General features: G+C 59.8%; 50 protein-coding genes and 1 pseudogene (1 of these 51 running past the window's edge). 26 read left to right on the forward strand and 25 right to left on the reverse strand.

Annotation, left to right across the window (positions count from 1 at the left end):
• Nucleotides 1-115: 115 nt before the first annotated feature.
• On the reverse strand, nt 116-1,315 hold the full coding sequence (tyrS, locus tag QWI18_RS14625; RefSeq protein WP_369319137.1) for a tyrosine--tRNA ligase: 1,200 nt from the start codon (nt 1,313-1,315) through the stop codon (nt 116-118).
• 211 nt (nt 1,316-1,526) lie between these two features.
• On the opposite strand from tyrS, the gene QWI18_RS14630 reads away from it, so the two are divergent.
• Both QWI18_RS14630 and QWI18_RS14635 read left to right on the forward strand, forming a co-directional pair.
• Nucleotides 1,527-2,960, forward strand: coding sequence for a peptidoglycan DD-metalloendopeptidase family protein (locus QWI18_RS14630; protein WP_369319205.1), 1,434 nt, complete (start codon nt 1,527-1,529; stop codon nt 2,958-2,960).
• 3 nt (nt 2,961-2,963) lie between these two features.
• Entirely contained in the window at nt 2,964-4,055 is a 1,092-nt protein-coding gene (locus QWI18_RS14635; RefSeq protein WP_065991367.1) for an anhydro-N-acetylmuramic acid kinase, read from the forward strand.
• Between the two features lie 62 nt (nt 4,056-4,117).
• Here the strand turns inward: QWI18_RS14635 and erpA are convergent, their stop codons facing one another.
• Complete coding sequence (erpA, locus tag QWI18_RS14640; protein WP_065991366.1) at nt 4,118-4,468, reverse strand: iron-sulfur cluster insertion protein ErpA; 351 nt, start codon at nt 4,466-4,468, stop codon at nt 4,118-4,120.
• A gap of 176 nt (nt 4,469-4,644) precedes the next feature.
• The gene (gene argC / locus QWI18_RS14645) at nt 4,645-5,679 is read right to left on the reverse strand and encodes an N-acetyl-gamma-glutamyl-phosphate reductase (RefSeq protein WP_192134848.1); all 1,035 of its coding nucleotides are present in this window, start codon (nt 5,677-5,679) and stop codon (nt 4,645-4,647) included.
• A gap of 133 nt (nt 5,680-5,812) precedes the next feature.
• Here argC and hemJ point away from each other — a divergent pair, with 133 nt between their 5' ends.
• The 5 genes from hemJ (at nt 5,813) to coq7 (ending at nt 9,236) form a co-directional block, all read left to right on the forward strand.
• The gene (hemJ, locus tag QWI18_RS14650) at nt 5,813-6,238 is read left to right on the forward strand and encodes a protoporphyrinogen oxidase HemJ (RefSeq protein WP_065991364.1); all 426 of its coding nucleotides are present in this window, start codon (nt 5,813-5,815) and stop codon (nt 6,236-6,238) included.
• Nucleotides 6,239-6,282: 44 nt separating this feature from the next.
• Nucleotides 6,283-7,197, forward strand: coding sequence for a DUF805 domain-containing protein (locus tag QWI18_RS14655; protein WP_065991363.1), 915 nt, complete (start codon nt 6,283-6,285; stop codon nt 7,195-7,197).
• A 55-nt stretch (nt 7,198-7,252) separates the two neighbouring features.
• Nucleotides 7,253-8,038: an SDR family NAD(P)-dependent oxidoreductase gene (locus tag QWI18_RS14660; RefSeq protein WP_369319138.1), complete on the forward strand. Its 786-nt coding sequence runs from the start codon at nt 7,253-7,255 to the stop codon at nt 8,036-8,038.
• 86 nt (nt 8,039-8,124) lie between these two features.
• Nucleotides 8,125-8,463 (forward strand): histidine triad nucleotide-binding protein, encoded by a 339-nt coding sequence (locus tag QWI18_RS14665; protein WP_065991361.1) that lies wholly within the window; start codon nt 8,125-8,127, stop codon nt 8,461-8,463.
• Nucleotides 8,464-8,588: 125 nt separating this feature from the next.
• Complete coding sequence (gene coq7 / locus QWI18_RS14670; protein WP_369319139.1) at nt 8,589-9,236, forward strand: 2-polyprenyl-3-methyl-6-methoxy-1,4-benzoquinone monooxygenase; 648 nt, start codon at nt 8,589-8,591, stop codon at nt 9,234-9,236.
• Between the two features lie 104 nt (nt 9,237-9,340).
• Here coq7 and speD read toward each other — a convergent pair whose 3' ends face one another.
• The gene (gene speD, locus QWI18_RS14675) at nt 9,341-10,135 is read right to left on the reverse strand and encodes an adenosylmethionine decarboxylase (protein ID WP_037019204.1); all 795 of its coding nucleotides are present in this window, start codon (nt 10,133-10,135) and stop codon (nt 9,341-9,343) included.
• Nucleotides 10,136-10,370: 235 nt separating this feature from the next.
• Complete coding sequence (locus QWI18_RS14680) at nt 10,371-10,793, reverse strand: OsmC family protein (protein WP_037019202.1); 423 nt, start codon at nt 10,791-10,793, stop codon at nt 10,371-10,373.
• A 206-nt stretch (nt 10,794-10,999) separates the two neighbouring features.
• Here QWI18_RS14680 and crp point away from each other — a divergent pair, with 206 nt between their 5' ends.
• Nucleotides 11,000-11,644, forward strand: coding sequence for a cAMP-activated global transcriptional regulator CRP (gene crp, locus QWI18_RS14685; protein WP_065991358.1), 645 nt, complete (start codon nt 11,000-11,002; stop codon nt 11,642-11,644).
• A gap of 28 nt (nt 11,645-11,672) precedes the next feature.
• Here the strand turns inward: crp and QWI18_RS14690 are convergent, their stop codons facing one another.
• Genes QWI18_RS14690 through QWI18_RS14705 form a run of 4 tightly spaced genes read right to left on the reverse strand, consistent with a single transcriptional unit; the run spans nt 11,673 to nt 14,918 of the window.
• A complete protein-coding gene (locus tag QWI18_RS14690; RefSeq protein ID WP_369319140.1) occupies nt 11,673-12,368 on the reverse strand; it encodes a biotin/lipoate A/B protein ligase family protein in 696 nt (231 codons plus the stop codon).
• 49 nt (nt 12,369-12,417) lie between these two features.
• Nucleotides 12,418-13,254 carry an indole-3-glycerol phosphate synthase TrpC gene (gene trpC / locus QWI18_RS14695; protein WP_065991356.1) on the reverse strand — a complete coding sequence of 279 codons (837 nt, stop codon included), beginning with the start codon at nt 13,252-13,254 and terminating at the stop codon, nt 12,418-12,420.
• Nucleotides 13,251-14,300: an anthranilate phosphoribosyltransferase gene (trpD, locus tag QWI18_RS14700; protein ID WP_296310743.1), complete on the reverse strand. Its 1,050-nt coding sequence runs from the start codon at nt 14,298-14,300 to the stop codon at nt 13,251-13,253. The genes trpC and trpD overlap by 4 nt, the downstream gene beginning before the upstream one ends.
• 18 nt (nt 14,301-14,318) lie before the next feature.
• Nucleotides 14,319-14,918: an aminodeoxychorismate/anthranilate synthase component II gene (locus tag QWI18_RS14705; protein WP_065991355.1), complete on the reverse strand. Its 600-nt coding sequence runs from the start codon at nt 14,916-14,918 to the stop codon at nt 14,319-14,321.
• 469 nt (nt 14,919-15,387) lie between these two features.
• Between QWI18_RS14705 and estP the strand changes: the two genes are divergently transcribed.
• Nucleotides 15,388-17,328, forward strand: a complete 1,941-nt coding sequence (gene estP, locus QWI18_RS14710) for an esterase EstP (protein WP_296310737.1) — start codon at nt 15,388-15,390, stop codon at nt 17,326-17,328.
• 57 nt (nt 17,329-17,385) lie between these two features.
• On the opposite strand, the gene trpE is transcribed toward estP, so the two are convergent.
• The 10 genes from trpE to QWI18_RS14760 form a co-directional block, all read right to left on the reverse strand.
• Nucleotides 17,386-18,867, reverse strand: coding sequence for an anthranilate synthase component I (gene trpE, locus QWI18_RS14715; protein WP_369319141.1), 1,482 nt, complete (start codon nt 18,865-18,867; stop codon nt 17,386-17,388).
• 68 nt (nt 18,868-18,935) lie between these two features.
• Nucleotides 18,936-19,718, reverse strand: coding sequence for a phosphoglycolate phosphatase (locus QWI18_RS14720; RefSeq protein ID WP_065991385.1), 783 nt, complete (start codon nt 19,716-19,718; stop codon nt 18,936-18,938).
• A gap of 47 nt (nt 19,719-19,765) precedes the next feature.
• Nucleotides 19,766-20,437: a ribulose-phosphate 3-epimerase gene (gene rpe / locus QWI18_RS14725; RefSeq protein WP_369319142.1), complete on the reverse strand. Its 672-nt coding sequence runs from the start codon at nt 20,435-20,437 to the stop codon at nt 19,766-19,768.
• Nucleotides 20,438-20,594: 157 nt separating this feature from the next.
• Nucleotides 20,595-21,743: an iron-containing alcohol dehydrogenase gene (locus tag QWI18_RS14730; protein ID WP_369319143.1), complete on the reverse strand. Its 1,149-nt coding sequence runs from the start codon at nt 21,741-21,743 to the stop codon at nt 20,595-20,597.
• A 746-nt stretch (nt 21,744-22,489) separates the two neighbouring features.
• Nucleotides 22,490-23,314 carry an ABC transporter permease gene (locus QWI18_RS14735; RefSeq protein ID WP_065991348.1) on the reverse strand — a complete coding sequence of 275 codons (825 nt, stop codon included), beginning with the start codon at nt 23,312-23,314 and terminating at the stop codon, nt 22,490-22,492.
• 11 nt (nt 23,315-23,325) lie between these two features.
• Nucleotides 23,326-24,573: an ABC transporter permease gene (locus tag QWI18_RS14740; RefSeq protein ID WP_369319144.1), complete on the reverse strand. Its 1,248-nt coding sequence runs from the start codon at nt 24,571-24,573 to the stop codon at nt 23,326-23,328.
• Nucleotides 24,574-24,684: 111 nt separating this feature from the next.
• A complete protein-coding gene (locus tag QWI18_RS14745) occupies nt 24,685-25,716 on the reverse strand; it encodes a polyamine ABC transporter substrate-binding protein (RefSeq protein WP_237251511.1) in 1,032 nt (343 codons plus the stop codon).
• A 90-nt stretch (nt 25,717-25,806) separates the two neighbouring features.
• Nucleotides 25,807-26,931 carry an ABC transporter ATP-binding protein gene (locus tag QWI18_RS14750; protein WP_369319145.1) on the reverse strand — a complete coding sequence of 375 codons (1,125 nt, stop codon included), beginning with the start codon at nt 26,929-26,931 and terminating at the stop codon, nt 25,807-25,809.
• A gap of 290 nt (nt 26,932-27,221) precedes the next feature.
• The gene (locus QWI18_RS14755) at nt 27,222-27,851 is read right to left on the reverse strand and encodes a response regulator transcription factor (RefSeq protein WP_065991344.1); all 630 of its coding nucleotides are present in this window, start codon (nt 27,849-27,851) and stop codon (nt 27,222-27,224) included.
• Nucleotides 27,848-29,854, reverse strand: coding sequence for a transporter substrate-binding domain-containing protein (locus QWI18_RS14760; protein ID WP_369319206.1), 2,007 nt, complete (start codon nt 29,852-29,854; stop codon nt 27,848-27,850). Before QWI18_RS14760 ends, QWI18_RS14755 begins: the two co-directional genes overlap by 4 nt.
• A 204-nt stretch (nt 29,855-30,058) precedes the next feature.
• Between QWI18_RS14760 and QWI18_RS14765 the strand changes: the two genes are divergently transcribed.
• Complete coding sequence (locus QWI18_RS14765) at nt 30,059-31,042, forward strand: alpha/beta hydrolase family protein (RefSeq protein ID WP_369319146.1); 984 nt, start codon at nt 30,059-30,061, stop codon at nt 31,040-31,042.
• 53 nt (nt 31,043-31,095) lie between these two features.
• Here the strand turns inward: QWI18_RS14765 and QWI18_RS14770 are convergent, their stop codons facing one another.
• Genes QWI18_RS14770 through QWI18_RS14780 form a run of 3 tightly spaced genes read right to left on the reverse strand, consistent with a single transcriptional unit; the run spans nt 31,096 to nt 33,640 of the window.
• Nucleotides 31,096-31,869 carry a DnaJ domain-containing protein gene (locus QWI18_RS14770; RefSeq protein WP_369319147.1) on the reverse strand — a complete coding sequence of 258 codons (774 nt, stop codon included), beginning with the start codon at nt 31,867-31,869 and terminating at the stop codon, nt 31,096-31,098.
• Nucleotides 31,870-32,538 (reverse strand): N-acetylmuramate alpha-1-phosphate uridylyltransferase MurU, encoded by a 669-nt coding sequence (gene murU, locus QWI18_RS14775; RefSeq protein ID WP_369319148.1) that lies wholly within the window; start codon nt 32,536-32,538, stop codon nt 31,870-31,872.
• Nucleotides 32,539-32,596: 58 nt separating this feature from the next.
• Nucleotides 32,597-33,640 carry an aminoglycoside phosphotransferase family protein gene (locus QWI18_RS14780; RefSeq protein WP_065991339.1) on the reverse strand — a complete coding sequence of 348 codons (1,044 nt, stop codon included), beginning with the start codon at nt 33,638-33,640 and terminating at the stop codon, nt 32,597-32,599.
• A 129-nt stretch (nt 33,641-33,769) separates the two neighbouring features.
• Between QWI18_RS14780 and QWI18_RS14785 the strand changes: the two genes are divergently transcribed.
• The 11 genes from QWI18_RS14785 to QWI18_RS14835 all read left to right on the forward strand — a co-directional run bounded on the left by QWI18_RS14785 (nt 33,770) and on the right by QWI18_RS14835 (nt 47,858).
• Nucleotides 33,770-36,553, forward strand: a complete 2,784-nt coding sequence (locus QWI18_RS14785; RefSeq protein ID WP_369319149.1) for an LPS-assembly protein LptD — start codon at nt 33,770-33,772, stop codon at nt 36,551-36,553.
• Nucleotides 36,534-37,856, forward strand: coding sequence for a peptidylprolyl isomerase (locus tag QWI18_RS14790; RefSeq protein WP_192134888.1), 1,323 nt, complete (start codon nt 36,534-36,536; stop codon nt 37,854-37,856). The genes QWI18_RS14785 and QWI18_RS14790 overlap by 20 nt, the downstream gene beginning before the upstream one ends.
• Nucleotides 37,853-38,842: a 4-hydroxythreonine-4-phosphate dehydrogenase PdxA gene (pdxA, locus tag QWI18_RS14795; protein ID WP_192134890.1), complete on the forward strand. Its 990-nt coding sequence runs from the start codon at nt 37,853-37,855 to the stop codon at nt 38,840-38,842. Before QWI18_RS14790 ends, pdxA begins: the two co-directional genes overlap by 4 nt.
• On the forward strand, nt 38,839-39,645 hold the full coding sequence (gene rsmA / locus QWI18_RS14800; RefSeq protein ID WP_065991336.1) for a 16S rRNA (adenine(1518)-N(6)/adenine(1519)-N(6))-dimethyltransferase RsmA: 807 nt from the start codon (nt 38,839-38,841) through the stop codon (nt 39,643-39,645). The genes pdxA and rsmA overlap by 4 nt, the downstream gene beginning before the upstream one ends.
• Nucleotides 39,646-39,763: 118 nt before the next feature.
• On the forward strand, nt 39,764-40,144 hold the full coding sequence (gene apaG / locus QWI18_RS14805; protein ID WP_192134892.1) for a Co2+/Mg2+ efflux protein ApaG: 381 nt from the start codon (nt 39,764-39,766) through the stop codon (nt 40,142-40,144).
• A complete protein-coding gene (locus QWI18_RS14810; RefSeq protein ID WP_296310699.1) occupies nt 40,144-41,025 on the forward strand; it encodes a symmetrical bis(5'-nucleosyl)-tetraphosphatase in 882 nt (293 codons plus the stop codon). The genes apaG and QWI18_RS14810 overlap by 1 nt, the downstream gene beginning before the upstream one ends.
• Nucleotides 41,026-41,078: 53 nt before the next feature.
• A complete protein-coding gene (gene glpE, locus QWI18_RS14815) occupies nt 41,079-41,399 on the forward strand; it encodes a thiosulfate sulfurtransferase GlpE (protein WP_065991333.1) in 321 nt (106 codons plus the stop codon).
• Between the two features lie 287 nt (nt 41,400-41,686).
• A complete protein-coding gene (locus QWI18_RS14820) occupies nt 41,687-43,609 on the forward strand; it encodes a PrkA family serine protein kinase (protein ID WP_065991332.1) in 1,923 nt (640 codons plus the stop codon).
• 118 nt (nt 43,610-43,727) lie between these two features.
• Nucleotides 43,728-44,999 (forward strand): YeaH/YhbH family protein, encoded by a 1,272-nt coding sequence (locus QWI18_RS14825; protein WP_074886967.1) that lies wholly within the window; start codon nt 43,728-43,730, stop codon nt 44,997-44,999.
• Entirely contained in the window at nt 44,996-46,558 is a 1,563-nt protein-coding gene (locus tag QWI18_RS14830; RefSeq protein WP_133775468.1) for a SpoVR family protein, read from the forward strand. The genes QWI18_RS14825 and QWI18_RS14830 overlap by 4 nt, the downstream gene beginning before the upstream one ends.
• Nucleotides 46,559-46,628: 70 nt before the next feature.
• Nucleotides 46,629-47,858 (forward strand): multifunctional CCA addition/repair protein, encoded by a 1,230-nt coding sequence (locus tag QWI18_RS14835; RefSeq protein WP_369319150.1) that lies wholly within the window; start codon nt 46,629-46,631, stop codon nt 47,856-47,858.
• 47 nt (nt 47,859-47,905) lie between these two features.
• On the opposite strand, the gene folK is transcribed toward QWI18_RS14835, so the two are convergent.
• Entirely contained in the window at nt 47,906-48,433 is a 528-nt protein-coding gene (gene folK, locus QWI18_RS14840; protein WP_369319151.1) for a 2-amino-4-hydroxy-6-hydroxymethyldihydropteridine diphosphokinase, read from the reverse strand.
• On the reverse strand, nt 48,424-48,777 hold the full coding sequence (folB, locus tag QWI18_RS14845; RefSeq protein WP_065991327.1) for a dihydroneopterin aldolase: 354 nt from the start codon (nt 48,775-48,777) through the stop codon (nt 48,424-48,426). The genes folK and folB overlap by 10 nt, the downstream gene beginning before the upstream one ends.
• Before the next feature lie 74 nt (nt 48,778-48,851).
• Here folB and plsY point away from each other — a divergent pair, with 74 nt between their 5' ends.
• Nucleotides 48,852-49,421 carry a glycerol-3-phosphate 1-O-acyltransferase PlsY gene (gene plsY / locus QWI18_RS14850; RefSeq protein ID WP_065991326.1) on the forward strand — a complete coding sequence of 190 codons (570 nt, stop codon included), beginning with the start codon at nt 48,852-48,854 and terminating at the stop codon, nt 49,419-49,421.
• Between the two features lie 47 nt (nt 49,422-49,468).
• Here the strand turns inward: plsY and tsaD are convergent, their stop codons facing one another.
• Nucleotides 49,469-50,494, reverse strand: a complete 1,026-nt coding sequence (tsaD, locus tag QWI18_RS14855) for a tRNA (adenosine(37)-N6)-threonylcarbamoyltransferase complex transferase subunit TsaD (RefSeq protein WP_369319152.1) — start codon at nt 50,492-50,494, stop codon at nt 49,469-49,471.
• A 196-nt stretch (nt 50,495-50,690) separates the two neighbouring features.
• On the opposite strand from tsaD, the gene rpsU reads away from it, so the two are divergent.
• The 4 genes and pseudogenes from rpsU to QWI18_RS14875 form a co-directional block, all read left to right on the forward strand.
• Nucleotides 50,691-50,906, forward strand: coding sequence for a 30S ribosomal protein S21 (rpsU, locus tag QWI18_RS14860; protein ID WP_002551877.1), 216 nt, complete (start codon nt 50,691-50,693; stop codon nt 50,904-50,906).
• Nucleotides 50,907-51,168: 262 nt separating this feature from the next.
• Nucleotides 51,169-53,136, forward strand: a complete 1,968-nt coding sequence (gene dnaG, locus QWI18_RS14865) for a DNA primase (protein WP_065991325.1) — start codon at nt 51,169-51,171, stop codon at nt 53,134-53,136.
• 67 nt (nt 53,137-53,203) lie between these two features.
• Nucleotides 53,204-55,048 (forward strand): RNA polymerase sigma factor RpoD, encoded by a 1,845-nt coding sequence (rpoD, locus tag QWI18_RS14870; RefSeq protein WP_192134901.1) that lies wholly within the window; start codon nt 53,204-53,206, stop codon nt 55,046-55,048.
• 440 nt (nt 55,049-55,488) lie between these two features.
• A pseudogene (locus QWI18_RS14875) lies at nt 55,489-57,671 on the forward strand (EAL domain-containing protein) (its annotated part continues 759 nt past the right edge of the window); the annotation flags it as partial.

A 57,671-nucleotide genomic window follows, 5' to 3' on the forward strand; every position in this document is an offset into this window, starting at 1 on the left:
TCGCTGCTTACTTCGTCCAACCCTTTGATTATCAAGGAGTTTTCCGTTTCGTCTGCGCCGGAAGTGGGGCGAATTATAGACAGATCCAGAGACGCGTCAAGCACTTATTTGAACTTTATTCCGAACGAAGTGTAATCCGGCCGAACGCCTTCTTGCCGGCCTGACATACATGGGTCGCGCCCAGCCTGAATACAAACCCGCGATCCACAACTTCACCATCTATACGCACGCCGCCAGATGCCAACAGGTCGCGAGCGACCGCAGCGTTCTTAACCAGCCCCGCCTTATTAAGGACGGCAGCAATCGGCATGTCTTCGGCTGCAGCGACGTCGATCTCCGGGAGATCCTCCGGAAGCTCTCCATCCTTCATACGGTTTCCAGCAGAACGATGGGCAGAAGCCGCAGCTTCCTCACCATGGAAGCGCGCAACGATCTCTTCGGCCAGCTTGATCTTGATGTCACGTGGATTGGCGCCCGCTTCGCAATCCGCTTTAAAAGCAGCGATCTCTTCCATGGAGCGGAAGCTCAGCAGCTCAAAGTAACGCCACATCAGCGCATCAGGGATGGAGACGAGCTTGCTGTACATAATGCCGGGCGCTTCTTGGATACCTACGTAGTTACCCAACGACTTGGACATCTTCTTGACGCCGTCCAATCCTTCCAGCAATGGCATCGTCAGAACACACTGAGCCTCCTGACCATATGCACGCTGCAGCTCGCGCCCCATCAGCAAGTTGAATTTCTGATCGGTCCCGCCCAGCTCAACGTCGGCGCGCAAAGCAACCGAGTCGTAACCCTGGACCAGCGGATAAAGGAATTCGTGGATGGCGATGGACTGGTTCGACTTGTAACGTTTGTCGAAGTCATCACGCTCCAGCATGCGCGCTACGGTGTACTGGGAAGAGAGTCGGATGAAGTCTGCAGGACTGAGTTGATCCATCCAGGTGGAATTGAACGCCACCTCGGTTTTGGCCGGATCAAGAATCTTGAACACCTGAGCCTTGTAGGTCTCGGCGTAGTCGAGCACTTGCTCGCGGCTAAGCGGGGGACGGGTGGCACTCTTGCCACTCGGATCACCAATCATGCCGGTGAAGTCGCCGATCAGGAAAATCACCTGATGACCAAGATCCTGGAATTGACGCAGCTTATTAATAAGCACCGTGTGCCCGAGGTGAAGGTCGGGCGCGGTCGGATCAAAACCGGCCTTGATGCGAAGTGGCTGCCCACGCTTGAGCTTTGTGACCAGCTCGGCCTCGACCAGGAGTTCATCTGCACCACGCTTGATCAGCGCTAGCTGCTCTTCAACCGACTTCATAACCGCCCCGTAATGCCGTATTTCAAAGGGAAACAACCATACAAGATCAGCGCCCAAATACAAGTTCTGACAATAGGAGCGCGACGAATCGCGGAGCGAGCCGATCGCAAGCTTGCCTCAGGCGAGATTTGGTTATATTTTATACAGTTATTTCATCTTCATCATGTCATTCATCTTTTCCATTTCATCTTTTTCAAAGTCAAAATTACCTATGACCGACACTCCGCCTAAAGCGCCACCGCTTTATCCGAAGAGCCACCTGCTAGCAGCCAGCGGCATCGCCGCACTGCTTAGCCTGGCTCTCCTCGTATTCCCATCCAGCGACGTCGAAGCCAAACGAACCAACCTTGCTCTGGAACTGGACACACCTGCCGACCAGATCAAGCAAGAACAAGACGCTCAAGAACAGACTCAAGCCACAGAGGCACCCGTAGATTCTCCCTTCGCCCAGATCGAAGGTGATGCGGCTGAACCGGCTGATGCCGCGAAGACAGCAAGTGACACCAAGGCCGCGCCGAAAGAGGTTGCTACTGCCAAAGGCCCGACCCACCGGGAAGTGGTGGTCTCAAAGGGCGATACGCTGTCGACGTTGTTCAGCAAAGTCGGCCTGCCTGCGACGGCGGTGCACGACGTTATTGCCAGCGACAAACAAGCCAAGCAGTTCAGTCAGCTGAAAAATGGCCAGGTGCTACAATTCGAGCTCTCGCCTGAGGGCAATCTCAAGCAGTTGCACAGCAAGCTGAGCGAGACAGAAAGCATCAGTTTGTCTCGCACGGACAAGGGCTATACGTTTACCCGTGACGTGAGCAAACCTAATGTACGCACGGCCTATGTGCATGGCACGATCAACAACTCACTGTCGCAATCCGCCCAGCGCGCAGGCCTCAGCCATACGATGACAATGGAGATGGCAAACATCTTCGGGTACGACGTCGACTTCACCCAGGATATCCGCAAGGGCGACGAATTCGATGTGATTTACGAGCAGAAGGTTGTCAACGGCAAGACGGTCAGTACAGGGAATATCCTTTCGGCTCGCTTCGTAAACCGTGGCAAAACCTACACCGCTGTGCGGTATACGAACAAACAGGGCAACACCAACTATTACACTGCGGACGGCAACAGCATGCGTAAGGCGTTCATCCGTACGCCGGTCGAATTCGCCCGCATCAGCTCACTGTTCTCATCCGGTCGCAAACACCCGATCCTGAACAAGATTCGCGCCCACCAAGGCATCGACTACGCTGCACCTCGTGGCACCCCAATCAAGGCCACTGGCGATGGTAAAGTCATCCTTGCCGGTCGGCGCGGCGGTTACGGCAACACTGTGATCATTCAGCACGGTGAAACCTACCGGACGCTGTACGGCCACATGCAGGGTTTTGCCAAGGGCATTCAGTCCGGATCCAGCGTCAAGCAGGGCCAGGTCATTGGCTATATTGGAACCACCGGCCTGTCCACGGGTCCTCATGTTCATTACGAGTTCCAGGTAAATGGCGTTCATGTCGACCCGCTGGGGCAGAAGCTGCCGATGGCTGATCCGATCGCCAAGTCCGAAAAACAGCGGTTCATGCAGGAGAGCCAACCTTTGATGGCTCGCATGGACCAGGAAAAGGCCACCATGCTGGCCTCGAGTAAGCGCTGACCCATGACTTTATATGTAGGTGTAATGTCCGGAAGCAGTCTGGACGGACTCGACTTCGCGCTGGTAGAACAGGATGACCGACCACGTTTGCTCGGCACCTACTACATTCCCATGCCGGACGACCTTCGCGCCGAACTGCTGGGGCTCTGCGCCAGCGGCCCGGACGAGTTGGCCCGCGCCGGCATCGCCGAGCAGAAATGGGTTCGTCTCGCGGCTCAAGGCGTGCTGGCCCTGCTGGACCAGCAGAGCGTGTCAGCCGGTGAAATCCGCGCGATCGGCAGTCACGGTCAGACGATTCGTCATGAGCCGGCCCGCGGCTTCACCATCCAGATTGGCAACCCTGCCCTGCTCGCCGAGCTAACGGGCATCACCGTGGTCAGCGACTTCCGCAAGCGCGATATCGCCGCAGGTGGCCAGGGGGCGCCGCTGGTTCCCGCTTTCCATGAAGCGTTGTTCGACGATAACAAAGACTACCGCGCCGTGCTCAACGTCGGTGGTTTCAGCAACCTCAGCCTGATCGAAATCGACAAACCGGTTTCCGGCTTCGACTCAGGGCCAGGCAATGTGCTGCTGGACGCCTGGATTCAGGCACAGCGGGGCGTGAGCTATGACCGCGATGGCGCGTGGGGCGCGAGCGGGACAGTCAATGATGCGCTGCTGAAGTCCATGCTCAGTGATCAGTTCTTTCAAACGAAGGGGCCTAAGAGCACGGGTCGTGAAGTATTCAACCTTGGCTGGGTTCACCACCATCTGTTCCAGATGCCAACGCTGAGACCCGAAGATGTGCAGGCGACACTGCTCGAAGTCACCGCATTGAGCATTACCGAGTCCCTGCAATCGGCACAGGCGCAGACCAAAGAACTGCTGGTCTGCGGCGGCGGTGCTCACAACAAGGCGTTGATGGATCGGCTGGCGGCGCTACTGCCAGCAACAAAGGTTTCTAGCACTGCAGAGTTCGGCGTTGATCCTGATTGGGTCGAAGCGATGGCGTTTGCCTGGCTTGCCCATTGCGCGCTGGAGAGCGTACCCGCCAACCGTCCAAGCGTGACGGGGGCCAAAGGCCTGCGAGTGCTGGGCGCGATCTACCCGGCCTGACCCAACGCCCACCATGCAAAACGCCGCGCAAATGCGCGGCGTTTTTGTGTGTATCGCCTGGATCAGATCGAGAACGAAGAGCCACAGCCACAGGTAGTCGCGGCATTGGGGTTCTTGATCACGAAGCGAGAGCCTTCAAGCCCCTCCTGATAATCCACCTCCGCACCTGCCAGGTACTGGAAGCTCATAGGGTCGACCACCAGACTGACGCCCTCGCGCTCGACAATGGTGTCATCATCGGCGACGTCTTCGTCAAAGGTGAAGCCGTACTGGAAACCGGAACAACCGCCACCGGTCACGAAGACACGGAGCTTCAGGCGATCATTACCCTCTTCATCGACCAGAGTTTTCACCTTGTGCGCGGCACCGTGGGTGAATTCCAAAGCCACTGGGGTAAAGGATTCAACGCTCATGTTCAAAATCTCCCGGCGCTAAGCCGTCATAATGCGTAATGACGCGCATTATCCGCTTCTCCTAGAAAATTGGTCAACTATTGTGACGGCAGCCACAGCTCGCAAGCGACAAGCCGCAAAAAACAGCCGCTATCACCAGCGAGTTGAGACTTGCCGCTTGAGGCCTGAAGCCGCTATTACGGCAACATCCCCGCATGGGACAGGCCTAGGCGTTCATCAAGGCCAAACATGATGTTCATGTTCTGCACGGCCTGGCCCGAAGCGCCTTTGACCAGATTGTCGATGACCGACAGCACCACCACCAAATCCCCGTCCTGAGGCCGATGCACGGCCATGCGGCACACATTGGCGCCACGTACGCTCCGGGTTTCCGGATGGCTTCCGGCGGGCATCACGTCGACGAAAGGCTCATTGGCATAGCGCTTTTCGAACAACGCCTGCAGATCGACCGACTTGTCCACGACGGTTGCGTACAACGTGGCGTGAATCCCACGGATCATCGGCGTCAGGTGCGGCACGAACGTCAGCCCGATATCGCCACCTGCAGCACGGCGTAGCCCTTGAGTGATTTCGGGGAGATGGCGATGGCCTTTAACGGCATAGGCCTTGAAGCTCTCGCTGGTTTCGGAATACAGCGAGCCCACACTGGCGCCGCGACCTGCACCACTGACACCCGATTTGCAGTCCGCGATCAGGCGCAATGGATCAGCAAGGCCCGCTTCGAGCAGTGGCAGAAAACCCAACTGAGTGGCGGTCGGATAGCAGCCAGGCACTGCAATCAGGCGCGCGCCCTTGATGTGCTCGCGATTGACTTCCGGCAGGCCGTAAACCGCTTCGTCGAGCAATTCGGGCGCGCCGTGGGGCTGGTTGTACCACTTGGCCCACTCGACCGGGTCTTGCAGACGGAAGTCAGCGGAGAGGTCGATGACCTTGGTGCCCGCGGCGAGCAACTCGCCCGCCAGCGCATGTGCGACACCGTGGGGCGTGGCGAAGAACACCACATCGCACGCGCCCAGCACTTTGACGTCCGGTACGCTGAACGCCAGGCCGTCATAGTGACCACGCAGGTTGGGATACATGTCAGCGACAGGCAAACCTGCCTCGGAGCGCGAGGTGATCGCAACCACTTCAGCCTCTGGGTGTTGCGCCAGAAGACGCAGCAACTCGACGCCGGTGTAACCCGTACCGCCGACGATACCGACCTTGACCATAACCTGCCCCTCAACCAAACCAGTGGAAAGCCGCTGATCATATGGGTCGATTGCCGATGGGACAACCGCGAACGTGACGTACGGGCGCGGAAGCCACTACTATTTGGCACCGTGTCCCTGGAAACAAACCAAAATGCTCTATCTCTGGATTAAAGCGCTGCACATCATTGCAATGGTGTGCTGGTTCGCCGCCCTGTTCTATCTGCCGCGATTGTTCGTCTATCACGCCATGAGCGAAGACTCCGTAAGCCGCGAGCGTTTCTGCACCATGGAACGCAAGTTGTACCGCGGGATCATGATGCCCTCGATGATCGCTACCCTGGTATTCGGTATCTGGCTGATCGTTCTCGCACCGGGTTTCCTGCAGCAAGGCTGGTTGCATGCCAAGCTCACCCTCGTTGTCCTGTTGATTGGTTACCACCACGTGTGCGGCGCGCAGGTCAAACGCTTCGCGCGCGGCGAACCTGGTCGCAGCCATGTGTTCTATCGCTGGTTCAACGAGGTACCCGTGTTGATCTTGCTGGCGGTGGTCATTCTGGTCGTCGTCAAACCGTTCTGACGCGCATTGCTCATATCGTATGAACTCAAGACAAGGAAGCCAGCATGGCGGAGCACTTCAAGATCGTTTTCGAGGGACAGCTGCGAACAGGCGTTGAGCTGGAGACAGCGCGCCAGAACCTGGCGCAGCTGTTCAAGACTGAGGTGTCCGGCGTTGATCGTCTCTTCACCGGCAAACCCGTGACCATCAAGCGAAGCCTGACGCGGGACGACGCGCAGCGTTATCTCGCGGCGTTGAACGATGCAGGTGTCGAGGGCCGTATCGAGCCCGAGGAGCCCGTGTCATTGAGGCTTGAGGACGTGGTCGAAGATACTCCACAGCGTCCGGCTTTCGAACCTGCGGCCTCGCCCTACGCACCGCCGCGCACGCCGGCCGCACAAAACTGGCCCGCCGTAGGCGACTTGAAGGTGTTCTCCATTCGGGGGCGAATCGGCCGTCTGCGCTACCTGGCGTGGAGTCTGGCGCTGGTGGCCGTCGGCCTGCTGGTCGCTGCCGTGTGCGTCGGCGTTCTCAGCGTTTCGCTGGTGGCGGGCGGACTGCTCGGCACCGTTGCCCTCGTCGCGTTCGTGGTTGTCAGCATCCAGATCGGCGCCCAGCGGTTGCACGACGCCGGTTGGTCAGCCTGGTTGCTGTTGCTGAATCTGGTGCCGGTGGTGGGCAGCTTCTTTCCGATCCTGATGATGGCAGTCCCTGGCAACACGGGCCCGAATCGGTATGGTCCGCCGCCGCCCGGCAACACACCGCGCGTCAAGGTCCTCGCCATTCTGTGGCTCGCGGTGCTGGCGCTGGCCTTAGTGGCCGGGATGATGGGTGGTCTGAACACTGTTCAGGAGCAGGTCGAAGCCACCACCAGCGAATACGAGCAAGCGCTGCCTTACGACGATGACGCGGAACAACCGGTCGTTCCCGTTGATCCTGTCGATAGTGGTGACTCGTCCGACAGCAACGACGACCAATAACTATCTGGCAGCAAGGACGCTGTCTCAATACAAGCTGCAAACACTGGAGAATTGCATGACCCGTTATGCCATGGTCACAGGTGCATCCAGCGGTATTGGCCTGGCGATGGCCGAAGCCCTCGCACGCCGGGGTCGCAACCTTATTCTGGTGGCCAGGCACCGGGAGATGCTCGAGAGCATCGCCATCGAGTTCACCCAACGCTTTGGTGTCGAGGTGCTGTTCCGCGCCTGCGATCTGGGTGAGCCGCTGCGCCTCTCGGGCTTTCTGCTTGAACTCGAGGAAGGCTCGCGAAGCATCGACTTGCTGGTTAACTGCGCTGGCATCGGCAACAGCGGGCCCTTTCTCGCTCAAGAGTGGGCGCAAGAGCAAGATCTGCTCGACCTTAATGTGCTCGCGTTGACGCGTCTCTGTCACACGGTTGGCAACCTGATGGCGGTGCAAGGCGGCGGCCAGATCCTCAACGTTGCGTCGATCATGGGCTTTCAGCCGGGACCATGGATGAGCACCTATGCGGCGAGCAAAGCGTACGTCCTGCATTTTTCCGAAGGGCTTCGCGAGGAGCTGCACAAGACCGGCGTGAAGATTTCGGTGTTGTGCCCCGGGCCGACGCGCACAGCGTTTTTCCGCACCGCACAACTGGATGCCGGCAAGTTTACGCACGACGACCACATGACCGCCGAGGAGGTCGCGCTGTACACGGTTCGCGCGCTCGACAAGAACCGTGCGGTGATCATCCCAGGTTGGCGAAACAGGCTACTGACACGCCTGCCGCGCTTTGTCAGTCGCTGGATGACGCGAAAGCTCTGGGGCTCGATGCTCAAATCTCGTACGTCAGTCTGACGGGGCACATCGCAACAAACGTCTGGGCGTGAACCGGGACGCTCAGTACACTGCCTTCATCCCCCTCGAAACGGAGCAAGAAGGCTGTGGATACTTTGTTTACCAAGATCATCAATCGGGAAATCCCGGCGAAGATCATCTACGAAGATGATCAAGTGCTGGCCTTTCACGACATCGCCCCCCAGGCGCCTGTGCATTTTCTGGTTATCCCGAAGAAGCCGATTGCCACCCTCAACGACGTGACTGAAGACGATAAGGGCCTGCTGGGCCACATTCTGTTCACGGCCCAGCGCCTGGCAAAAGAACTGGGTTGCGAGGACGGCTTCCGCGTGGTCATGAACACCAACGAAAAAGGCGGACAGACCGTCTATCACATCCACATGCACGTGCTGGGTCAGCGCCAGATGAACTGGCCGCCGGGCTGAGTCATCCTCTCCGGTCTTCGTCGACCTGCCGGATGCGCGCCAACGCCCCGGCGGGCTGACACCGGACAAGCCCGGTTACACCGTTTGAGGTAGACTGACCGCCGTGGATTTACCCGGAGGCGCCCATGGCTACCGAACGTCACTACTCCCCTATCGACCGTTTCCTGCTTCAAGCCGACGCAGCGATGAAAACGCTGCTGCCCGTCAGCGCGCACGCACATCGTCCTTCGCCTGCCATCGTTCAACCCGACGTCAAGATGAATGAGTCCGACACCCGGCATGTCGCAGGGCTCATGCGCATCAATCACACTGGCGAAGTCTGTGCTCAGGCGTTGTATCAGGGGCAGGCACTCACCGCGAAACTGCCTCAGGTGCGCAAAGCCATGGAGCACGCCGCCGAGGAAGAAATCGACCATCTGGTGTGGTGCGAGCAACGCATTCATCAGTTGGGCAGTCATACCAGTGTGCTCAACCCATTGTTCTACGGTGCTTCGTTTGGCATCGGCGCAGTGGCTGGCTTGATCAGCGATCGAATCAGCCTGGGCTTCGTTGCCGCGACGGAAGATCAGGTGTGCAAACACTTGAATGAGCATTTGGAGCAATTGCCAGTCGAGGATGAGAAGTCGCGGGCGATTCTCAAACAGATGCGCGCCGACGAAGAGCATCACGCAGAAAGCGCGATCGAGGCAGGCGGTTTCCGCTTCCCGGCGCCGGTGAAGTTCGGCATGAGCCTGTTGGCAAAAATCATGACCAAAACCACCTACAGGATCTGATCGAATCTGCGGTCGGCCGGCCTTTATCAGCGAACAAAGCTGCCACGAAAGACCGGAAACAAAGAAGGCGCCTGAACAGGCGCCTTTTTTGTATCACTGAGACCTTAGACCGGCATGTTGCGGCCGTAGAAGATTTCGAGCATCTCGTGCTTCACGCGGCCGGTCACCTGCTCGCGCTGTTCAGCGGAGAGATTGCTGGTGGCGTCGCCGAACAGGTAGTTGTCCAGCTCGAACTGCTTGAGCAGCATTTTGGTGTGGAACAGGTTTTCCTGGTACACGTTCACGTCAGTCATCTGGTAGCTGTCGCGCGTGTCATCGGAAAGGTAATTCTGGATCGAGTTGATCTCGTGGTCGATGAAATGCTTCTTGCCTTCGACGTCACGGGTAAAGCCGCGCACGCGATAGTCGACGGTCACGATGTCGGACTCGAACTTGTGGATCAGGTAATTCAAAGCCTTCAACGGGGAAATCACGCCGCAGGTCGATACATCGATGTCCACACGGAACGTGGCGATGCCGTCAACGGGGTGGATTTCAGGGTAGGTGTGAACCGTGATGTGGCTCTTGTCCAGGTGCGCGAGAATGGTTTCCGGCAGCGGACCCGGCGATTCTTCGATCTGGCTGTCAGTCGGCGTAACCGGCTGCTCGGAGATCAGAATGGTCACACTGGCGCCTTGTGGATCGTAGTCCTGACGGGCGATGTTCAGGATGTTCGCGCCAATGATATCGACGACATCGGTGAGAATCCGCGTCAGGCGTTCGGCATCGTACACACTGTTGATGTACTCGACGTAGGCCTGCTGGTCCTGCGGGGTTTCCGCATAGCAGATGTCATAGATGTTGAAGCTCAAGGTCTTGGTCAGGTTATTGAACCCGTGGAGCTTGAGTTTGCTTTTCACCGTTAAAAACTCTCTATATGGGTGCGGCGCTGGCCGCGTGATCAAGCATGCCCGTCAACTGAGCCCGGCTCAGCTGCGTAGGACGGTTAACACCTCTTCGCGTTGGCGATTTTGGTTGTCTGGTCGGAGGCGAGCCGGCTACCCGGCGGTCGCGCCCTGAAAAAGGGGCGCATTATGCAGACGTCAGAAGTCGCATGCCATAGCCTGCACCGCTTTTGTGAAAATTGAGCGTTGCTCAACCCAGTTCGATGATCTCGTAGTCGTGGGTGATTTCGACGCCGGCATTACCCAGCATGATCGACGCCGAGCAGTATTTCTCGGCGGACAGCTCGATCGCACGTTTGACCTGCGTCTCTTTGAGGCCGCGCCCTTTAACCACGAAGTGCAAATGGATCTTGGTGAACACCTTGGGATCTTCGTTGGCGCGCTCGGCTTCCAGGAACGCCTCACAACTCTCGATGGGCTGACGGGCTTTCTTGAGAATGCTGACCACGTCGTAATTGCTGCAGCCACCCAGGCCAATCAGCACCATTTCCATCGGGCGAACACCCAGATTGCGACCGCCGCTTTCTGGCGGGCCATCCATCACAACCACATGGCCGCTGCCGGACTCACCGAGGAACATCGCCTCACCCGCCCATTGAATACGCGCTTTCATCACCGGACTCCAATGCTTGAAAAATGGCGGCCAGCTTAGCACAGGGCCCTGCCGTCGCTGAGTGGACGGGACATGCCCGGCAACGACCGAAATGTAGGAAGTGTCTGAAAAATTGGCTAATTGCCGCTGTTGAACTGCGTCAAATGGCAACTACTGCCGATACCTCTAAGAATGCCTAAGGGCGCAGTTTTTTACGGGATACAGCCATGCTCGCCGTGCAGCCTCCGAACAAGATGAAAATCGCCGACAAACTGCTGCCGCACGCCCAGCGGCGACGATGCCTGGCGAAGACCAATATCCTCTGCGCAGGCGAAGAATCGGATTCGCTGTACCTGCTCATCAAGGGCTCGGTGACGATCCTGATCGAAGACAACGAAGGTCGCGAGATGATCGTGGCCTATCTCAATACAGGGGACTTTTTTGGCGAACTGGGACTTTTCGAGCAGACGGCCGCCGGTGCCCACCGCAGCGCCTGGGTGCGCGCCAAAACCGAATGTGAAGTGGCCGAGATCAGCTACGCCAAGTTCCGCGAGCTCAGTCAGCAGGATCCCGAATTGATGTACGCCATCGGTGCGCAAATCGCCGAGCGTCTGCGCAACACTACCCGCAAGGTGGGCGATCTGGCGTTTCTGGACGTCACTGGCCGCGTTGCCCGCAGCCTGCTCGATCTGTGCAAGCAGCCTGACGCGATGACCCACCCCGATGGCATGCAGATCAAAATCACCCGCCAAGAGATTGGCCGTATCGTAGGGTGTTCGCGGGAGATGGTTGGTCGTGTGCTCAAATCGCTCGAAGAGCAAAACCTGGTGCATGTCCGGGGCAAAACCATGGTGGTTTTCGGCACCCGTTAACACACGGACCGGGGTATTGGCAGGTGAGTCAGATTCCGGCCAGCAGGCGTGTATAGCGTTCACTCAAACGGCCAAGAAAATCCGGCGCGTCGAACAGCTCATGCAGAGCGATATGGCTTTGCGCTTCGCACCGCGCATCGAGTTCACAGGTTTCATTGAAGCGATTGACTGCGTTGACCATCTCAACGCGCTCGTTATCCAGCAGCATCGCGGCATGGGCCAACACCACCGGCCGCTTGCCACCCTGACTCTGCCGCCAGCGCTGCGCAGTACCCACCATCTTGCGAGCGTTGAGGTTGACGTTGAAACGGCCATCGCAGAAGGCCCCTTCGACTTCGCCCAAGGATGCAGCGCCACCCAGCTCACTCAGCGTATCGAGGATCGGCTGACACAGGCGCATGTAGGCGTTCTCGATGCGGTCGCGATCCAGATCGGTGTCCGGCTGCACATACACAAGCGCCACGTTGACCGTCGAGGGCGATTGCGGCACGGGCTCGCCGCCACTTTCACGCAACAGCACAGGCCAGCCACTGTCGGCGAGGGTTTCGCTGGCTTCAGTGAAGCCGGGAAGACGGCTCAACCGCCTTGGCATCACCAGCGCGCGGTCGGTAGGCCGCCAGAACAGGAAACCGCTCTCGGCGTGCCCATCACACACTGACGCCAGCAGATCCTGCTCGGCCTTGAGGCCGGCTTCAACGCACGTTGCCAAGAGCTGAAGGGTCATGCTGCCTCCTGACGTGAGTGGCGATGGCTTTCTGGCCTACACCGGTGGATCAGTCCAAGCCGCCGGACTTGATCGCGGTGCCTTTCTCCGGGAAAAACAGCCGCTGCAATTCCACACCCGGCTTCTCGGCGCGCATGAATGCCTCGCCCACCAAGAAGGAATAAACGTCGTTGATCTCCATCAGCTCGACATCCGCGCGGTTGAGAATCCCGCTTTCCGTGATGACCAGGCGATCACGGGGGATGCGCGGCAGCAGATCGAGCGTGGTTTCCAGACTGACGTCGAACGTGTGCAGATTGCGGTTGTTGACGCCCACCAGCGGAGTGTCGAGGGTTTTCAATGCCCGCTCCAGCTCGTCGCCATCGTGGACTTCTACCAGCACATCGAGGCCAACACCTTTGGCGACTGAGGCCAGCTCGGCCATCTTCACATCATCCAGCGCCGAAACGATCAGCAGGATGCAGTCGGCCCCCAATGCCCGCGCTTCGACGATCTGATAAGGGTCGATCATGAAGTCCTTGCGGATCACCGGCAGCGAACACGTCGCCCGGGCCTGCTTCAAATACTCATCAGCGCCCTGGAAGAAATCGACGTCGGTCAGCACAGAAAGACAGGTGGCCCCGCCTGCTTCGTAGCTAGTGGCAATCTCCGCAGGATGAAAGTTTTCGCGGATCACGCCCTTGCTCGGCGAAGCCTTCTTGATTTCTGCAATGACGGCCGGCTGCTTGCGCTTGGCCTGGGCAATCATCGCGGCAGCAAAACCACGCGGTGCATCGGCTGCTTTCGCCAGAGTTTCCAATTCGGCGAGGCTGACACTGGCACGGCGCGCAGCGACTTCCTCGACCTTTCGGGCCAGAATCTTTTCCAAAACCGTCGGCACACTCATTCTTCATTCTCCTGCTTGAATACCGCGGTAAAGGCACCCAGTTCTTCCAGCTTTTCGCGGGCCAGGCCCGTGTGTAATGCGTCGTGGGCCAACGCCACGCCTTCTTTCAATGACGAAGCATGATCAGCCGCGTAAAGCGCTGCGCCGGCGTTCAGCACGATCATTTCGGCGGCTTTCTGGCCGTGCTCGGACTTGCGCCGACCCAGCGCGTCACGAATCAATTCCAGCGACTGCGCCGGGCTGTCGACCACCAGACCGAACAGGCTCTGGCTATTCATGCCCAGATCTTCCGGCTGTACCCAGTATTCGGTCACTTCGCCGTTCTTCAGTTCCGCGACAAAGGTCGGCGCGGCGATGCTGAATTCGTCCAGGCCATCCTGGGAATGCACCACCAGCACGTGTTTGCTGCCCATGCGCAGCAGCACCTCGGCCAATGGCCGGCACAGCGCCTGACTGAATACGCCGACCACCTGGTGCTTGACGCCCGCCGGGTTAGTCAGTGGACCGAGCATGTTGAACAGTGTGCGCAGGCCCAGTTCCTTGCGTGGCCCTGCGGCGTGTTTCATCGCGCCGTGGTGGGTCTGCGCGAACATGAAACCGATGCCGACGCTGTCGATGCAGCGCGCCACTTGCACCGGGGTCAGGTTCAGGTAGACGCCTGCGGCTTCCAGCAGATCGGCGCTGCCACTCTTGCCGGAGACCGCGCGATTGCCGTGCTTGGCGACTGTGCAACCGGCCGCTGCGATCACGAACGAGGCAGCGGTCGAGACATTGAATATGTTGGCACCATCGCCACCGGTACCGACGATGTCGACCACGCCGTCGAGGGTTTTGAGTTCAACCTGATCCGCCAGCTCACGCATGACCGACACTGCACCAACGATCTCGTCAATGCTTTCGCTTTTCATGCGCATGCCCATCAGAAATGCGCCGATCTGCGCCTGGGTGCACTGGCCTGTCATGATTTCGCGCATGACCTCGCGCATTTCATCGGTGCTCAGGTCCAGTTGATTCACAACCCGGCCCAGCGCCGTTTTGATATCCATTGCCATGTCGATGTGTCCTTAACCCTGACGGGTGCCGCCGGTCTGCTTGAGGAAGTTGGCGAACAGCTCGTGGCCCTGCTCGGAAAGAATCGACTCAGGGTGAAACTGTACGCCCTCGACGTTAAGGGTTTTGTGACGCAGGCCCATGATTTCATCAACGGAGCCATCTTCGCGCTGGGTCCAGGCGGTCAACTCCAGGCACTCCGGGAGTGTTTCGCGCTTGACCACCAGCGAGTGATAGCGGGTCACGGTCAGCGGATGCTTGAGGCCTTCGAACACGCCTTTGTCTTCGTGGATCAGCTCGCTGGTCTTGCCGTGCATGACCTGGCGCGCACGCACCACGTCGCCGCCAAACGCCTGGCCAATCGACTGATGACCCAGGCAGACGCCGAGCACGGGCAGCTTGCCAGCGAAGTGTTTGATCACGTCGATGGACACACCTGCTTCGTTCGGCGTGCACGGGCCGGGGGAAACGACGATACGTTCGGGGTTCAGGGCTTCGATTTCGGCGATGGTCATTTCGTCGTTGCGAATCACTTTGACGTCGGCACCCAGCTCGCCCAGGTACTGCACGACGTTGTAGGTGAAGGAGTCGTAGTTATCGATCATCAGCAGCATGGTGCTTAACCTTTTGAATGACTGACTTTTAACGTGGCCTTCCGTTTTCTGACCGCAGTTGCGCGCAGAGGGTCGCGGGAGGGATTCCGGCGAGTCACTGCAAAACCGAGGCATCAGAAGGCATATCAATGCAGATCCGGCGGAGCCGGCGGGGGAAATAGTCAGGCGCGCCAACGCCAACGGGCGTGGCCCTTGATAACGCGCATCAAGAAGCTGCTGACAATCGACACAGGAAAGGTCTCGTTCATACGTTGCCGCACAGTAGCGTACCGCCGCAGGGCGCGCAATATCGCAGTGCCCGGATGGCGCGGGGCAGCGGCCGATTGGCAGGATTTGAATGCCCGCAAGGTGCAGATCGCAGCCTGAAGGCCGGTACAGAATATTTGCCGTGAATGCCACGGCATCGTGGGCGATTTGTGTCGCGGCTGCTACCTTCTCGTACAGCACTAAAACAATAAGGGATGCCCCCATGATCAAAGCCACACTGCGCTGGCCGTTCGCGGCTTGCCTGCTCTCGCTCGCCTGTTCCTCGGCCCTGGCCGCCTCTTCCCCCTATTCAACGATGATCGTATTTGGCGACAGCCTCGCCGACGCCGGGCAGTTTCCCGATGCCGGCGGACCACCCGGCGCCACCTTGCGTTTCACTAACCGCACCGGCCCGACATACCTGAACGGCAGCGGCGAGGCATTCGGTCTGAACTCATCGACGCTGCTGGGCGAAATGCTTGGCGTGGCGCCCGGGGATTTGCAGGCATCGACCTCCCCCGTCCGCGCGGCGCAAGGGTTGCCGGATGGCAACAACTGGGCTGTGGGTGGCGACCGGACCGATCAGATTCTCGCGGCGATCACCACCCAATCTCAGATTGCCAATACTGACGCCTCGACCGGCGTGACAACGGTGTTCCGGACGCGACCCGGTTATCTGGTTGAAAACAGCTCGCGGGCTGACCCGAATGCCCTTTACTACCTGACCGGGGGCGGCAATGACTTCCTTCAGGGCCGGGTGCTGAGTGCGGGACAGGCCGTCAATGCGGCGAACAACCTGGCGAACGGCGCACAAATCCTGTCCCAGGCCGGCGCGCGTTACATCATGGTCTGGCTGCTGCCTGACATCGGCCGCACACCCGCTGTATTCGGCACGCCATTGCAGGGGCCATCGTCGTTGCTGAGCGGGGTGTTCAACCAGCAGTTGGTCAATCGGCTGGGGCAAATCGATGCCGAGGTCATTCCGCTCAATGTGCCGGGGCTCATACGTGATGTACTGACCGAGCCGGCGCGCTATGGGTTGGCGGCCGATCAGAACCTGGTCGGCACCTGTTTCAACGGCAACAACTGCACCGCCAACAGCGTTTACGGGATTGGCGGCCTGACGCCTGATCCGACCAAACTGCTGTTCAACGACGGCGTGCACCCGACCGTCGCGGGTCAGCGTCTGATCGCCGACTACGGGTATTCGATTCTGTCCGCACCGTGGGAAATCACGCTGCTGCCGGAAATGGCCAACGGAACGTTGCGCGCGCAGCAGGATGAACTGCGCAGTCAGTGGCTGGCGGATTGGGGCAATTGGCAGAACGTCGGTGAATGGCGCGCCATCGTCGCCGGTGGCGGTCAGAAACTGGATTTCGACGCGCAAGGCAATTCCGCCAGCGGCGACGGTCACGGCTACAACCTCACGGTGGGCGGCAGCTATCGCTTCGCTGAAGACTGGAGAGCCGGGCTGGTTGCAGGTGCTTACCGGCAAACACTCGAAGCCGGCGCCAAGGATTCGGACTACAAACTCAACAGCTATATCGCGACCGCATTCGTGCAGTATCAGGCGCAGCACTGGTGGGCAGAACTGGCGGCCTCAGGCGGAAAACTCGACTACGACAACCTCAAGCGCAAGTTCGCGCTGGGCATCAGCGAAGGCGCGGAGAAAGGCGACACCGACGGCGACCTGTGGGCGGTCAGTGGGCGCGTGGGCTTCGACCTGGCCGAACAGAGCAGTCGCTGGCATTTCTCGCCGTTCATCAGCGCCGACTATTCCCACGTCAACGTCGATGGCTACTCGGAGGACAGTGCTCGCGCGACCGCACTCAATTACGACGACCAGACGCGCAAGTCAAAGCGGCTAGGCGCGGGGCTTCAAGGGAAGTTGGACGTCACGCCGCAGACCCAGGTGTTTGGCGAAGTGGCCCATGAGCGTGAGTTCGAGACTGACCAGCAGGACGTGACCATCGCGCTGAACAGCGTGCCCGGCCTGGATTTTGATCTGAAGGGCTATGACCCGCAGCGCAGTTTAAATCGCGCAAGCGTGGGCCTGAGCCAGAAGCTGGCGCCCGACCTCACACTGCGTGCCGGCTATAACTGGCGCAAGAATGATGACGTGACCCAGCAAGGGGTGAATCTGGCGGTGAGTCTGGATTTCTGAAGCTACCAGGCATGTGGGAGCGACCGGGGTGGCGCTCCCACAGGGACGTCTAAATCTTCAAGCCTCTGGCGTCTGCTGCGCCAGCGCCACGGCGCGGAACATCGCGCGGCGCTTGTTGAGGGTTTCTTCCCACTCCAGCGCCGGCACAGAATCCGCGACAATGCCGCCACCAGCCTGCACATGCAGCTCGCCGTTCTTGATCACCGCGGTACGAATAGCGATCGCGGTGTCCATGTTGCCGTTCCAGGCAAAGTAGCCCACTGCGCCGCCGTACACACCGCGCTTGACCGGCTCCAGTTCGTCGATGATTTCCATCGCACGAATCTTCGGCGCGCCCGACAAAGTGCCCGCCGGCAGGATGGCCCGCAGCGCATCCATCGCCGTCAGACCACTCTTCAGTTGACCGGTGACGTTCGACACGATGTGCATGACGTTTGAATAACGCTCGATGACCATCTTCTCGGTGAGCTTCACCGAACCGACTTCCGAAACCCGCCCGGTGTCGTTGCGTCCCAGATCGATGAGCATCAGGTGCTCGGCGATCTCTTTGTCGTCAGACAGCAAATCGACTTCCAGCGCGTAGTCTTCTTCCTCGGTGGCGCCGCGAGGACGCGTCCCGGCAATCGGGCGTACGGTGATCAAGTTGTCTTCGACCCGTACCAGCACTTCCGGCGAACTGCCGACGACGTGGAAGTCGCCGAAGTTGAAGAAGTACATATAAGGCGTCGGATTGAAACACCGCAGCGCGCGGTACAGGTCGATCGGTGCGGCCTTGAAGTCGATGGACATGCGCTGCGACGGCACGACCTGCATGCAGTCGCCCGCGAGGATGTATTCCTTGATCGTGTCGACGGCTTTTTCATAATCCGACTGGGTGAAGCTTGAACGGAACACCGGGTCCGCCGCCTGCGGACGGGTCAGGTCCAGACCGCGGCGGGGCGTGATAGGCTGACGCAGTTTCTCCATCAACGCTTCGAGTCGCGCCAGGCCACCCTCATAGGCTTCAGGCTGAGCCGGATCGACCAGCACGATCGCGTGCATCTTGCCGGCCAGGTTATCGAACACCACGACGGCATCCGACACCATCAACAGAATATCCGGCACGTCCAGTGGATCAGGATTCGGGCATGCGCCCAGGCGCGGCTCTACATAACGCACGCAGTCATAACCGAAATACCCCACCAGACCGCCGTTGAAGCGTGGCAGACCGGCGATGGTCGGGACGTTGTAGCGGGCCTTGAAGGTCTCGACGAAGTCCAGCGGGTCTTCGGCTTCCAGGCGCTCGATCTCAACACCGTCGTGGGTCACGCTGACGGTGTGGTCGTGCACACGCATGACCGTGCGGCACGGCAGTCCGATGATCGAGTAACGCCCCCACTTCTCCCCGCCCTGCACCGACTCAAGCAGGTAGGAATTGGGCTCGTCAGCAAGCTTCAGATAGATCGACAGCGGCGTGTCGAAGTCAGCCAGGGTTTCGTAGGCAAGGGGAATGCGGTTGTAGCCTTCAGCGGCCAAACGCAAGAATTCTTCGCGGGTCATATCAGCCTCGTGGTCTGAGGTAAAACGGTCAGGGATGCAAACGCGCCGGGGCTCCGGCCAGGTTCAAGTCAGGCGCGCCAACGCCAGCGGGCCAGGGCCTTGATGACTTTCATCCAGAGCTTGCGAGTGACCACCACGATGGATTCTCTAAAGGAGGGAGACTTGATGTCGGGCAACGTTATCTCAGCGCCCTGCGCTAAGCAACCGGCAGAACTGCCCGGAATCAGCATGCGCAAATCATCGATCACCAGCGCCGGTGACTCTTCTGCGATAGGACGGCCGTGGTTGTAGCCGTAACTCAATGCCACACAGGCGACACCCGCCGCTTTGGCCGCCAGCACGTCGTTGCGCGAGTCACCCACGAACAGCGACTGAGACCCCGGTATACCGGCCATTTTCATGACAAAAAACAGCGCGGCCGGGTCGGGCTTCTGCTGCGGCAGCGTGTCGCCGCCGACGATCCAGCGAAAGAACCGCCCGAGCTTGAGGTCATCCAGCAAGGGGGCAACGAAGCGTTCCGGCTTGTTGGTGATCAGCGCCATCTCGACGCCCATCTTCTGCAGCCATTTCAGGGTTTCGCGCACGCCGGGGTAGACCTTGGTCAGGGCATGGCTGCCGCTATAGGCCTCCATGAAAATCGCCAGCGCAGCCTCGGTGGACTCTTCGTCCACGGCGGTGTGATCCATGCCGTTCGCCAAGGCGCGGCGAACCAGCACGCGTACGCCGTTGCCGATCCAGTCACGTACCCGTTCGATGCCCGCCGGCGGCCGGCCGAGCTGGATCAGGGTCTTGTCCACCGCTGCAGCCAGATCCGGCACCGAGTCGATCAGTGTGCCGTCGAGGTCGAACATGATCAGCCTGGGCAGACGTCCCGGAAACAGCTGTTCGAAGCCGCTGGTCAACGGGCCAACGCCAGTTCTGCGTGCATCTTCGCAATGACTTCGCGGTAATCAGGCGTATTGAAAATGGCCGAGCCCGCGACGAAGGTGTCAGCACCGGCTGCGGCAATCTCACGGATGTTGTTGACGTTGACGCCGCCGTCGATCTCCAGACGGATGTCGCGACCGGACGCATCGATCAGCGCACGAGCCTCGCGCAGCTTGTTGAGCGTGCCGGGGATGAATTTCTGGCCACCGAAGCCTGGGTTGACGCTCATGAGCAGGATCATGTCGACCTTGTCCATGACGTACTCGAGCAGGTTCAGCGGGGTCGCCGGGTTGAACACCAGACCTGCCTTGCATCCGCCTTCGCGGATCAGTTGCAGGGAGCGATCAATGTGCTGGGTCGCTTCCGGGTGGAAGGTGATGTAAGTGGCGCCGGCTTCGATGAAGTCGCCGATGATGCGATCCACCGGGCTGACCATCAGATGGACATCGATGGGGGCGGTGATGCCGTATTTGCGCAACGCCGCGCAGACCATCGGTCCGATCGTCAGGTTGGGGACGTAGTGGTTGTCCATGACGTCGAAGTGGACGATGTTGGCGCCAGCGGCCAGGACGTTGTCGACTTCCTCTCCCAGACGGGCGAAATCGGCGGACAGAATGGAAGGAGCAATAGCGAAGGGCTGCATGACGCACCTTTTATGAGCGAAATCACGGTGGCGCGCATTGTACTCCAAGAGTTTGAAACGTGCGTTGGGTCGCAAGTGAGTCAGTCAAGGGACGTGAGCTGTGGCCATAAACATACGCGCCGCGCCGCGCAGGCGGCACGTCATTGCGTCAGCCTGATCAATACGCCGCGCGGTAGATTTTCTCGATGTCGGCGGCGGTCAGCTTCCGTGGATTGTTGCGCATCAGCCGCTCGATCTTGCTGGCCTCTTCGGCCATCGCGGGAATGGCGTCTTCGGGCACGTTGAAGCTGCGCAGGCCGGACGGGATCTCGACCGCTGCGCACAAGTCGGCCATTGCTTTGACTGCCAAGTCTGCGGCGTCCCTGTCGCTCAAGTGCGCGACGCGGACGCCCATCGCATCGGCGATGTCGCGCATCCGTTCGACGCAGGCCAGCTTGTTCCACTCCATCACATACGGCAGCAACAGCGCGTTGCTCACGCCATGAGCGATGTTGAACCGCCCTCCCAATGGATACGCCAACGCATGGACTGCGCCAACCCCGGCATTGCCGAACGCCATGCCGGCCATGAGGCTGGCGGTGGCCATGTCTTCTCGCGCCTGCAAGTTCGAAGGATTGGCGTAGGCCTTGGGCAGCGCCTTGACGATCAGTTTGATGGCGCCCAAGGCGATGGCGTCGGTGATCGGCGAGGCATTGACTGAAAGGTAGGACTCGATGGCATGCACCAGCGCATCGACTCCGCTGGCTGCCGTGACACTGCGCGGACAGGTCAGGGTCATCAACGGGCTGACCAGCGCGACGTCGGGCAACAGGTAATCGCTGACGATGCCTTTTTTCAGCTGTGCCTGCTTGTCTGAAAAGATTGCCACGTTGGTGACTTCCGAACCGGTGCCTGCGGTGGTCGGGATGGCAATCAGCGGGGGGCCTTTGCGCTTGACCAGATCAACGCCGAACAACTCGGCCAGAGGCCCTTCGTGACTCGCGAACGCGGCGACGCCTTTGGCGATGTCGATGACACTGCCGCCGCCCACACCGATCAGGCCATCGTGACCGCCCTCTCGGTAGGCCCGGGTGCAGTCCTCGACGATAGAGATTTCGGGCTCGGGTTTGACCTGATCAAACAGGCCATAACGACGGCCGCCCAATTGCGCCAGCGCGAGGTCGACCGTTCCGGACTTAACCAGTATCGCGTCGGTGACGATGAGCGGGTTTTGAACGTTGAGCCGGGTCAGCTCGGCGGACAACTGCTCAATCGCGGCGGGGCCGGTGATCAGTTTGTTGGCGATCTTGAAAGCAGAAACACTCATCGGGCTCGTCCTTTATGTTGCTGTTGGAGCCGTGGCTCTTTTACAAGGCAGGATTGGCATGCGCTGAGTGAAACATAGACCGGATCGTGCGGGGCGTCAGTTTTGTGGTGCGGGAAGATCCCTCGGTGTGCGCTATCAATCTGCGGTGTGGCACCTGACGTCTTCCCGGCTAAAGCCAGTCCTACAAAGAGCAGGCGGTGTGTCAGCAACAATCATTGGACGCACGCGGTGTGTCAGCAACACTCACTGGGTGCACGCGCTGCATGTGTAGGACCGGCTTCAGCCGGGAAGAGGCCTTTGAGTGCGCTATTAATCTGCGGTGTGCCACCTGACGTCTTCCCGGCTAAAGCCGGTCCCACAAAGAGCAGGCGGTGTGTCAGCAACAATCATTGGACGCACGCGGTGTGTCAGCAACACTCACTGGGTGCACGCACTGCATGTGTAGGACCGGCTTCAGCCGGGAAGAGGCCTGCGTGGACACCGTCCATTTTGCAGTGTGCCGCAGGCCGCTTTCCCGGCTAAAGCCAGTCCCACAAAGAGCAGGCGGTGTGTCAGCAACAATCATTGGACGCACGCGGTGTGTCAGCAACACTCACTGGATGAACGCGCTGCATGTGTAGGACCGGCTTCAGCCGGGAAGAGGCCCTTGGGTGCGCTATCAATTTTGCGGTGTGGCACCTGGCGCCTTCCCGGCTAAAGCCGGTCCTACCATTCTCGTTTCAGCCAGTTCCTCCGGTGGGCTTTGATTACTCCACCGCCGTGCGCAGTTTCTCGCTCCGGCCGCGCAGCCATTCGAGCACCAGCAGGAGCACCACGGAGAATCCGATGAGCAGGGTTGCCGCGGCTGCGATGGTCGGGCTGAGGTTTTCGCGGATGCCGCTGAACATCTGCCGGGGCAAGGTCGCCTGGCCTGGACCGGCGAGGAACAGCGTGACAACCACTTCATCGAACGAGGTCGCGAAGGCAAACAGCGCCCCGGAGATCACCCCCGGCGCAATCAGCGGCAGGGTCACGCGCCGGAACGCCGTCGTTGGCGAAGCGCCCAGACTCGCCGCTGCACGCACCAGGTTGTAATTGAAGCCCTGCAACGTGGCAGACACGGTGATGATCACAAACGGCACACCCAATACGGCGTGCACCAGGATCAGCGAGATGTAGCTATTGCCCAGACCCAGCGGGGCAAAAAACAGATAACTCGCCACCCCGACAATCACCACCGGGACCACCATCGGCGAAATCACCAGCGCCATCACCAGCGCCTTGCCAGGGAAGTTACTGCGCGTCAGCCCGATGGCCGCCAACGTCCCGAAACCCATCGCCAGCACCGTGGCAGCCGGAGCGACAATCAGGCTGTTCTTCAGCGCGCGCATCCACTCGGCCGAGCCGAAAAAGTCCTGATACCAGTGCAGCGAAAAGCCCTGCAGCGGGTAGACCAGAAAACTCCCGGAGTTGAACGACAGCGGCACGATCACCAGCACCGGCAGCACCAGAAACAACAAAATCAACCCGCATAACGTGCGCAGCGTGTAATGCCAGACCCGCTCGATCGGCGAGGAATAAGGGCTCAACATGGTCGTTCTCCTCAGCTCAGACGCAGGCGGCTGGCGCCGACCAGCCAGTTGTAGATCAGGTACAGCACAACGGTCGCCAGCAGCAGCAACCCGCCCAGCGCCGTCGCCATGCCCCAGTTGATGCTGGTATTGGTGTAGAACGCCACGAAATAACTGACCATCTGATCGTTCGGGCTGCCGAGCAGCGCCGGGGTGATGTAGTAGCCGATGGCAAGGATGAACACCAACAGACAGCCCGCGCCCACACCGGCGTAGGTCTGCGGGAAGTACACGCGCCAGAAACTGGCGAACGGGTTGCAGCCCAGGGAGATCGCCGCGCGCATGTAGGTCGGCGAGATGCCTTTCATCACGCTGTAGATAGGCAGAATCATGAACGGCAGCATGATGTGCACCATCGAGATGTAAACGCCGACCCGGTTGAACACCAGTTCCAGCGGTTTGTCGATGATGCCCATGGCCATCAGCGCGCCATTGATCAGGCCGCTCGATTGCAGCAACACGATCCAGGCGGCGACGCGCACCAGGATCGACGTCCAGAACGGCAGCAAGACCAGAATCATCAGCAGGTTGCTCTGGCGTGCGGGCAGGTTGGCCAACAGGTACGCCAGCGGATAGGCCAGCAGCAGACAGATCACGGTGATCACCAGGCCCATCCAGAAGGTGCGGGCAAAGATGTCGATGTAAATCGCCTGATCGGGTGTGGCCGGAGCCAGTTCACCGAGGTCATCGATGCGGTGGTCGACAGCGGCCAGCAGGTAATAGGGGGTGAAACTTGAGGTGTTGCGGCGGATCGCCTGCCAATACGCGGGATCCCCCCAGCGTTCATCGATGGCTTCCAGGGCCTCTTTATAAGAAGCCGGCTCTTCCTTGAATGGCATTGCGCGAGCCGTTTTCGCCAACAGGCTGCGGTAGCCCGCCAACTCCTGGTTCAAGCGTTTGGACAGATCGCCCAGTGTCTGATTCTTGCGTGCTTCGGACAGGTCCTGGCTCGCGGCTTTGTACACCGCTTCAGGCGGCAGCCCCTTACCGTCCCATTTCGCCACTTCCACCACAGTGAGCGGCATGCCACCCACCACTTCCGGGTTGCTGACGCTTTTGTAGAGCAGCGCCGCAATCGGCACGAGAAACACCAGCAGCAGGAAGATCACCAATGGCGCGATCAACGCCTGAGCCTTCCAGCGATTGACGCGCTCGGCACGGGCCAGGCGTTGCTTCAGGGTCGGGCTGGCGCCTTCAGTCAGGGGCACGGCGGTGGCCATAGTGAACTCCGAAATCTCTCAACAAAGAGCGCGTCCCCTGCTCTGCTTTCAGACAGTTCAGACGACGCACCCGGATCTAACTCACAACCAAGTGCTTACTGGGCAGTGCGCTTATTTGGCGGCCCAAGAGTTGAAGCGCTGTTCCAGCGACTCACCGAAGTCGGCCCAGAATTTCACGTCGATCTGCACCTGATCCTTGATGTTCTCAGGGGTGGTCGGCATATTTTTCAGGGTTTCAGCGCTCAGCAACGGGACCGCGCCGGTGTTGGCCGGGCCGTAAGCGATGTTTTCGGAATAGGTTTTTTGCTGCTCTGGCTTGAGGGAGTAAGCGATGAACTTCTTCGCTTCTTCAGCGTTTTTCGCGCCCTTCGGAATGGCCCATGCGTCGAAGTCATACACGCCGCCGGTCCAGACCACTTTCAGGTTGCTCTCTTTCTGCACGGCAGCGATGCGACCGTTGTAGGCCGAGCTCATCACGACGTCGCCCGACTGCAGATACTGAGGCGGCTGTGCGCCTGCTTCCCACCACTGAATGCTTGGCTTGAGCTTGTCGAGCATCTTGAAGGCGCGATCCTGGCCTTCCTTGGTCCCTAGCACCTTGTAGACGTCTTTCGGCGCAACGCCGTCAGCCATGAGCGCGAATTCCAGGGTGTATTTGGCGCCCTTGCGCAGGCCGCGTTTGCCCGGGAATTTCTCGGTGTCCCAGAAATCAGCCCAGCCGGTCGGCGCGGATTTCAGCTTGTCGGCGTTGTAGGCCAGCACGGTGGACCAGACGAAAAAGCCCACGCCGCACTCAGAGATTGCGCCCTTGACGTAGCTGTCCTTGTTGCCGAGATCAACCGAGGCCAGCGACTCGAACATGTCTTCGTCACAGCCGCGGGACAGCTCGGGCGATTCCACTTCCACCAGATCCCAGGTCACGCTCTTGGTGTCGACCATGGCTTTGACCTTGGCCATCTCACCGTTGTACTCGCCCGCGATGATCTTGCCGTTGCCGGCCTTTTCCCACGGCGCGTAGAAGGCCTTTTCCTGGGCCGCCTTGTTCGCGCCACCGAAGGAAATGACCGTCAGGTCCGCTGCCATGGCTTGCGCGGCGCACATCATGCCGACCGATAAGGCGGTGAGCTTCAATGTCTTGAGCATCAGTTTTTCTCTCCACGAACAATGTTGGTTAAGCGATGGGGGCGATTGGCTCGCCTCTGGGTTCTTCGGTTGACGCGTCACGCGGGTGTATCAATGTGCTTCCAGCAACGGGTCCAGGGCGCGCGCGTGCTCGACCTGCCATCCAATGGGCACGACATCGCCAACGCTCAACGCCGGATCAAGCTCGGCGATGGGCTGCTTGACGAAGAAATCGGTTTTCCCGGCCACTTCCAGACGCACCCGCACGTGGTCGCCCAGGTAGATGAATTCGGCAACGCGGCCGGAGAAGCGGTTGACGCAACTCTCGCTGCGGCCGTTGAGGTTCACGCGCTCGGGACGAATGGAAAGCGTGACCGGGCTCCCGGTGGCACCGACGTTGATCGCCAGCGCTTCGACTTTTTCGCCGCGCGCCAGGCCCACCACGCAGCGGTCGCCGCTCTGGCTGAGCAAGGTGCCGCTGATGCGGTTGTTCTCGCCGATGAAGTTGGCGACGAAGGTGTTTTTCGGCTCTTCGTAGAGGGTGCGCGGTGGGGCGATCTGCTGGATTTCGCCCTGATGGAACACCGCGACGCGGTCCGACATCGTCAGCGCTTCGCCCTGATCGTGGGTGACGTAGACGACGGTCACGCCCAGGCGCTGGTGCAGGTGCTTGATCTCCATCTGCATGTGTTCGCGCAGCTGTTTGTCGAGTGCCCCGAGGGGTTCGTCCATCAGCACCAGCTGCGGTTCGAACACCAGCGCCCGGGCCAGCGCGACACGTTGCTGCTGACCACCCGACAGCTGCGCGGGGTAACGATGGGCGAAGGTGCCGAGCTGCACCATGTCGAGGGCGCGTTTGACCTTTTCGGCCACGTCGGTCTTGCTCATGCCGCGCACCGACAGCGGAAACGCCAGGTTTTCAGCGACGGTCATGTGCGGGAACAGCGCGTAATTCTGGAACACCATGCCGATGTCGCGCTTGTGCGGCGGCACGTTGTTGATCGAACGGCCGGCCAGCAGGATCTCGCCAGCAGTCGGTGTCTCGAAGCCGGCGAGCATCATCAGGCTGGTGGTTTTGCCGGAACCGGATGGCCCGAGCAGGGTGAGGAATTCGCCTTTGCAAATATCCAGGTTGAGGTCTTTGACGATCAGGGCTTCGCCGTCGTAGCTCTTTTGCACACCGCGAAAGCTGACCAGAACATCACTCGCCCCAGCGCTTGAATCGACGTTGCTCATTGCCCACACCTTTGTTTGATCCACCGTAGGGATCAAGCCTAGATGAGGCTGAAGGCCGCGCAAATCGGGGCGTGAGAGAGAATGGCCTAGGTGGGGTGGAAGGTTTCGGGTAGGGATTGCCCTACAGGGATGGCGGGGATAGGTATGTCGCCCGGAAGGTATTTATGACCTGGTCTGGCGTCTTCGCGAGCAAGCTCACTCCTACAGGGGATCGCAATAACCTGTAGGAGTGAGCTTGCTCGCGATAGCGTTTTACGAAGTACCAAAGGAAGTCGTTTTTAGACACGCAATCAAACCAACTTGTGTTCCATCGCATACTTCACCAGCTCGGCCAGCGAGTTGATTTTCAGCTTTTGCATCAGGCGCGCCTTGTGGGTACTGATGGTCTTACTGCTCAACGCCAGTTGCTGGGCGATGTCGTTGACGTTGGCGCCCTGGGCCAGGCGTTCGAACACTGAAAACTCGCGTTCGGACAACAATGAGTGCAACGGCCGGCTGTCCGTGAGCCCAACTTCAAACACCATGCGATCAGCCAGGTCCGGGTCGATATAGCGCCCGCCTGCGGCCACTCGCCGGATCGCTGTCAGCAGCAACGCGGGGTCGCTGTCTTTGGTGGCGTACCCGGCGGCGCCGACCTTCAGGGCCCGCGCGGCCATTTGCGCCTCATCGTGCATCGACAGCACCAGAATGGCAGGGGGATTGCTCAGCGCGCGGATTCGCGGGATCGCCTCCAGGCCGTTGACCCCTGGCATGGAGATATCCAGCAGCACGACTTCGCACGGGATGTGACGCAACGCCTCCAGCAACTGCTCGCCATTGCCGGCCTCCCCGACCACTTGCAGATCCTTTGCCAGGCCGATCAGCTGTTTGATGCCCTCTCGGACAATCGTGTGATCTTCGGCAACCAATACGCGAATCAATGCACGTGCTCCTCAGCGACCGGGTCCAGCGGAATGTGGATGCGCAAGGTTGTGCCTTCTCCGGGCAAGGTGTCCAGATGCAATTGCCCGCCCATGATCAGAACCCGCTCGCGCATGCCCACCAGTCCGAACGAGGCCGGACGCTCGGCGCGCTGATCGAAGCCCTTGCCGTCATCGGCGATGCACAGGCACAGCACGCCGTCGCTCAGCGTCAGGCTTAGCTCGACCGTGTGCGCTTCGGCATGGCGCATGACGTTGGTCAGCGACTCCTGAAGGATGCGGAACAGCCCGATGGCCGTTGCATCCGGAAGACTCGGCAGATTGTCCGGCACCTGTACCAGGCAGGGAATGTGCGTGCGCGCTTCGAAGCGCCGGGCCTGCCATTCGATGGCCGAGGCGATGCCTGCATCGAGAATGGGTGGCCGCAGGGCGGTTGCCACGTCTCGCACCAACTGGAACAACTGAGCAATCAGGCGTTTCATGCTGTTCAAGCGATCCCGCAGGCCAGGGTCGAGATCGGCGTAAGCCAGTTCGCACATGGAGGTTTCCAGCTTGAGCACGGTCAGCATCTGACCCAGCTCGTCGTGAACCTCCCTGGCGATGCGCGCCTTTTCTTCTTCGCGCACGGTTTCAAGGTGCGCCGACAGCTCGCGCAACTGCTCGGCCAGCACCTGCAAGCGCGCTTCACTTTCTTGCAGCGCGGCCAGGGAACGGCGCCGTTCGGTCACATCGGTGATGAACACCACCAGATACTCGGCGTCGCGAAAGCGCAGAAAGCTCAGTGACACATCGGCAGGCAGGATGCTGCCATCGGCGCGCACGCAATTGCTTTCGTAGTTCTGCGGCCCCTCCTCGCTGGAGCGCGCGGTTTTCCACAGATTGAGCCAGCGATCCATGTTCAGCCCCGGCTCGAAATCAATCAGCGGCCGGTCTACTACCCCGCCGGGCGCATAGCCCAGCATGGTCTCGGCGGCCTGATTGGCGTAGCGCACATGGCTGTCCCAGTGGACCCAGAGGATGCCGACGGTGCTCTGATCGATGGAGAACTGCGCCAGCCGCAATGCCTCCTCCCCTGCCAGTCGCTTGGCAATGTCATCCCGCGCAGTGAGCAGCTGCTTCTCCAGTTGCTGCTGTTGTTTGCGCTGCCAGTAAACAATCGCCGCGCTGGCCAGGAGCAGGACCAACAGCAGCAGCGCGATGTTCTTCCACAGCCCCGGCGATTCACTGATCTGCGGGTATTTGGGCTGCAGCCACTGTGTGTGCAACTGCTCGAGATCCCGGGCCGGAATGGCGCTCAATGCCTGGCTGATGATTTCGGCGAGCTGCGGCGTGTCCCTTCGGGAGGCCACGCGCAGCAACTGCGGAAAGCCGATGTCACCGACCACGGCAAGCCCGACAAACTCGGCCTCGCGGGACAAACGGCTGAGCTGCGCCTCATCGATGACGGCGTATCGCGCCTGTTGACTGAGCAAGAGCTGCAAAGCCTGACGTTCCAGCGGCACGCCTTGCAGATTGAGGTGAGTGTAGTTGCTGCGCAGGTAGTCGGCCGTCGTGCTGGGCATGCGCACGGCAACGCGCACCTGGCTGTCGAGCTTTTCCAGATCCACCGCGCCGGCGCCATCACGTTCGCCGACGATCAACTGCGGCACGCGCATGTACGGATCGGAATACAGCCACAGGCGCAAGCCGGCAGGCGTCTGGGTCAGGCCCGGGGCGAAGTCGATCTGCCCATCGGCGAGGGCTTTTTCAAGCTCGGCCTGATCGGCATAGCTGCGCCACAGCAGCTCCACCCGGAGGGTCTTTGCCATGAGATTGATGAGGTCGACGTTGGCGCCGGATAACTGCTGGGCGCGACGATCGAGCTGGGCGTAGGGTGTTTGCAGGACGAGCCCGACGCGCAATGGCCCGCGCTGGGTCAGCCATTCCCGCTGCTCGCGGCTCAAGGGGTCGGCCTGGGTGGGTGAGGCGACGGCATGGTGCGACATCGGCAGCACGATCAGCATCAGGCCGATCAAGAGCGCGCGGGTATCGCCGATAACCCGAAGGCACAGCGCACGGATTCTCAAACTGTCGTCTCCATTTCTCTGAATTCCATGCCGATCATGCGCTGTGCCTGTCGCTCGCTGAAGCGCGGCGATTGCCTGGCCTGACAAACAGCCGTCAACCCATTAGTCTGCCGGAATTGTTTCCGGCCTTTGGAATACTCGATGCCCTACACCCTTCGCGCACTATTTCCTGCGCTGTGCCTGACGCTGATACTACCTTGCTCGCCGCTCGTCATGGCCGCGGACCCGGCGCCGGATAAAGACGCCAAGTCGGCTGAAGCGCCGGTCGAGCGGGCCGCATTGCCGTCGCGCAGCGAAGAAGACACCCTGGCGCTTGAGCGTCAGGTGCCGCAGGTCGAGCAACAGCAATTGCAGGCGGGCGACGAGACCTTTCTGGCGTTGTGGAAACCGGCGAACGTCGATGAGCCCAAAGGCGCAGTGATCATCGTGCCGGGCGCCGATGAGTCAGCGGATTGGCCGATTGCGGTCGCACCGCTGCGGCGCAAGCTGCCGGACGTCGGGTGGTCCAGCCTCAGTCTGAGCATGCCGGACGCTCACAACGACGGTATTTTTGCCCGTGCGGCGGATGCCCCGGCAGCGGCGGGTGGCGGCGATAAAGCCAAAGACGCTGCGGTGAAAGCCCCCGACCCTGCGGCCACAGCCGAAGCGGAAGCTGCAGCGGCTGCCGAGCAGGCATCTGCCCAGGCGGAAGTGGCCAAGGCCAACGCCGAGAAAATCTTCGCCAGAATCGACAGCGCCGTGGCGTTCGCCCAGCAGAACAAGGCCCGCAGCATCGTCCTCCTCGGCCATGGCAGCGGCGCTTACTGGGCAGCGCGATACATGAGCGAGCGCCCCTCGCCGGCTATTCAACGCTTGGTCATGGTCACGGCCGTGGACACCGGAAAGGAAACGCCAGGGCTGATGGAGCTGCTGCCGACGCTGAAAGTCCCGACAGCAGACTTCGTCAACAAGGATCGTCCGGTGCCACGTCAGCAGGCACAAGACCGACTGGACGTTAGCAAACGAAGTAAAAACGCTCGATTTACCCAAGTGGCGTTGAGTGCGATTCCCGGGAATCCGGTCATGGAGCAGGATCAACTGTTTCGCCGCGTCCGGGGTTGGCTGGAAGGGGACGCAGCAAAGTAGCGATTACCGCCTTCGACGCTGCCCGTGGGCCGGGCAGCCTTCAAAAGGAAGCGTCAGCGGAACCCGCGCCGATCGCGAATCACTGCATAGGCATGATGCAGCTCGCGGGTTTTCTCGGTGGCATCACGGACCTGTAGTTGATTGGCGCCACTGCCGGCGATCTTGTCCGGGTGGTGACGACTCAGCAATCGACGGTAGGCGCGCTTGATCTGCGCAGGTTCGGCATCCGCTTTCACCCCCAACAGACGCAGCGCGTCCTGAAACTCGCCGCCACTGCTGGCGGGAGCGCCCCTCGAACGTTGTTCGTCTTCGGTTAATGACAACCCTTCGACTTTGCCCGCAGCCCAGCCCAGCCATTTGCCCCACAGCACGATCAACTCGCGTTCGGTGCGCGACGCCCTGCCATCCGCCCACGCCATGCGCCAACAGGCGCGCAACAAACCTTCTGCCGCGTGGGGCTGGCTTTTCAGGCGCGTGAGGTGGACGCGCAAATTGTCGCGCCCGTCCTTGCCCCGATTGAACGCCTGAATCGCCCGCCGTTGCGCCGCCTCGCTGAGGTCCAGTCGGCGCATTTCAACGCGCGCCTGCTGTATATGCCCGTCGACCACCCGACCTTCGCTCTTCGCCAGACGACCCAGCAGAATGAAAATGAGCTCGTCATCGCGCGGTACGTTGCGGCCGCTGGCACGCTCGCGCATCTCCGCCCAGCTCCGGAAATGCAGCCGCCGATCAAGCGCCTGTCCCAGAAGTGCACCGAGCATGGCACCGGGAATGCTGGCAATCAGGTACCCGACGCCACCGCCGACCACCGTGAATGGCCACAGCATCTAGGGCTTCACCGCAAGGATCTGCTCGACTTCGGCCAGTCGTTCATGGGTACCGACGTCCACCCAGCGACCGGCAAAACGTCCGCCGGTCACCAGGCCTTTCGCCATGGCGTCACGCAATAAGGGCGCCAGCTTGAATGCGCCCCCGCTGCAGCCCGCAAAGAGTTGCGGGTGCAGGACCGCTATGCCGCTGTAAGTCAGGCGCGGCTGAGCTGCGTCGTCGTGCACCTGCCCGTCGACCAGCGCGAAATCGCCCGCGGGGTGATGCGGCGGATTGTCCACCAGCACCAGATGGGCAAGCCCCTTGAGCGGTTTCGTCAATGAACTGAAATCGAAGTCGACCCAGATGTCACCGTTGACGAGGATAAAAGGCTCGTCGCCCAGCAGCGGCAGCGCACGGAAGATCCCGCCGCCCGTCTCAAGGGGCTCGCCCTCAGGGGAGTAGCGGATATTCAAACCCCACAGGCGACCGTCGCCGAGATGATCTTCGATCTGCTGGCCCAACCACGCATGGTTGATCACAACGTCTTCAACGCCGGCCGCTTTGATCGCGCGCAAGTGGTATTCAATCAGTGGAACGCCGCCGGCTCGCACCAGCGGTTTGGGCGTGTGCAGGGTCAACGGGCGCAGGCGCTCGCCTTTGCCCGCCGCCAGAATCATCGCTTTCATGCGGCCCTCATCAAGACAATCTTCACGTGCAGTCCCTCTTCAATGGCAGTCCATCCCATTACCCGACAGATGCTGGTTTTGCCTGTGTCGGTTTTGTATGGCCAAGGCTGGTCAACAGATTACTCAACTCAACCAACTCCGGGCGTCGCGCCAACACCGCTTCTATATAGGAGAAGAAGCGCGGCACATCGGCTAGGTAGCGTGGTTTGCCGTCACGGTGGCAGATCCGGGCGAAAATACCGATCACTTTCAAATGCCGCTGCACGCCCATCAAATCACTGGCACGACGGAATTCATCGAATTCGTCCTGCACCGGGATGCCCGCCGCGACGGCCTTGTTCCAATACAGCTCAAGCCAGCCGGCTACGCGCGCCTCCGGCCAGCTCAGGAATGCATCCTTGAACAGGCAGGTGATGTCGTAGGTAACCGGGCCGTACACCGCGTCCTGAAAATCCAGCACGCCAGGGTTCGGTTCGCTGAGCATCAAGTTGCGCGGCATGTAATCGCGGTGCACCAGCACCTTCGGCTGGGCCAGCGCGCTCTCGATCAGCAGATCGCTGACGGCCTGCCAACTGGCCTGCTGCGCCTGATCGAACTCCACGCCCAGATGACGCTTCACGTACCACTCGGGGAACAGTTCCAGCTCGCGGCGCAGAAGTGCCACGTCGTAACTCGGCAACGGCGCGTCCATCGGCAGTTGCTGGTAGGCGAGCAGTGCGTCGATTGCGTCAATGAACAGCTGATCGGCGTTTCGCTCGTCGATGACATCCAGGTAGGTCTGACGACCCAGGTCATTCAACAAAAGGAAGCCCTGACTCAGGTCTTCGGCATAAATTTTCGGAACATTAATGCCCGACCCGCTCAATAAATGAGCGATATCCACGAAGGGTTTGCAGTTTTCCTGGGGGGGCGGCGCGTCCATGACAATAAAAGTGCGGCCCTCCCCCTCCCAGCGGAAGTAGCGCCGGAAACTGGCATCGCTACTGGCGGCAGTCAACGTGGCCGGGGGGATTGGCCCCCAGCCCTGGGCCTCAAATAAACGCGGGAGCTGCTCATCGAGCCAAACTTTCAGGTGTTGCAGGCGTACATCTTGATCTGGCATTGCAAGGGTCTCCGACGGCGCTAGCCGTCAAGCGGGTCATGCTTTATTATCCGACATCTTTTTCAGCCCATCGAGAGGCGTGCGGCCCCCCCGCGGGCAGATGGCGCGCAGGAAGCCCGGACTAATAAGATGGCATTGAAATCCCCCGCGTTTCGTAAAAAATTTCCGTTGCTCGTAACCGGCAGTTTGCTGGCGATGCAACCCCTGGCCGTCCCGTACGTGGTTGCCGCCGAACAGTATGACTGCTCGGTGTCTGCAACAGGTGCATGGGATTGCTCTCCGAAAACCAACGCAGCCCAGTTGCCTCCGCGCCCCGTGCACGACGCCAACAGTGTTTCGTCCAACAGCAGCACGGCAGATGGCGCTCAGACGACCACCACTTCCGACGGCGAAGTCGTGCCCAAAACGATGCTGGTCACCGAGGCCAAGGGCCGTGGCCTGAAATCGCGCAGCGCCGATTACAGCCACCTGGACTGGGTTCCGCGCGAGAAGCTGACCGCAGCCCAACTGGCTGAGACCGGTCCGTACTGCTCGGGCGCCTACATCGAACCGATCCGTCCGGGCATGGACGACAAGACGCCGAAGAGCGACGCACCGACGTTCATCGGCGCCAAGGCTTCGCGTTATCAGCAGGAAGAGCAGGTTGCGACCCTGGCCGGTGACGTCGTCATGCGCCAGGGCAGCATGCAGGTCGAGGCTGACGAAGCCAGCCTTCACCAGGCCGAGAACCGTGGCGAGCTGAACGGCGATGTCCGTCTGCGCGACAACGGCGCCCTGATCGTCGGTGACCACGCTGAAGTCCAGCTCGACACCGGCGAAGCCAAAGTCGACAACGCCGAGTACGTGCTGCACAAAAACAACGTTCGCGGTAACGCCCTGTACGCTCGTCGTGCCGAGAACGCGATCATCCGCTTGAAGGACGGCACGTACACCACGTGCGAACCGAACAGCAACGCGTGGGCCGTGAAGGGCAACAACATCACCCTGAATCCGGCCACCGGTTTCGGTACTGCCACCAACGCCACACTGCGCGTTCATGACATTCCGATCCTGTACACGCCTTACATCTATTTCCCGATCGACGACCGTCGCCAGTCCGGCTTCCTGCCACCGACCATCGGTACCGGCACAGAAACCGGCTTCTCGTTGCTCACCCCGTACTATTTCAACCTGGCGCCGAACTACGACGCCACGCTGTATCCGACCTACATGGCCAAGCGTGGCATGTTGCTGGAAGGCGAGTTCCGCTACCTGACCAAGACCAGCGAAGGTCAGTTCGGTGCGGCCTACCTGAACGACGACGACGACGATCGCAAGCTGCAGTCGGACTACAAAGACACCCGCTGGCTGGTCAACTGGCAGGATCGCAGTGGCCTGGATTCGCGTCTGAGCAGCAGGATCGACTACACCAAGGTCAGTGATCCGTATTACTTCAAAGATCTGAAAAGCGGCCAGGAAGGCGTCAGTACTCATGACTTCCTGAACCAGCAGGGCGCTGTTTACTACCGCGGTGACAATTACACCGCGACGCTTAATGCGCAGAAGTATCAGCTGACCACGGTCACTCAGATCACGCCGTATGCACGCCTGCCTCAACTGACGTTGACTGGCACGCTGCCGTTCCAACCAGCAGGTTTGAAGTTTGACTACGACACTGAGCTGGTTCGCTTTGATCGCGATCTGAGAACCGGAAACTTCGTCGATGAAGACGGCATTGCTTCTCGACGTCTTGACCAGAACGTGTCGGGTCTGGCGCGCGCCAACGGCGATCGCCTAAACCTCGCACCGTCCATCAGCCTGCCGCTGACTGCCAGCTACGGTTATGTGACGCCCAAGTTAAAGTATGTTTACACCCAGTACGATCTTGACTTGGATGCCCAAGGCAAGCGCACGTTATTGGCTGATGAGTCCTACCACAGCAGCGAAAACCGCGCCGTCCCGATCTTCAACGTCGACAGCGGCCTGTATTTTGATCGCAACACCAACTGGTTCGGTAAAGACTACCGTCAGACACTGGAACCACGCCTGTACTACCTCTATGTCCCTGAGAAAGATCAGAACGACATCCCGATCTTCGACAGTGCGGAAACGACGTTTAACTACAGCTCACTGTTCCGCGACAACCGCTTCGTCGGCTCCGACCGTATCGGTGACGAAAACAAACTGTCGCTGGGCGTGACCAACCGCTGGATCGAAGACAACGGTTTCGAACGTCAGCGCGTGAGCATCGGTCAGGCGGTGTACTTCGCAGATCGCAAGGTGCAACTGCCGGGCATCGCCTACGAAGACCGCAAGGACGCGCAGTCCGACGTGTCTCCGTATGCGCTTGAGTACGAATACCGCTTCAACCGCGACTGGCGTGCCACGTCGGACTTCAACTGGGACCCGGACAGCCGCAGCACTCGCTCCGGCAGCGCAATGGTCCACTACCAGCCTGAAGACGAGCCGGGCAAGGTCATCAACGCCGGCTATCGCTATCGCAACGACCAGGTCCGTTACGACCAGACAACAGGTCGCTGGAGCGTCGGCGGGGGTGATTACACCTACCCGGATGGCACCGTCATCAAGGACTACTACAAGATTCAGCAACATGACTTCTCGGTCATCTGGCCTGTGGTTCCGCAGTGGAGCGCAATCGCCCGCTGGCAGTACGACTACAACCGTGACCGTACCCTCGAAGCCTTTGGTGGTTTTGAATATGACAACTGCTGCTGGAAGCTGCGTCTGATCAACCGGTACTGGGTCGACTATGACGAGTCCACCCAAGAGATACCGCAGAACGAGAAAGGCGACCGCGGCGTCTTCCTACAAATCGTGTTGAAGGGACTTGGCGGCGTCGTTGGCCAAAAAGTTGAAAGCTTCCTCGACAAAGGCATCCAAGGTTATCGTGAACGTGAAGACCAAGCTTTCTGATTGTCTGCGCCCGCTGATGCTGGGCGCGCTGCTTATCGGTACTGTTGCGCACGCTGAAGTGCGCACCATCGACAAGGTAGTTGCCATCGTCGACAACGACGTGGTCATGCAAAGCCAGCTCGACCAGCGCACCCGTGAGGTTCAGCAAACCATCGCCAAGCGCGGACAGGGTGTTCCGCCTGCCAGCGCACTGGAGTCTCAGGTCCTGGATCGTCTGATCCTGGAAAACCTGCAGATCCAGATCGGCGAACGCTCCGGCATTCGCATCAGCGATGAAGAGCTGAACCAGGCAGTTGCCACCATCGCTCAACGCAACAACATGAGTGTTGACCAGTTCAAGGCCGCACTGACCCACGACGGGCTGTCCTATACCAGCGCACGTGAGCAGATCCGCCGGGAAATGATCATCAGCCGTGTGCGTCAGCGCCGGGTTGCCGAACGCATCCAGGTCTCGGAGCAGGAAGTGAAGAACTTTCTGGCCTCCGATCTGGGCAAAGCTCAGTTTTCCGAAGAGTTCCACCTGGCCAACATCTTGATCCCGACGCCGGACAGCGCGACGTCGGATCAGATTCAGGCCGCTGCAGCCAAAGCCAAGGACCTCTACGGCAAGCTGCAACGAGGCGCGAACTTCGAGCAGATGGCGATCGCGTCTTCGGCCAGTGAAAGTGCTCTGGACGGTGGTGACATGGGCTGGCGTAAAGCCGCTCAACTGCCGCCTCCGTTCGGCGACATGCTGTCGTCGATGCGTCCGGGCGAGGTTACCCCTCCTGCGCGTACACCGGGCGGCTTCATCATTCTCAAACTGGTGGAAAAACGCGGCGGCGAGACTCAGACCCAGATGCGCGACGAGGTTCACGTTCGTCACATCCTGATCAAGCCAAGCGAAATCCGCAGCCCGGCTGAAACCAAGTTGCTGGCTCAACGTATCTACGATCGCATCCAGAATGGCGAGGACTTCGGCGAACTGGCGAAGGCCTTCTCCGAAGACCCGGGTTCGGCGCTTAACGGCGGCGACATGAACTGGGTTGACCCGCGCTCGCTGGTTCCGGAGTTCCGTGACGTCATGAACGAGACCGCTCAGGGTGTCGTGTCCAAGCCGTTCGAAACCCAATTCGGCTGGCACGTTCTGGAAGTCCTCGGCCGTCGCTCGACTGACAGCACCAGTCAGGCGCGTGAGCAACAGGCGATGACCGTGCTGCGTAACCGCAAGTACGACGAAGAACTGCAAACCTGGTTGCGTCAGATCCGTGATGAAGCCTACGTCGAGATCAAGCTCCCCGGAGCTGATCAGGCGGCCAAGTGAAACCACAGCGTTTCGCCCTGACACCCGGCGAGCCGGCCGGCATAGGCCCTGACCTTTGCCTGCTCCTCGCCGCGCAGTCCCAGCCCCATCCCCTGATTGCCATTACCAGCTGCGACCTGCTCACCGAGCGGGCCGCCCAGCTGGGCGCGGCTGTCAGCCTGATCCCCGTCACACCCGCCGCATGGCCTGATGCCCCCGCCCCCGCTGGCAGTCTGTATGTCTGGGACACGCCGATTCAGGCGCCAGTCGTTGCCGGCCAGCTCGACAAGGCCAACGGTGGTTTCGTGCTCGAAACCCTGATCCGAGCAGGCCAGGGCTGCATCGATGGCCACTTCGCGGGCATGATCACAGCGCCGGTGCACAAGGGCGTGATCAACGACAGTGGCATCCCGTTCTCCGGCCACACTGAATTCCTTGCCGAGCTGACCCACACCGAACAGGTGGTGATGATGCTGGCGACCGGAGATCTGCGCGTGGCGCTGGTGACCACTCACCTGCCCCTGCGTGACGTTGCCGATGCGATCACTGCTGAACGGCTTGAGCGTGTGACGCGCATCCTGCACGCGGATCTGGTCAACAAGTTCGGCATCGCCCACCCGCGGATTCTGGTCTGTGGCCTCAACCCCCATGCCGGCGAAAGCGGGCATCTGGGCCGCGAAGAAATCGACATCATCGAACCTACTCTGGCGCTTCTGCGCAGCGAGGGCCTGGATCTATATGGCCCGCTGCCCGCCGACACGCTCTTTACCCCCAAATATCTGGAGCACTGCGACGCAGTGCTGGCGATGTACCACGACCAGGGCCTGCCCGTGCTGAAGTACAAAGGCTTCGGCGCCGCCGTCAACATCACGCTGGGCCTGCCGATCATTCGCACCTCCGTGGATCACGGCACGGCGCTGGATCTGGCAGGCACCGGCAAGATTGACACCGGCAGCCTCAGGGTCGCTCTGGAAACCGCCTATCAGATGGCCGAGACCCATTCATGAACGAGCAATACCAACACAAGGCGCGCAAGCGTTTTGGCCAGAACTTCCTGCATGACGCTGGCGTGATCGACAAGATCCTGCGCTCCATCCGTGCCAAGGCCGAAGACCGCATGCTGGAAATCGGCCCGGGACAAGGCGCTCTGACCCAAGGCCTGCTGAACAGCGGCGCGCAACTGGACGTCGTCGAGCTCGACAAAGACCTCGTGCCGATCCTCATGCATCAATTCGGCAGCAAGCCAAATTTCAGCCTGCATCAGGGTGACGCGCTGAAATTCGACTTCACCAGCCTGAATGCCGCACCCAACAGCCTGCGCGTCGTCGGCAACCTGCCGTACAACATCTCGACGCCGCTGATTTTCCATCTGCTGCAGAACGCCCACCTGATCCGCGACATGCATTTCATGCTGCAGAAAGAAGTGGTCGAGCGTCTCGCGGCAGGTCCTGGCGGCGGGGATTGGGGTCGCCTGTCGATCATGGTTCAGTACCACTGCCGCGTGGAGCATCTGTTCAACGTCGGCCCCGGCGCGTTCAATCCGCCGCCGAAAGTGGATTCGGCCATCGTTCGTCTTGTGCCGCACGAAACCCTGCCGCACCCGGCTAAGGATCACCGCGTCCTTGAGCGGGTCGTCCGCGAAGCGTTCAACCAGCGCCGCAAGACCCTGCGCAACACGTTGAAGGCCCTGCTGACCAGCGAGGAAATCACTGAAGCCGGCGTCGATGGCAGCCTGCGTCCAGAGCAGCTGGACCTGGCGGCGTTTGTTCGCCTGGCCGACACGCTCAGCGAAAAGCCTGTCGTCGCCTGACCTTCTGGGGACATGTCCGGTCAAAGCCTGTGTACTTGCTTATCCGTGACATGTCCTAGACTGATTTCCAACCTGGCCACTTCCGGCTTTCTCCGCTTTCGCTTTTAAGGCCTCTTGCATGTCTGATTCTCGTTACCAGGTCGACGTCAGCGTCGAGACCCGTTTCCTGGCGGAACAATCGCAGCCTGAGCACAACCGCTTCGCCTTCGCCTACACCATCACCGTGCACAACAACGGCGAACTGCCAGCCAAGCTGCTGTCACGCCACTGGGTGATCACCGACGGTGACGGTCAGGTTGAAGAGGTTCGCGGCGAAGGCATCGTGGGCCAGCAACCGCTGATCCAGCCAGGACAAAGCCACACCTACACCAGCGGCACCGTGATGACCACCAAGGTGGGCAACATGCAGGGCACTTATCAAATGCTCGGAGAAGACGGCAAGCGCTTCGACGCTGTCATCGCTCCCTTCCGTCTGGCCGTACCGGGGGCGCTTCACTGATGGCGGTCTACGCAGTCGGTGACCTGCAAGGCTGCCTTGAACCGCTGAAGTGCCTGCTCGAACGCGTTGCATTCGAGCCCGGCAAAGACACGCTCTGGCTGGTCGGCGACCTCGTCAACCGAGGCCCGCAGTCACTGGAAACCCTGCGTTATCTCTATGCCATGCGCGACTCGGTCGTCTGCGTGCTGGGCAATCATGACCTGCACCTGCTGGCTGCCGGCCGCAATATAGAGCGCCTGAAGAAAGGCGACACGCTGCGGGAGATTCTGGAAGCGCCGGACGCCGTCGTGCTGCTCGACTGGCTGCGCCAACAGAAGCTGATGCATTACGACGCCGAACGCGATATCGCACTGGTGCATGCCGGAATCCCGCCGCAATGGACGCTGAAAAAAGCGCTGCGCTGCGCCGAAGAAGTCGAGCAGGCGCTGCGCGATGACAATCGCTTCGAGCCTTTTCTCGACGGCATGTATGGCAATGAACCTGCGAAGTGGGACAAGGATTTGCAGGGCGTCACCCGGCTGCGGGTCATTACCAACTACTTCACGCGCATGCGTTTTTGCACCAGCGACGGCAAGCTTGATCTCAAAAGCAAGGAAGGTCTCGACAGTGCGCCGGCGGGCTACGCGCCGTGGTTCAAGCACAAAGAGCGCAAGACCAAAGGCGTGGGTATCATTTTCGGCCACTGGGCCGCACTTGAAGGCCAATGTGACGAGCCCGGGGTGTATGCGCTGGACACGGGCTGTGTCTGGGGCGGCGCGATGACGCTGCTCAACGTCGACACCCGCGTGCTGATTCGTTGCGAATGCGACGAGCGTGGCAACGCAAAGGCACCCGCTCCTGCGACATCCTCCGTCAACGAGCCAATTCCGCTGCAGCAGTAATTTCCCCTACGTTCTCGACCGTTCGAGGACCCGACGGCCCAGGAGCCCGAGCCATGACTGACTTCAAACGCATTTCACCCGAACAAGTCCATGCCCTGCGCGAACAAGGCGCGGTGCTGGTGGACGTACGGGACGCGCAGACCTACGCGACCCAGCACATTCCGGACTCCCATCACCTCGACAACCATTCCATCGCCGACTTCATCCGTCAGGCCGATCTGGACAAACCGTTGGTCGTCCTCTGCTATCACGGCAATTCGAGCCAGAGCGCAGCAGCCTATCTTGTAGGTCAGGGCTTCTCCGAGGTCTACAGCATGGATGGCGGTTTTGAGTTGTGGAAAACCAAATTTCCCGAAGAAACCGCACAAGGCTGATCGAAAAATATTTTTGCTGGCCGCTATCCCGCGTCCTACGCGGGCTCGCGCCCTCTTCTGACGAACGGGTATGCCCTCTTCATACCCATCGCTTCTTTCTGTGCCCGAATCCGAACTACTCTTAGGCTCAGGCCATCCGAATCAGGGGAGAGCCGGTACACCGGCGCGTGGGTCATCGGTCGCTACTTTTATGGTGTTTGGGGGGTAATGGCAGCCGCGTGATCGGCTGCCATCCAGCATCAACTGACGATCCGCCGCCGGCTCCACGTATCGAGCGAGGTGACGTCATGAGTATTTTTAGCCACTTCCAACAACGCTTTGAATCGACACGGCAGGAAGAGCTCTCGCTACAGGAGTATCTGGAGCTCTGCAAAACCGACCGCAGCGCATACGCTTCCGCCGCAGAACGTCTGCTGATGGCCATCGGTGAGCCTGAGTTGTTCGACACGTCGACCAATTCCAGGCTGTCCAGAATCTTCTCCAACAAGGTCATTCGGCGCTATCCCGCGTTCGAAGAATTCCACGGCATGGAAGACTGCATCGAGCAAATCGTCTCGTACTTCCGCCACGCCGCCCAAGGCCTGGAAGAGAAGAAACAGATCCTTTACCTGCTCGGCCCGGTAGGCGGTGGTAAATCGTCCCTGGCTGAAAAACTCAAATCGCTGGTTGAAAAAGTACCGTTCTACGCCATCAAAGGGTCACCGGTTTTCGAATCCCCTTTGGGCCTGTTCAAACCCACCGAAGACGGGACGATCCTCGAAGAGGACTACGGCATCCCGCGCCGGTACCTCAATACCATCATGTCGCCATGGGCCACCAAACGGCTGGCCGAGTTCGGCGGCGACATCAGTCAATTCAAAGTGGTGAAGCTCTACCCTTCCATCCTTAACCAGATCGCCGTCGCCAAAACCGAGCCCGGTGACGAGAACAACCAGGACATTTCGGCGCTGGTGGGTAAGGTCGATATCCGCAAGCTCGAGGAATACCCACAGAACGACGCCGACGCTTACAGCTATTCGGGCGCATTGTGCCGGGCCAACCAGGGCCTGATGGAATTCGTGGAAATGTTCAAGGCGCCGATCAAGGTGCTCCACCCGCTGCTGACCGCCACTCAGGAAGGTAACTACAACAGTACCGAAGGCCTGGGCGCGATTCCGTTCACCGGTATTTTGCTGGCCCACTCCAACGAATCGGAATGGCACAGCTTCCGCAACAACAAGAACAACGAAGCGTTCATCGACCGGATTTACATCGTGAAGGTGCCGTACTGCCTGCGCGTTAATGACGAGATCAAGATTTACGACAAGTTGCTGTTCAACAGCTCCCTGGCCAAAGCCCATTGCGCGCCGGACACCCTGAAAATGCTCGCGCAGTTCACCGTGCTGTCGCGGCTCAAGGAGCCGGACAACTCCAACATCTATTCGAAGATGAGGGTGTACGACGGCGAGAACCTCAAGGACACCGACCCGAAGGCCAAGTCGATTCAGGAATACCGCGACAGCGCCGGTGTCGACGAAGGCATGAACGGTCTCTCTACCCGATTCGCGTTCAAGATCCTGTCGAAGGTCTTCAACTTCGATCCTCACGAAATCGCCGCCAACCCGGTTCACTTGCTGTACGTCCTGGAGCAGCAGATCGAGCAGGAGCAGTTTCAGGCCGAAACCCGCGAGCGTTATCTGCGCTTCATCAAGGAATACCTGGCGCCGCGCTACATCGAGTTCATCGGCAAGGAAATCCAGACCGCCTACCTCGAGTCCTACAGCGAGTACGGTCAGAACATTTTCGACCGCTATGTGCTGTACGCAGACTTCTGGATTCAGGACCAGGAATACCGTGATCCGGAGACCGGCGAGATCCTTAATCGCGTGGCGTTGAACGAGGAACTGGAGAAGATCGAGAAACCGGCAGGCATCAGCAACCCGAAAGACTTCCGCAACGAGATCGTCAACTTCGTGCTGCGCGCCCGCGCCAACAACAATGGCAAGAACCCGACCTGGCTGAGCTACGAGAAGCTGCGGGTGGTGATCGAGAAGAAAATGTTCTCGAACACCGAGGACTTGCTGCCGGTCATCAGTTTCAACGCGAAGGCCAGCAAAGAGGATCAGCAGAAGCACAACGACTTTGTCACACGAATGGTCGAGCGGGGCTACACCGATAAACAGGTAAGGCTTCTTTCCGAATGGTACCTGCGGGTCCGGAAATCGCAGTAAGGCAGCTGCAAGCGTCAAGCGACAAGCTGCAGGAAGAAAGCGCGTCAGATCTGCTACCCGGATAGCCGCTTCGACTTGCAGCTTGCAGCTCACCACTTGAAGCTCCCCGGAGGGGCCTATGAGCTATGTGATCGACCGACGTCTCAATGGCAAGAACAAGAGCACGGTAAATCGGCAGCGCTTTCTGCGTCGTTACCGTGATCACATCAAGAAGGCAGTTGAAGAAGCCGTCAGCCGGCGCTCCATTACTGATATGGAGCACGGCGAACAGATCAGTATCCCGGGGCGGGATATCGACGAGCCGGTGCTGCACCATGGTCGCGGCGGCAAGCAAACGGTGGTTCATCCGGGTAACAAGGAGTTCACCACCGGTGAGCACATCGCACGCCCCCAAGGGGGTGGCGGTGGCAAAGGGCCTGGCAAGGCGGGCAACTCCGGCGAAGGCATGGATGAGTTCGTGTTCCAGATCACCCAGGAAGAATTCCTCGAATTTATGTTCGAGGACCTGGAGCTGCCCAATCTGGTCAAGCGCAACCTGAGCGGCACTGACACTTTCAAAACCGTTCGCGCAGGCATCAGCAACGAAGGCAACCCTTCACGCATCAATATCATCCGCACGTTGCGCTCGGCACATGCGCGGCGCATCGCGCTGTCGGGCAGCAGCCGGGCCAAACTGAGGCAGGTGCAGGCTGAACTGGAACGCCTGAGGATCGAGGAGCCGGATAACTTCGGTGACATTCAGGAACTGGAAATCGAGGCCGCGAAACTTCAGGCACGCATCCGCCGTGTCCCATACCTGGACACCTTCGACCTCAAATACAACCTGCTGGTCAAACAGCCCAACCCCAGCTCCAAAGCCGTGATGTTCTGCCTGATGGACGTGTCCGGGTCGATGACCCAGGCGACCAAGGACATTGCCAAGCGCTTTTTCATCCTGCTGTACCTGTTCCTCAAACGTAACTACGACAAGATCGAAGTGGTCTTCATCCGCCACCACACGAGCGCGCGGGAAGTCGACGAAGAGGAGTTTTTCTATTCTCGGGAAACCGGCGGCACTATCGTGTCCAGCGCATTGAAGCTGATGCAGGAGATCATGGCCGAGCGCTACCCCACCAACGAATGGAACATTTACGCAGCCCAGGCCTCGGACGGCGACAACTGGAACGATGACTCACCCATTTGCCGCGACATCCTGATCAAACAGATCATGCCGTTCGTGCAGTACTACACCTACGTCGAAATCACCCCGCGCGAACATCAGGCGCTGTGGTTCGAATACGAGCGCATCGGCGAAGCCTTCGCCGACACGTTCGCCCAGCAGCAGCTGGTCTCTGCCGGTGATATCTATCCGGTGTTCCGTGAACTCTTCCAGCGCAGGTTAGTGACATGACCGCTAGAGAGCAGAAGCGCCAACCCCTCTCCACGGGTTCAGAGTGGACGTTCGAACTGATCCAGGCATACGACCGGGAGATCAGCCGCATCGCCGAACGGTACGCGCTGGACACTTACCCCAATCAGATCGAGGTGATCACCGCCGAGCAAATGATGGATGCCTACGCGTCTGTCGGCATGCCGCTGGGTTATCACCATTGGTCCTACGGCAAACACTTCCTCAGTACGGAGAAATCCTACTCGCGCGGGCAGATGGGTCTGGCGTACGAGATCGTCATCAACTCCGACCCGTGTATCGCCTATCTGATGGAAGAGAACACCATCTGCATGCAGGCGCTGGTGGTGGCCCATGCCTGCTACGGGCATAACAGCTTTTTCAAGGGCAACTACCTGTTCCGCACCTGGACCGACGCCAGCTCGATCATCGATTACCTGGTCTTCGCCAAGCAGTACATCATGCAGTGCGAAGAGCGCCACGGGATCGACGCGGTCGAGGATCTGCTCGATTCCTGCCACGCGCTGATGAACTACGGCGTCGATCGCTACAAGCGGCCCTACCCGATTTCGGCTGAGGAAGAACGGCGCCGCATGAAGGACCGGGAGGAGCACCTGCAGAAACAGATCAACGATCTGTGGCGCACGATTCCGAAAAGCGCGAGCAAGAACGACAAAGAGGATTTCTCGCGTTTCCCCGCCGAACCTCAGGAAAACATCCTTTACTTCATCGAAAAACACGCGCCGTTGCTGGAGCCCTGGCAGCGTGAAGTCGTGCGCATCGTGCGCAAAATCGCCCAGTATTTTTACCCGCAGCGTCAGACCCAGGTGATGAACGAGGGATGGGCGACGTTTTGGCATTACACGCTGATGAATGATCTGTACGACGAAGGGCTGGTGACTGACGGCTTCATGCTGGAATTCCTGACTTCCCACACCAGTGTTGTCTATCAGCCGGGCTTCGACAGTCCTTACTACAGCGGTATCAATCCCTACACGCTGGGGTTTGCGATGTATCAGGACATCCGGCGCATGTGCGAGCACCCGACCGAAGAAGACCGTCACTGGTTTCCTGATCTGGCCGGCACCGACTGGCTGACGGCGGTGAAGTTTGCGATGAGCAGCTTCAAGGACGAGAGCTTCATCCTGCAGTACCTGTCGCCCAAGGTGATTCGCGACCTGAAGCTGTTCAGCATCCTGGACGATGATCAGAAGGACGATCTCCTCGTGCCCGCCATCCACGATGAAACCGGCTACAAGGTGATTCGTGAAACCCTCGCCGCGCAATACAACCTCGGCAACCGCGAACCCAACGTGCAGATCTACAGCATCGACCGTCGCGGCGACCGCTCCCTGACCCTGCGTCACCAACAGCACGACCGCAAACCCCTTGGCGATTCGACGGACGAAGTGCTGAAGCACCTGCACCGGCTGTGGGGTTTTGATATCCATCTGGAGACGCTGCAGGGCGACCAGGTCATGAAAGTCCACCATGTGCCGCCGAGAAGCGAACACGCTGACAGTGAATATCCCCGGCTGGACCTGGCGGTCGTCCACTTATAAACCATGAGCGTTTCCAGCCTCCGCGATCGCGACTTAAGGTTTATCCTGTCGCCCTCACGGAGGCTTTTTTATGCAGATTTATAAAGTTGGCGGCGCAGTACGCGATCGCCTGCTTGGCAAACCGGTCACTGACATCGACTGGGTGGTAGTGGGTGCATCGACTGAAGAGATGCTGGTGAAGGGCTACCGCCCGGTGGGAACGGATTTTCCCGTCTTCCTGCATCCGCTCACCGGTGAGGAATACGCACTGGCTCGCACCGAGCGCAAGACCGGCAAGGGATACGGCGGCTTTGTTTTTCACGCCCACCCGGACGTCACGCTGGAGCAAGATCTGATCCGCCGCGACCTGACCATCAATGCTATTGCCGAAGACAAGAACGGCCAGCTGACTGATCCCTATCATGGCCAGCAGGACCTCGAAGCCCGAGTGTTGCGTCACGTTTCCCCCGCGTTCGCCGAAGATCCCCTGCGCGTCCTGCGTGTGGCCCGTTTCGCCGCGCGCTATGCCCCCGACGGTTTCACCATTGCTCCGGAAACCCTCGAACTCATGGGTCAGCTGAGCGGTTCGGGTGAACTGGAAGCGCTGACACCGGAACGCAGCTGGAAGGAAATTTCCCGCGCGCTGATGGAAAAAGAGCCCCAAGTGTTCATCGAGGTCCTGCGTGAATGTGGCGCCCTGAAAATACTCATGCCAGAAGTCGACGCGCTGTTTGGCGTGCCTCAGCCGGAAGCCCATCACCCTGAAATCGATACGGGTTTGCACGTCCTCAGCGTGTTGCATCAGTCCGCCCTGTACCGCCAGCCGCTAAGCGTGCGTTGGGCGTGCCTGCTGCATGACTTGGGCAAGGGACTCACGCCGGAAGAGGAATGGCCGCGTCACATCGCCCACGAGCACAAAGGGCTCAAAGCGATCAAGGCGGTGAACCAGCTTTTCAAAGTGCCAAGGGACTGTCAGGAACTGGCGCTGCTGGTGGGCGAGTATCACACCCATGGGCATCGCGCGCTGGAGCTGAAGCCGTCGACATTGCTGGATTTGCTGCAGAGCTTTGACGTGTATCGCCGACCGCAGCGATTCGAGGAATTCATCGCCGCCTGCGAAATGGACGCCCGAGGCCGCAAGGGGTTTGAGGAGCGCACGTACCCGCAAGCCGAATATCTGCGCGGCGCGGCTGAGGCGGCCCGGCAGGTGGCCGTACAGCCGCTGCTGGAGAAAGGTTTTCAGGGCCAGCAATTAGGCGAAGCGCTCAAGCGAGAGCGGCTGGATACGCTGAAAGTGTACAAGGCGTCTTATCAGCACTAAGCCGCTGAGTTGGCTGCGGCTCAGTCGGCGCCCTCTCAGCCGCCTGTTTACACCGCAGCCAGCAGGAGGGCCGGGGTGAGTGGCTCGCCACGCCATTCGAAGGCAACCGGCCAGAGTTTCTGATCGATGTTCGCGTCGGCCCAAAGCCGGTCAAACGAGACGCCGGCCTCAGGGTGCAGGCGTTGCGGCGCGATCAGCGACAACGGCCACAGCACGAACGCATTTTTGAGGATTTCGGCGCGTGGCAGAATCAGGCCGTCGAAGTTGCCGACCTGCTCGCCATACAGCAGGACATCAATATCCAGCGGCAAACCTTTGCGGTCAGGGGCATAACGCCCGTTATCGGCTTCGATGAATTTGAGGCGGCGGTCCAGTTCAGTCAGCGGCAGATCCGTCAGTGCCGAAACCACCAGATTGAAAAACGGCCCGCTCTTGATCCCCACCGGGTGACTTTCGAACACCGGCGAGCAGGTCATCTCGGTGAGGAAGCCGGCAAGGGCGTCGAGGCCGGCGCACAGATGGCGCTCCCGCTCGATATTGCTGCCCAGTCCCAGAAAAATCCGTGTCAGCGACATCCGCGCTCGATCTCCACCCCAACGCCCTTCGCCGCTGGCACGGCTCCCGGCTTGGTCAATTTGAGGTGCAGCCAGGGAATGTTGAACTCGCTCATGAGCACTTCGGCCAGACGCTCGGCAAAGGTTTCAACCAGTTGGAATTGAGAGACTTCGGCGAACGCCTGAATCCGCGCGGACACACTGGCGTAATCGAGCGCTTTGCTCAGGTCATCGCCTGCGGCTGCAGGCCGATTGTCCCAGGCAAAACTCAGGTCCAGACGCAGGCACTGGCGAATGCCACGCTCCCAGTCGTAGGCGCCGATGACGGTATCGACCTCCAGACCTTCAATGAAAACTCTGTCCAAGCCTATCTCTCCGCTGCACGACAAGGGCGCAATGCGCCGTTAGAATCAAGGCAACCTCGCCCGGAATGGTTAGCATGTTTTGGTTACTGGCGGTCCTCGCCTACCTGCTCGGCTCACTGTCCTTCGCCATCCTGATCAGCCGCATAACCGGTCGCCCGGACCCGCGCGCCAGTGGGTCGGGCAACGCCGGCGCCACCAACATGCTGCGCGTGGCCGGCAAGAAGCTCGCGGTGCTGACCTTGGTTGGCGACGTCTGCAAAGGCATGATCCCGGTGCTGATCGCCAGAGCTCTGAGCCTCGACCCACGCCTGCAAGCCTGGATCGGTCTGTGCGCCGTCCTGGGGCATCTGTTCCCGCTTTACTTTCGTTTCCGCGGCGGCAAGGGCGTGGCCACGGCCGCCGGCATGTTGCTGGCCTTGTATCCGCCAGCTGCCCTGCTCGCCATCGGCGCCTGGCTGCTGACGTTCTACCTCACTCGCACCAGCTCACTGGCGTCGTTGATCGCCACGCCGCTGACGCTGCCGCTGCTTGCCTGGCAGGAACCCCACGCCTTGCTGCCGATGAGCGTACTGACGCTGCTCATCGTCTGGCGCCATCGGGGCAATCTACGCGACCTGTTTGCGGGGCGCGAACGGCATTTCTGAAACGACACCTGTCAGAGGCCCAACCCGTGGCTTGCGCTGCCTTGCCATTAAAGACCTGGCAGCTGCTCCATTGGCCAGCGCGCCTGCACGGTAATGCTCAGACTTTCCCTCTGCCCTGCCTGCAATCGCTGGCAGCCGGCAAAGGCGATCATCGCGCCGTTGTCGGTGCAGAACTCGGGCCTCGCGTAATAGACATTTCCGCCCAAGCCTTCGAGCATCTGTTCCAGCGACAGGCGCAACGCCTTGTTTGCGCTCACGCCGCCGGCAATGACCAGACGTTTCAACCCGGTCTGCTTCAGCGCGCGTTTGCACTTGATGGTCAAAGTGTCCACCACCGCCTGCTGGAAGGCCAGTGAGATGTCGCAACGGGTTTGCTCGCTGTCGTCCCCGGCGCCTTGGCACTGCTGCCAGGTGTTCAGGGAGAAGGTTTTCAGGCCGCTGAAGCTGAAATCAAGCCCGGGACGATCCGTCATCGGACGCGGAAAGACGAAACGCCCGGCCACACCGGATTGCGCCAGACGGGAAATCTCCGGACCGCCAGGGTAATTCAGGCCCATCATTTTCGCGGTTTTGTCGAAGGCTTCGCCGGCGGCGTCGTCCAGGGTTTCGCCCAGCAGCTCATAAAGACCAATGCCATCGACGCGAACCAGCTGCGTATGGCCGCCGGAAACCAACAAAGCGACGAACGGAAACTCAGGCGGATTTTCCTCCAGCATAGGTGCGAGCAAATGCCCTTCCATGTGGTGAACACCCAGTGCCGGGATGTCCCACGCGAACGCCAGAGCCTGTGCGCACGAGGCACCTACCAGCAGGGCCCCGACCAGCCCGGGGCCAGCGGTGTAGGCAATGGCATCGATCTCGGTCACGGCGCAGTCGGCCTCGGCCAAGACCTGACGAATCAAGGGCAGCATGCGTTTTACGTGGTCACGCGAGGCAAGCTCCGGGACCACCCCGCCATAGACGCGGTGCAGGTCGATCTGGCTGAATAATGCATCGGCAAGCAGCCCGCGTTCGCTGTCGTACAGCGCGACACCGGTCTCATCGCAGGAAGTTTCCATTCCCAGTACTAGCATGGGGTACGCCTTGTGGAGGCTGAATTCGAAGGCGCGCATAATAGTCGCCGCTCATGCCTGCGACCAGTGCTTTTCGATCAGAGGCTTTGCATTCCGCGAAGCAAGGGGTTAACATCCGCAACCCTTAAAAACCGACGTACTTAGTGCAAGCGTTGCAGTAAGCGTTGACCCCGGTAATGAATGAAGGTAGCTCTGGATGCCAGCCGTCAAAGTTAAAGAGAACGAACCCTTCGACGTAGCTCTGCGTCGTTTCAAGCGCTCCTGCGAAAAAGCCGGTGTTCTGGCTGAAGTTCGTAGCCGCGAATTTTACGAGAAGCCGACTTCTGAGCGTAAGCGTAAAGCAGCAGCTGCTGTTAAGCGTCACGCCAAGAAAGTACAGCGCGAACAGCGCCGCGCCGTTCGTCTGTATTAATACAGACGTCTGACGCAAGCTTCTGCCTTGCCCGGCCTTCAAAGCCGGGCTGTCGGCAGTTGCAGTTCTAGCCTCAAGCAACACCGTTCAAGCAACACAAGACAGAGGCTGTTGACGCCGCAGATGCGACCGAGACAAATCCCGTCGATTTCTTCCAGCCTGATTCAGGCCGCGTTGACCCGTCTACACTGACCAAGCAACCGTCGTTACGGTTTGGATTCGCCACGATCTTTCTGGCGGGGCGCCTGATGATGAGAACGCCATGGCCGGACTGATTCCCCAAGGTTTTATTGACGACCTCCTGAACCGCACCGACATCGTCGATGTTGTCAGCTCACGCGTTCAATTAAAAAAGACCGGCAAGAACTTCAGCGCCTGTTGTCCTTTCCATAAAGAGAAGACACCGTCGTTCAGCGTCAGCCCGGACAAACAGTTTTATTACTGCTTCGGTTGTGGCGCGGGTGGCAATGCCCTCGGCTTCATCATGGACCACGACAACCTGGATTTCCCCCAAGCCGTCGAAGACCTTGCCAAAGCCGCCGGGATGGAAGTCCCTCGCGAACAAGGCGTAAAAGGGCAAAAGCCCCGCCAGCCTACTGATTCGCCGCTTTACCCTCTGCTAACCGCCGCCGCCGACTTTTACCGGGCTGCGCTGAAAAGCCATCCAACGCGAAAATCCGCGGTGGAATACCTGAAAGGCCGTGGCCTGTCAGGCGAGATCGCCCGCGACTTCGGACTGGGCTTCGCCCCCCCTGGCTGGGATAACCTCTACAAGCACTTAAGCAGCGACACCCTTCAGCAGAAGGCGATGATCGACGCTGGCTTGCTGATCGAAAACGCCGAAACCGGCAAACGCTACGACCGCTTTCGCGACCGGGTGATGTTCCCCATTCGCGACAGCCGCGGCCGTGTGATCGCATTTGGCGGGCGGGTACTGGGCGACGACAAGCCTAAATACCTGAACTCTCCTGAAACCCCGGTGTTTCATAAGGGTCAGGAGTTGTACGGTTTATTCGAAGCTCGCAAATTTAACCGTAACCTGGACGAGATTATCGTCGTCGAAGGTTACATGGACGTCATTGCACTGGCCCAACAAGGCTTGCGCAATGCCGTTGCGACACTGGGTACGGCGACCAGTGAAGAGCATTTGAAGCGGCTGTTTCGTGTGGTACCGAACGTGCTGTTCTGCTTCGACGGCGACCAGGCTGGCCGAAATGCCGCCTGGCGTGCACTGGAAGCAACGATTCCCGGCTTGCAGGATGGCCGGCGCGCGAGGTTTCTGTTTCTGCCCGAAGGGGAAGATCCCGACACCTTGGTGCGCGCCGAAGGCACTGACGCGTTCAAGGCGCGAATCAACCAGCACGCACAACCGCTGGCCGACTATTTTTTCGAGCAACTGACCAAGGAGGCCGATCCGCGCTCCCTGGAAGGCAAGGCGCATATGGTGACGCTGGCCGCGCCGCTGATCGAAAAAGTGCCGGGCGCCAATTTGCGCGAATTGATGCGTCGGCGCCTGAAAGAAATCACCGGGCTGGACACCGCTGCGGTCAACCAGTTGATGCAGTCTGCGCCGGCGGAAGCTCAGCCCAGCTACGATCCCGGCTTCGATTACGAGGCCGTGCCGGATTACGGCGATTACCAGCAGCACGACTATCAGGCGCAGCAGGAATGGACACCGAACGCGCCGGGCGGTCAGCAGAAGAAATGGGACAAGAAGCCGTGGGACAAAGGCAAGAAATGGGACAAGAACGGCAAGCGTCCTGATTTCGAACCTCGCGGTCCACGCACACCGGCGACGGTAGAGCCACCGGCGCTGACAGCACTCAGAACGCTACTGCACCACCCTGAGCTGTCGGCACAGGTCGCCAACGCCAGTACGTTCGCCGATGAAGAAAACGTGTATTCGCAGCTTCTCGTGGCACTGATTGACGCTACACAGAAAAACCCGAAGCTACGCACGATGCAGTTGATTGCCCGCTGGCATGGCACCGATCAAGGACGATTATTGCGTCAACTGGCGGAAAAGGAATGGCTGATATCGGCCGATAACCTTGAACAACAGTTTTTCGACACTATAACTAGCTTGTCTGCCCGCCAACGCGAGCGACATCTGGAGCAATTGATCAGGAAGGAACGGCAGTCAGGCCTGAGCGCAGAAGAAAAAGTTCAGCTGCTCAACCTGTTAAATCGCAAAGTTCCTGCACAAACCCCGACCTCAACTGGCGTGTGAGGTCATAGCTCGGGTATAATCCCCGGCTTGTTTTTTGCCCGCCAAGACCTTCAGTGGATAGGGTGTTATGTCCGGAAAAGCGCAACAGCAGTCTCGTATCAAAGAGTTGATCACCCTGGGTCGTGAGCAGAAGTATCTGACTTACGCAGAGGTCAACGACCACCTGCCTGAGGATATTTCAGATCCTGAGCAGGTGGAAGACATCATCCGCATGATCAACGACATGGGGATCCCCGTACACGAGAGTGCTCCGGATGCGGACGCCCTTATGTTGGCCGACGCCGACACTGACGAGGCAGCCGCTGAAGAAGCCGCTGCAGCGTTGGCTGCGGTCGAGACCGACATCGGTCGCACGACTGACCCAGTGCGCATGTACATGCGTGAAATGGGTACGGTCGAGCTTCTGACGCGTGAAGGCGAAATCGAAATCGCCAAGCGTATCGAAGAAGGCATCCGTGAAGTGATGGGCGCGATCGCGCACTTCCCTGGCACGGTTGAGCACATTCTCTCCGAGTACACTCGCGTTACTACCGAAGGCGGTCGTCTGTCCGACGTCCTGAGCGGCTATATCGACCCGGACGACGGCATCGCGCCGCCAGCCGAAGTCCCGCCGCCAGTCGACCCGAAGGCCGAGAAAGCCGAAGGTGCTGACGACGAAGAAGAAGACGCTTCCGACGATGAAGAGGACGAGGTCGAAAGTGGACCGGACCCAGTCATCGCCGCCCAGCGCTTCGGTGCCGTTTCAGACCAGATGGCCATTGCCCTCAAGGCCGTGAAAAAGCACGGCCGCGGCAGCAAGCAGGCCAACGCTGAACTGCTGGCCCTGGCCGAGCTGTTCATGCCGATCAAGCTGGTTCCGAAACAGTTTGAAGGTCTGGTTGAGCGTGTTCGCGGTGCCCTTGAGCGTCTGCGTGCGCAAGAACGCGCCATCATGCAGCTGTGTGTTCGTGATGCACGCATGCCGCGCGCCGACTTCCTTCGCCAGTTCCCGGGCAATGAAGTTGACCAGAGCTGGACAGACGGGCTGGCCAAAGGCAAAAGCAAATACGCTGAAGCCATTGGTCGGCTTCAGGCCGACATTCAACGTTGCCAGCAAAAGCTGACCGCGCTGGAAGAAGAAACCGGGCTGACCATCCTGGAAATCAAGGACATCAACCGTCGGATGTCGATCGGTGAGGCCAAGGCCCGCCGCGCGAAGAAAGAAATGGTTGAAGCCAACCTGCGTCTGGTGATCTCGATCGCCAAGAAGTACACCAACCGTGGCCTGCAATTCCTCGATCTGATCCAGGAAGGCAACATCGGTCTGATGAAGGCGGTGGACAAGTTCGAATACCGTCGCGGTTACAAGTTCTCGACGTACGCCACCTGGTGGATTCGTCAGGCAATCACTCGCTCGATCGCTGACCAGGCACGCACCATCCGTATCCCGGTGCACATGATCGAGACGATCAACAAGCTCAACCGCATTTCCCGTCAGATGTTGCAGGAAATGGGTCGCGAACCGACGCCGGAAGAGCTGGGCGAACGCATGGAAATGCCCGAGGACAAGATCCGCAAGGTATTGAAGATCGCTAAAGAGCCGATCTCCATGGAAACCCCGATCGGTGACGACGAAGACTCGCACCTGGGTGACTTCATTGAAGACTCGACCATGCAGTCGCCAATCGATGTCGCCACGGTAGAGAGCTTGAAAGAAGCGACGCGCGAAGTGCTGTCGGGCCTCACCGCCCGTGAAGCTAAGGTCCTGCGTATGCGTTTCGGTATCGACATGAACACCGACCACACCCTCGAGGAAGTCGGTAAGCAGTTCGATGTTACCCGTGAACGTATCCGTCAGATAGAAGCCAAGGCGTTGCGCAAGCTGCGTCACCCGACGCGAAGCGAACACCTGCGCTCGTTCCTCGACGAGTAAGCGACACGTCGTACCAAAACCCCCGGCATTGCTGGGGGTTTTGCGTTTTAAGGAATAAATTTCCGGCAGAGTGCCACTGTTGTCCAGCCCGACTACACTCGGTTGATTCTCACCCATGAATCACCGAGGCTGCCATGATTTGGATGCCGGCCATTGCTCTCTTATGCGTGCTCGCCCCCGCTGCTGTCACTGCCCAGGCGTTGCTTCACGACGGGGAAAACAGGCAAGGGATGCATCAGGAGTGGCTGCCCGGCGAGGATACTGAACCCGGGAATGCACCCGGTATAAGTCTCCATCTGCCCACTGACTTGATCAGCGACCGATTTGCAGGTATCGATCAAAGTCGCCAACCCGAACAATTCAGCGGACTGGACGATTCGCCCTCCGCCTCGCAGGCGGCCACTCACTCCAGTGAGCGCAGCAAGCTCTGGCACGAATTTCTGCTCATCGGACTGCCCGGATTGCTGTTTCTGACGACGGTACTGGCCATCGTGGTCCGGATCAACCGTCGTCTCAGTTCCGAGATCTCCCGCCGAATCGCCCTGGAACAAGAACTGCGCAGCAGCGAGTATCACTATCGCGGGATGATCGAGAGCCTCTCGGCCATCGCGTGGGAAGCCAATACCCACGACTATTCCTACAACTATGTCTCGCCCCACGCGCAGGATTTGTTGGGGTATCCGCTGCACCAATGGCGAAGGCCCGGATTCTGGCGGAGTATCGTTCATCCGGAGGACGTCGACTACGCCCAGGCCTATTGCGACCGGGAGGTGGCGGAAGGCAACGATCACAGCGTCGATTATCGAGTCCTGAGCGCCGACGGCAGGGTGGTCTGGATTCGAGACATCGTAAGCATGATCGGCTATGGCCGAGAGCCTGTGATGCGGGGGCTGATGATCGACATCAGCGAAGCCAAGCAAACCGAAGAGGCGCTGCGTCTTTCGGAAGGGAAGTTCGCCTCGGTGTTTGCGCAGTGTCCTGACATGCTGGTCATCGCGCGTCTTTCGGACGGCTGCTTTCTGGAGGCGAATCCAGCATTTCTGGAGCAGATCGGCGTCAGCCCTGCTGAAGTCGTCGGGCGCGTGCCTGCCGAGCTGAACATCTGGGGTATTCCCGACATCGGCCACAGCCTGCTGCAACGCCTTCAGAAGGGCAGCATCCGCAATCTGGAAATGCCGTTTCGGCGCAGTGATGGTCGGCTGTTCACCGGGCTTCTGTCAGCCGAGCCTTTTGATCTGGACTCCACGGCGGCAGTGGTTCTGGTGGTGAGGGACATCACGCCACTCAAGGAGGCCCAGCAACAGCTGCAGATGTCCGAAGAGAAATTTGCCAAAGCGTTCCACTCCTCCCCTGACGGCCTGCTGATTACGCGGCAAAACGACGGGCTGCTGGTGGAGGTGAACGACGGCTTCAGCCGCATCACCGGCTATCACAGCTCGTTGTCGCTGGACCGCACCACCCTTGACCTGGGCATCTGGGTAGATTTGAACGAGCGACAGCAACTGCTTGAGCAACTGAGACGTGACGGTTTCGTGAAGGACTTTACCAGCCACATCCGTCGCAGGGATGGTCAGATCCGTCTGTGCGAGATTTCCGCGCGACCGCTTCTGATTGCCGGTGAAGACTGCATGCTCACCATCGCGCGCGACATCACCGACCGCCACCAGATGCAGGAAAAGCTGCAACTGGCCGCAACGGTATTCGAGAGCACAGCGGAAGGCGTACTGATCACCGACACCCGGCAGCGAATCAATGCCGTGAACCGCGCTTTCAGCGAGATCACTGGCTACAGCGAACTCGAAGCGCTCGGTAACACGCCAAGCTTGTTGGCGTCCGGACTCCACGACAGCGCGTTCTACGCCGCCATGTGGTACCAACTGACAGCAGAGGGTCATTGGCAGGGCGAGATCAGCAACCGGCGCAAAAATGGCGAGATCTATCCGAGCTGGCTGACCATCAGTGCCGTGCGCAATCGCGGTAAATTCATCACCCACTTCGTTGCAGTGTTCGCTGATATTTCCAGCCTGAAGCAGGCTCAGGCCCGGCTGGATTATCAGGCACACCACGACCCGCTGACCGGTCTGCCCAACCGCACGCTGTTCGAAAGCCGACTGCACGCCGCGCTGGCTCACTCCAGAGCGGCTTACAGCCTTGGCGCGGTGTTGTTTCTGGACCTGGACCGCTTCAAGCACATCAACGACAGCCTCGGCCACCCGGTCGGTGACCTGCTGCTGAAAAGCATAGCGGTACGCCTGAAGGAGAACCTGCGCGACATCGACACCGTCGCGCGACTCGGCGGTGATGAATTCATCATTCTGTTGCCCGGCCTGCAAAACCCGAGCGACGCCGAAGCGGTCGCCACCAAGCTGCTCAACAGTTTTTCGTCGCCGTTCCAGGCGGGCGAACATGAATTCTTCATGAGCACCAGCATCGGCAGCGCGCTGTTTCCCACCGATGGCGCCGATGTGGCCACGTGATCAAGAATGCTGACGCAGCGATGTATCGCTCGAAGGCCAAGGGGCGCAACCGCGTAGAGCATTACACGCGCGATCTGACCACTCAGGCCAGCGAGCGGATTGCCCTGGAGCACGAGCTGCGGCGCGCCATCGAGCGTAACGAGTTC

Origin of the sequence: Pseudomonas sp. W2Oct36 (assembly GCF_041060465.1) — a bacterium.
GTDB classification, from domain to species: domain Bacteria; phylum Pseudomonadota; class Gammaproteobacteria; order Pseudomonadales; family Pseudomonadaceae; genus Aquipseudomonas; species Aquipseudomonas graminis_B.

Coding starts and splice junctions, on each gene's coding strand:
- QWI18_RS14835 (WP_369319150.1), top strand. CDS start 46,629: ATGCAGATTTATAAAGTTGGCGGCGCAGTACGCGATCGCCTGCTTGGC.
- QWI18_RS14745 (WP_237251511.1), bottom strand. CDS start 25,716: ATGCTCAAGACATTGAAGCTCACCGCCTTATCGGTCGGCATGATGTGC.
- QWI18_RS14705 (WP_065991355.1), bottom strand. CDS start 14,918: ATGCTGCTGATGATCGATAACTACGACTCCTTCACCTACAACGTCGTG.
- QWI18_RS14635 (WP_065991367.1), top strand. CDS start 2,964: ATGACTTTATATGTAGGTGTAATGTCCGGAAGCAGTCTGGACGGACTC.
- QWI18_RS14735 (WP_065991348.1), bottom strand. CDS start 23,314: ATGTTGAGCCCTTATTCCTCGCCGATCGAGCGGGTCTGGCATTACACG.
- QWI18_RS14660 (WP_369319138.1), top strand. CDS start 7,253: ATGACCCGTTATGCCATGGTCACAGGTGCATCCAGCGGTATTGGCCTG.
- rpsU (WP_002551877.1), top strand. CDS start 50,691: ATGCCAGCCGTCAAAGTTAAAGAGAACGAACCCTTCGACGTAGCTCTG.
- QWI18_RS14770 (WP_369319147.1), bottom strand. CDS start 31,869: ATGCTGTGGCCATTCACGGTGGTCGGCGGTGGCGTCGGGTACCTGATT.
- QWI18_RS14765 (WP_369319146.1), top strand. CDS start 30,059: ATGCCCTACACCCTTCGCGCACTATTTCCTGCGCTGTGCCTGACGCTG.
- estP (WP_296310737.1), top strand. CDS start 15,388: ATGATCAAAGCCACACTGCGCTGGCCGTTCGCGGCTTGCCTGCTCTCG.
- coq7 (WP_369319139.1), top strand. CDS start 8,589: ATGGCTACCGAACGTCACTACTCCCCTATCGACCGTTTCCTGCTTCAA.
- glpE (WP_065991333.1), top strand. CDS start 41,079: ATGACTGACTTCAAACGCATTTCACCCGAACAAGTCCATGCCCTGCGC.
- tyrS (WP_369319137.1), bottom strand. CDS start 1,315: ATGAAGTCGGTTGAAGAGCAGCTAGCGCTGATCAAGCGTGGTGCAGAT.
- argC (WP_192134848.1), bottom strand. CDS start 5,679: ATGGTCAAGGTCGGTATCGTCGGCGGTACGGGTTACACCGGCGTCGAG.
- trpD (WP_296310743.1), bottom strand. CDS start 14,300: ATGGATATCAAAACGGCGCTGGGCCGGGTTGTGAATCAACTGGACCTG.
- QWI18_RS14730 (WP_369319143.1), bottom strand. CDS start 21,743: ATGAGTGTTTCTGCTTTCAAGATCGCCAACAAACTGATCACCGGCCCC.
- QWI18_RS14680 (WP_037019202.1), bottom strand. CDS start 10,793: ATGAAAGCGCGTATTCAATGGGCGGGTGAGGCGATGTTCCTCGGTGAG.
- trpE (WP_369319141.1), bottom strand. CDS start 18,867: ATGACCCGCGAAGAATTCTTGCGTTTGGCCGCTGAAGGCTACAACCGC.
- QWI18_RS14760 (WP_369319206.1), bottom strand. CDS start 29,854: ATGCTGATCGTGCTGCCGATGTCGCACCATGCCGTCGCCTCACCCACC.
- rpoD (WP_192134901.1), top strand. CDS start 53,204: ATGTCCGGAAAAGCGCAACAGCAGTCTCGTATCAAAGAGTTGATCACC.
- crp (WP_065991358.1), top strand. CDS start 11,000: ATGCTCGCCGTGCAGCCTCCGAACAAGATGAAAATCGCCGACAAACTG.
- QWI18_RS14690 (WP_369319140.1), bottom strand. CDS start 12,368: ATGACCCTTCAGCTCTTGGCAACGTGCGTTGAAGCCGGCCTCAAGGCC.
- erpA (WP_065991366.1), bottom strand. CDS start 4,468: ATGAGCGTTGAATCCTTTACCCCAGTGGCTTTGGAATTCACCCACGGT.
- rpe (WP_369319142.1), bottom strand. CDS start 20,437: ATGCAGCCCTTCGCTATTGCTCCTTCCATTCTGTCCGCCGATTTCGCC.
- plsY (WP_065991326.1), top strand. CDS start 48,852: ATGTTTTGGTTACTGGCGGTCCTCGCCTACCTGCTCGGCTCACTGTCC.
- QWI18_RS14740 (WP_369319144.1), bottom strand. CDS start 24,573: ATGGCCACCGCCGTGCCCCTGACTGAAGGCGCCAGCCCGACCCTGAAG.
- QWI18_RS14810 (WP_296310699.1), top strand. CDS start 40,144: ATGGCGGTCTACGCAGTCGGTGACCTGCAAGGCTGCCTTGAACCGCTG.
- rsmA (WP_065991336.1), top strand. CDS start 38,839: ATGAACGAGCAATACCAACACAAGGCGCGCAAGCGTTTTGGCCAGAAC.
- QWI18_RS14785 (WP_369319149.1), top strand. CDS start 33,770: ATGGCATTGAAATCCCCCGCGTTTCGTAAAAAATTTCCGTTGCTCGTA.
- QWI18_RS14780 (WP_065991339.1), bottom strand. CDS start 33,640: ATGCCAGATCAAGATGTACGCCTGCAACACCTGAAAGTTTGGCTCGAT.
- QWI18_RS14655 (WP_065991363.1), top strand. CDS start 6,283: ATGGCGGAGCACTTCAAGATCGTTTTCGAGGGACAGCTGCGAACAGGC.
- tsaD (WP_369319152.1), bottom strand. CDS start 50,494: ATGCTAGTACTGGGAATGGAAACTTCCTGCGATGAGACCGGTGTCGCG.
- QWI18_RS14820 (WP_065991332.1), top strand. CDS start 41,687: ATGAGTATTTTTAGCCACTTCCAACAACGCTTTGAATCGACACGGCAG.
- QWI18_RS14830 (WP_133775468.1), top strand. CDS start 44,996: ATGACCGCTAGAGAGCAGAAGCGCCAACCCCTCTCCACGGGTTCAGAG.
- apaG (WP_192134892.1), top strand. CDS start 39,764: ATGTCTGATTCTCGTTACCAGGTCGACGTCAGCGTCGAGACCCGTTTC.
- folK (WP_369319151.1), bottom strand. CDS start 48,433: ATGTCGCTGACACGGATTTTTCTGGGACTGGGCAGCAATATCGAGCGG.
- QWI18_RS14630 (WP_369319205.1), top strand. CDS start 1,527: ATGACCGACACTCCGCCTAAAGCGCCACCGCTTTATCCGAAGAGCCAC.
- murU (WP_369319148.1), bottom strand. CDS start 32,538: ATGAAAGCGATGATTCTGGCGGCGGGCAAAGGCGAGCGCCTGCGCCCG.
- QWI18_RS14750 (WP_369319145.1), bottom strand. CDS start 26,931: ATGAGCAACGTCGATTCAAGCGCTGGGGCGAGTGATGTTCTGGTCAGC.
- dnaG (WP_065991325.1), top strand. CDS start 51,169: ATGGCCGGACTGATTCCCCAAGGTTTTATTGACGACCTCCTGAACCGC.
- hemJ (WP_065991364.1), top strand. CDS start 5,813: ATGCTCTATCTCTGGATTAAAGCGCTGCACATCATTGCAATGGTGTGC.
- QWI18_RS14825 (WP_074886967.1), top strand. CDS start 43,728: ATGAGCTATGTGATCGACCGACGTCTCAATGGCAAGAACAAGAGCACG.
- trpC (WP_065991356.1), bottom strand. CDS start 13,254: ATGAGTGTGCCGACGGTTTTGGAAAAGATTCTGGCCCGAAAGGTCGAG.
- QWI18_RS14720 (WP_065991385.1), bottom strand. CDS start 19,718: ATGTTCGACCTCGACGGCACACTGATCGACTCGGTGCCGGATCTGGCT.